The organism is Stenotrophomonas sp. STEN009 (genome assembly GCF_056760395.1).
Genome location: NZ_JBRRES010000034.1, coordinates 1 through 46,910, shown reverse-complemented (window position 1 = coordinate 46,910; position 46,910 = coordinate 1). Strand labels below are relative to the sequence as shown.

Here is a 46,910-nt window from a genome sequence, read left to right as displayed (position 1 = left end):
CCCCCCCCCCCCCCCCCCCCCCCCCCCCCCCCCCCCCCCCTTCCCCGCCCCCCCCCCCCCCCCCCCCCCCCCGCCCGCCCCCCCCCCCCCGCCGGCCCCGCCCCCCCCCCCCCCCCGCCCCGGCATCTACAGGAAGATCCAATGGCAGGACTGCGACTGATCGTCGGTCTGGGCAATCCCGGATCGGAGCACGCCCGGACCCGGCACAATGCCGGGTTTCATTTCGTTGAGGCCCTGGCGGAAAAGGCAGGGGCGCGATGGAACGTGGACAGCAAGCTGTTCGGCGAGACCGCCAAGGTCGAGATCGCCGGGCAGACGGTATGGCTGCTCAAGCCTGCCACTTTCATGAACCTCAGTGGCAAATCGGTCACCGCCGCGCAGCGGTTCTGGAAGATCGAGCCCGAGGAAACCCTGTTGGCGCATGATGAACTGGACCTCCCGCCCGGTGTGGCGCGGCTCAAGTTCGACGGCGGTCATGGCGGCCAGAATGGCCTGCGTGACACCATCCGCCTGCTGGGTCACGGCAAGTTCCATCGCCTGCGCGTGGGCATCGGCCATCCCGGCCACAAGGATCGCGTGGTGGGCTGGGTGCTGGGCCGCCCGTCCAAGGACGACGACCTGCTGATCGCGCGCGCCATCGACGATGCGATCGACGTGATGCCGCTGGCCGTACAGGGCGATTTCAATGAAGCGATGAAGCGCCTGAACACCCCGAAGTAGCTGCCAACCCCGGTTGGCACCCGCAATGATCGATTGAAACAGCTTGGGAAAGCGGCGCGCGCGCTGTTTTCCCAATCAATTTCACCCCAGAGGTTGTCAAAGATGGGTATCAAATGCGGCATCGTCGGCCTGCCCAACGTCGGCAAGTCGACCCTGTTCAACGCGCTGACCAAGGCGGGCATCGCCGCGGCGAACTTCCCGTTCTGCACCATCGAACCGAACGTCGGCATCGTGCCGGTGCCGGACCCGCGCCTGAACGAGCTGGCAGCGATCATCAACCCGCAGAAGGTCATTCCGACCGCCGTGGAATTCGTCGACATCGCCGGCCTGGTCGCCGGCGCTGCCAGCGGCGAAGGACTGGGCAACAAGTTCCTCGCGCACATCCGCGAAGTCGATGCGATCACCCACGTGGTGCGCTGCTTCGAGAACGCCGACGTCATCCATGTCAACAACAAGGTCGATCCCATTTCGGATATCGAAACCATCGATACCGAACTGGCCCTGGCTGATCTGGACAGCGTCGAGAAGGCGCTGAACCGCGCCGAGCGCGCGGCCAAGGGTGGCGACAAGGAGGCCGCCGCGCGCAAGCCGGTGCTGGCCAAGCTGCAGGCTGCGCTTTCTGACGGCAAGTCCGGCCGTTCGGTGGGTCTGGACGAGGAAGAGAAGGCGCTGGTGCGCGACCTGTTCCTGCTGACCCTGAAGCCGGTGATGTACATCGCCAACGTGCTGGAGGACGGGTTCGAGAACAACCCGCACCTGGAAGCCGTGCGCGCGCACGCTGCCGCCGAGGGCGCGCAGGTGGTACCGGTGTCCGCCGCGATCGAGGAAGAACTGTCGCAGCTTGACGACGAGGATCGCGACACGTTCCTGGCCGACCTGGGCCTGAGCGAGCCGGGCCTGAACCGCGTGATCAACGCGGCCTACAGCCTGCTGGGCCTGCAGACCTACTTCACTGCCGGCGTGAAGGAAGTCCGCGCCTGGACCGTGCGCAAGGGTGCCACCGCCCCGCAGGCCGCCGCGGTCATCCACACCGACTTCGAGAAGGGCTTCATCCGCGCCGAAACCATCGCGTATGACGACTTCATCAAGTACAAGGGCGAAGCCGGTGCCAAGGAAGCCGGTCGCCTGCGCCTGGAAGGCAAGGAATACCGCGTGCAGGAAGGCGACGTGCTGCACTTCCGCTTCAACGTCTGATCCAGCGGCATCGGATCGACCCCGGACGCCCCGCCCCGAGCGGGGCGTCCGCGTTTCCGGCATCCGTCTCTGCGCTGGACAAAAATTGACCATGCTCTGAAACGCCTGCAGCGCAACGTTCGCACACACTTGTCCACATCAAACCCCCACCGCTTTCCACGCGCGGTGTGGAAAACCCAGCGTGCCGCTGTAGAGCCGAGCCCATGCCCGGCTGATGCCAGCCGGAGCCGAGCATGGGCTCGGCTCTACAGAAGCTTGTCCGCACGCCGTGGACAAAATTTCACCGCGCTTGGAAACGCCTGCGCGACAACGCTCTCACCCACTTGTCCACATCAAGTTCCCATTGCCTTCCACGCTGCGTGTGGAAAACAATCGCAGTCGTGGACAAAAAATCACCATGCATGGAAACGCCTGAGGCGCAAGGCTCTCGCCTACTTGTCCACACCAAGCCCCCATCGCTTTCCACGCGTGGTGTGGAAAACCACGGCCAACAGCAGATTCCGATTTCGGACTTGTTGCATGGTGCGCGGCGCGGTGCTGCTTCAGGCTGGCCTCTGACCCTTCCACTGACACGGGCGGCATCATGCCTGTGCGCGACCCGGAGAGTTGCTATGACGACGCGAACGTATGGGTGGGTAGTGGCGATCGCGGCCCTCGGGTTGCTTCTGGCCTACGGCTGCCAATACATGGTCGTGCGGCCTGCAAGAGGGAGTGCATCAGCCCCGGAGTGCAGTGCCGTCAGCCTGTTGAGTGCCATGCGCGAGCGGCTGCGACCCGAAGCGGACTTCAGCGAAAGCGGTGGTATCTACCTGGACTCTGTTGACCCGGAGGATCCAGAGGCACTGATCGCCTATGCAGCACTGGGCCGTATCTGCCGGGAGCCAGCAGGACGACGCACCGATGAGGGGCAGGCCGTTGCCAGACGGCTTGCCCGGATCGCATCCAGCTTCATCGTCGGGGGAAGGCTTGAGCCCGGTCGCTACGTCCTGACCGCGGCCACGGATGGCTCCCGGGGCGATGAAGTGGTGGCAGTGTCACCGGAACACCTTGCACTGCTGCGGAGCATGAACACCCGCACGCTGGGGAGAGCAGTGATGCTGATGGACAGCAAGCGTCCCTACGGTGATATGCATTATTTCTACATCGACATGGCCCGCGCGCTGGGGGAGCCGGTTCCGCTGGACGCGAATGGTAATGCGACGTTCGCGCCGGGGGTGATTGCCCGGTACGACGAACTGCATGGACAGATGCTTGATGTGGTCCGTGTCTTCTGGCGCTTTGCGGAGCCGGCGCAGTCTACGTCCTGAGCGGAACTGCACGCGGAAGGGGACGGAGGCCTGCGCCCCCGTCTTCCCGCCTGAGTTCAATGCAGCGGCACGCCTTACAGCGCGCTGCCGCCGAACTTGTGCGTGTACTGCAGATTTATCGTGCGGCCCACGCTGTCGAACCAGGAGACGTCGTAGTACGGGTACGCCGTGTATGTGGCGTCCTTCGGCGGCATCTTGTTGAACACGTTGACCACAGACAGAGACAGGCGCGAGTGGTCGTCGAAGCGATACTGCACCGACGCGTTGTAGCGGTACGTGGCCCTGATGTACGGGCTGTCGCCGCTGTCCCAGTCGAACACCTGGTCGTAGCTGTCCGAGGTGGGCAGCTTGCCCAGTCGCGAACCGTACACGGTGGCCGACCACGCATCCTTTTCCCACGTCACACTGACGCTGCTCTTGGTGCGTGGGATGTCGAAGCCGCTGTTCACCGCGAACTGGTCCTCGATCGCATCGCCGGTGTAGCGCTGGAAATCGTGCTTCTTCACCCAGGTGTGGCTGCCGTTGAAGATGAAGTCACCGATACCGGTCTGCAGGCGGTAGCGCAGGCCCGCATCGATGCCCGAGGTCGACTCGCGTGCCACGTTGATCGGATTCACATGCACCCCGTACAGGCGGCCGTCGGCGGTCCGGGTCACCCGCGCCAGTGCGTCCACGCAGGTTGGTGACGTGATGTCGGCGTCGCCCAGGCGGCAGTTCGCTTCACTGGCCAGGATCGTGCGCACGTCCATGTCCTGCACCTGCCTGCGCATGTCGATGTCGAACCAATCCACCGAAAGATCCAGCCCTGCGGCCGGCGACCAGACGAAGCCTGCGCTCCACGAGGTGCTGGTCTCCGGGTCCAGCTCGCGGTTGCCGCTGCGGCTGCGGATGACGTTGCGCTCGTAGTCCGAGCAGTCGTCGGCCTGTTCGGCGCGGCAGCTGTACAGGTCCTCGGCGCTGGTCTCGTCGTTGCCGGGGCCGGCAAACACGTAGTGCAGGTCCGGGGCGCGGAAGGCCGTGCCGTACGAGCCGCGCACCAGCAGGCTCTCGACCGGGCGCCACTCAAGGCCGCCGCTCCAGGTCGCCTTGCCGATCGTGTGGCCGGAGTAGCGGTACTGGTCATAGCGACCGGCCACGCTCAGGTTGATCGTCTCGTGCAGCGGCATGCGCAGCTCGGCGGCCGTTGCCCAGCGGTTGCGCGAACCCTTGCCGTCGGAATCCTTCCAGCTGTAGTAGTAGTACTGGGTCGCCAGCGGATCGGGATTCAGCGCGTAGGCCTGCTGGCCCACTTCCACGGTCGCGGCAAAACCGGCATCGCCGCCGGGCAGGGCGAACAGCGAGCCGTTGGTCAGGGTGAGGGCGGCCGTCTCGGTGCGGGACTTCGGGGTATAGGTGGTGCGTGCGGCGATCGCGTCGTACTCGGCGCGGGTCAGCGGTCGGTACAGCCGCGACGGGTCAGCGTTGTAGATCGGGAAGCCGTCGTCGTCCTCGCCCAACTGCGGGCCCAGGAACAGGTCGTTGGCCCTGCCGGCGATGATCTGTGGCCAGCTGATCCGCGACTGGTACTGCGAATGGCTCAACGCCGCTTCGTAATCCCAGTTGCCGGCCAGGTTGCCCTTGAAGCCGGTGGTCACGCTGAAGGTCTTCTGCGTGCTGCGCACCATCGCGTTGCGCAGGCCACCCATTTCCTCGGGCGAGAACTGACGCTGCCAGAACTCGATTTCGCCAGTGGCTTCGTTGCTGAAGTAGCCCGACTCGTCGCCGTCGGCGGCCATGCGGCCCCACGACGCCACGTCGCGCATCAGCGCCAGCGTGTGGTAACCCATCTGCACGTCGGCGAACCACTGCTGGCCGTTGTCGAAGTCATAGCTCAGCGAGGCATAGCCGTTGGCGCCGCGGCGCTTGCTGAGGATGGTGCCGTAGCCGATCGACGCGTCGCTGCCGCAGTAGTAGCCATAGCGGGGGCGGAAGGCATGGTAGGTGCTGCCCTGATTCTGTCCGCTCAGGGCATCGCAGGTGGCCGCGCCCGGATCCAGGTAGTCATCGTTGTAGTCGGTGCGCAGGTAGGCACGGCGGGCGATGCGCGAGCCCTCGGTCGGCCCGTCCTGGGTCGAATCCTGGATGTCGCGCTCATAGGCCCACAGCGGCGTCTGCGACTGCAGCTCCACGCTGTACACCGCATTGAAGCGGCCCGTGCTGAACCCGCTGGACAGGCTCATGTCGAAGGAATCGCCACCGCCCTCACTGGTGGTGCCCATGCGCACGTCGACCGTGGTGCCGTCGGCCTTCTTCTTGAGGATGAAGTTGACCACGCCGGCGATCGCGTCCGAACCATAGATGGCCGAGGCGCTGCCGGTCAGCACTTCGATGCGGTCGATCATGCCCAGCGGAATGTTGGACACGTCGGTGAAGTTGCTGCGGCCCTGGAAAGGCATCGGGAAATCGGCGATGCGGCGGCCGTTGACCAGCACCAGGGTGTGGTTGGGTCCCAGCCCGCGCAGGTCGACCTGCTGTGCACCCGGCGAGAAGTCGGCGCCGCTGGAGGATTGCTGGCTCTGCGTCTCGCCACCGTTCTGGGTCATTGCCCGCAGCACGTCGGGCACGGTGGTGAAGCCGCTGGAACGGATCTGTTCGGCGTCGATCACCGTGATCGGGGCGGGGCCCTCGACCTGGGCGCGCGGAATGCGTGAGCCGGTGACCTGCACCGCATCGAGCTGCCGTACCGGAGAGGAGGCCGGAGCCTGGGCCGCCGCAGAAGCGGCAAGGCCCATCAACGCCAGCTGGATCGACCACGCCATCGCCTGTCTACGCATGAGAAGTTCCCGGAAGTAATGCCGGCCCGCAGAGGAGGGGCCCATCCCCCATTCAGATTTCCGCAATGGGCGCCGGCATTTAACGCCTTTTTCATGCTCTTGACTACTGATGCCCCATCTGGCAAAGAGTGAAAACGCTTGCAGGTCGTTTCTGTTCAGGGAGATCAAGATGCGACGGTTCCATCGAAGGCTGCGCCAAGTGCTTGCCGGCCTGGCAGTGCTGGTTCTCCTGGGCTCGCCGCTGGCCGCGTCCGCGCAGGACCTGCAGGGGCCGGGATTCGCCTATTACGAGACCGGCGATCTCGATGCCCCGCGACCGGGGCCGAGGGCGCCAGCGATGATGCTGATGGGCGGTGGAGAGTGGGTGCCGGAGGCGTTCCAGTGGTGGTTGAAGCAGGCCGGCAATGGCCGCGTGCTGATCCTGCGCGCCTCCGGCAGCGACGAGCTGCAGGAGCGTCTGCACCATGACATCGGCGGCACCACCGCCGTGCAGACCCTGGTGTTCGACAGCCGTCGTGGCGCCGACGACCCGGCCGTACTGCGGGTGGTGGCCGCGGCCGACGCCATCTTCATCGCCGGCGGCGACCAGTCGCGCTACATCCGCTTCTGGAAGGGGACCGCACTCAACCGCGCGCTCAATGCCCACGTCCGTGCCGGCAAACCGATCGCCGGCACCAGTGCCGGATTGGCGATCCTCGGTGGCTATGCCTACGGCGCGCTTGACGGTGGCAGCGTCACCTCCGCCGCCGCGCTGGCCGACCCGATGGGCAGCGCGGTGACGATGGACAGTGGCTTCCTGCAGATGCCCTATCTGCAGCGGGTGGTCACCGACACCCACTTCGACCGGCGTGATCGTCTCGGTCGCCTGATCGTTTTCGTTGCCCGTGCCGCGCAGGACAGTGGCGACCCGGACATGATCGGCATCGGCGTGGACGAAGACACCGCGCTGTGCGTGGAGCCTGACGGACGCGCGCAGGTGTACAGCGCCGATGGTCATGGCAGGGTCTGGGTGGTCCGCCCGGGACGTGGCGCGGACCGGCTCACGCAGGGCGAACCGCTGCGTTTCCACGCTGTGCCGGTTACCGTGGTGGCAAGCGGTGGCCGCATGCGGCTGGACGACTTCCAGGCCGACGCCGACTATCACGCAGCGGTCGATGTTGACGGTGGCCGGATTGAACTGATCCGTCGCTGACCGCTGCTGCCGGCCGCGCGCCGGCGCTTCCCTTCGGGCATCTCGTCGAGCCTGCTCGATGCCATCGCTTCCATTTCCGGAGATATCGATGAAGCTTCATCTGGCGCTGTCTGCGCTGCTGTCCCTGCCGTTGCTCGCCCATGCTGCGCCGGATGCGTCGCCCCTGCTGGTCATCCATGGCGGTGCCGGCGTCGAGCGCAAGGATCTGTCCGCCGCCGAGGAGAAGGCGGCACGTGCGGCACTCCGTGCGGCGCTGCTGAAGGGGCATGCCGAGCTGGCAGCCGGTCGCCCTGCACTGGCGGCGGTCACCGCAGCGATCACCGTTCTCGAGGACGATCCCACGTTCAATGCCGGCAAAGGCGCGGTGTTCACCCACGACGGGCGCAACGAGCTGGACGCGGCCGTGATGGATGGCGCCACCCAGGCGGCCGGCGCGGTGGCCGGCGTGCAGCGCGTACGCAACCCGATCGTGCTGGCAACGGCCGTGATGCAGGAATCGAAACACGTGATGATGGTCGGGCAGGGCGCTGAGGCGTTCGCCGTCGAGCAGGGCATGACCCTGGTCGATCCTTCGTACTTCCGCACCGACAAGCGCTGGCAGCAGCTGCAGCGCGCACTGAAGGAGGAGGCCGGCGGCCAGGCCCACGCCGACCTGGAAACGGCCCGGCACTTCGGCACGGTCGGTGCGGTTGCGCTGGATGCGCAGGGGCGCCTGGCAGCGGGGACCTCCACCGGAGGAATGACCAACAAGCGCTACGGGCGCGTCGGCGATTCGCCGATCATCGGCGCCGGCACCTGGGCCGATGCACGCTGTGCGGTGTCGGGAACCGGGTGGGGCGAGTACTACATCCGCACCGCTGCCGCGCACGAGATCTGCGCGCGTATCCGCTACCAGGGCCAGTCGCCGGCGGAGGCGGGCAGGGGCGTGATCAACGAGGCGATTCCGCAGATGGGTGGGGATGGCGGTGCGATCGTGCTCTCCGCCGATGGAAAAGCGGCCACGCCGTTCAACACGCAGGGCATGTACCGCGGCTGGATTGGTGCCGACGGCGTTCCGCATGTGGCGATCTTCGCCGACGAGGCCTTGGCACTGCCCGGGCAATAGGCTTGCGTATCAAAGGGTTTGCGACGCATGTGAAAAAAAGTGAAAAAAAGCGTTGACAGGCCCCCGCTTCATCTCCAGAATTGCGGGCTCACCACCACACACCGCAACGCTTCGGCGGCACGGGATGGGGTTGAAACGGAGGGATACCCAAGCGGCCAACGGGGGCAGACTGTAAATCTGCTGGCTTACGCCTTCGGTGGTTCGAATCCACCTCCCTCCACCAGCTTCACGTTGTGGCACTTCCCGGTGCGGGAGTAGTTCAATGGTAGAACCTCAGCCTTCCAAGCTGATGGTGCGGGTTCGATTCCCGTCTCCCGCTCCATTGAATGAACTTTGAATATTATCGAGTTCATGCCATAATGCAAAACTCGCTCACGTAGCTCAGTCGGTAGAGCACTTCCTTGGTAAGGAAGAGGTCGAAGGTTCGATTCCTTTCGTGAGCACCATCTTCAGCACCACACCAGACGAATTCGAGATAAGCAGCCATGGCCAAGGGTAAGTTCGAGCGCACCAAGCCGCACGTCAACGTCGGCACCATCGGTCACGTCGACCACGGCAAGACCACGCTGACCGCCGCGCTGACCAAGATCGGCGCCGAGCGCTTCGGTGGCGAGTTCAAGGCGTATGACGCCATCGACGCCGCACCGGAAGAAAAGGCTCGTGGCATCACGATCTCGACCGCGCACGTCGAATACGAATCCCCGACCCGTCACTACGCCCACGTTGACTGCCCGGGCCACGCTGACTACGTCAAGAACATGATCACCGGTGCCGCCCAGATGGACGGCGCGATCCTGGTGTGCTCGGCCGCTGACGGCCCGATGCCGCAGACCCGCGAGCACATCCTGCTGTCGCGTCAGGTCGGCGTGCCGTACATCGTGGTGTTCCTGAACAAGGCTGACATGGTCGACGACGCCGAGCTGCTCGAGCTGGTCGAAATGGAAGTGCGCGAACTGCTGAGCAAGTACGAGTTCCCGGGCGACGACACCCCGATCATCTCGGGTTCGGCCCGCCTGGCGCTGGAAGGCGACCAGAGCGAGATCGGCGTGCCGGCGATCCTGAAGCTGGTCGACGCGCTGGACACCTGGATTCCGGAGCCGGAGCGTGCGATCGACAAGCCGTTCCTGATGCCGGTGGAAGACGTGTTCTCGATCTCGGGCCGCGGCACCGTGGTGACCGGTCGTATCGAGCGCGGCGTGATCAAGGTCGGTGACGAAATCGAAATCGTCGGTATCCGTCCGACCCAGAAGACCACCGTGACCGGCGTGGAAATGTTCCGCAAGCTGCTGGACCAGGGCCAGGCAGGCGACAACGCCGGTCTGCTGCTGCGCGGCACCAAGCGTGACGACGTCGAGCGCGGCCAGGTTCTGGCCAAGCCGGGTTCGATCACCCCGCACACCGAGTTCGAAGGCGAAGTGTACGTGCTGTCGAAGGACGAGGGCGGCCGTCACACCCCGTTCTTCAACGGCTACCGCCCGCAGTTCTACTTCCGCACCACCGACATCACCGGCGCTGCCAAGCTGCCGGAAGGCGTGGAAATGGTGATGCCGGGTGACAACGTCAAGATGACCGTGACCCTGATCAACCCGGTCGCGATGGACGAAGGCCTGCGCTTCGCCATCCGCGAAGGTGGCCGCACCGTCGGCGCCGGCGTGGTCTCGAAGATCATCAAGTAAGCCTGCAGTACCGGCGGTTGCATAGCGCTGCCGGTCGCGCGAGTGGCGGGCCGGGAACCTCGGTCCGCCTTCGCCGTCTAAGGGAAGGCAAGTTTCAAAACGTACGCCAGTAGCTCAATTGGCAGAGCAGCGGTCTCCAAAACCGCAGGTTGGGGGTTCGAGTCCCTCCTGGCGTGCCATCTGCCCACCTTATCCAGCGGCTCTTGCCGCTAAAGCAGACACACCGGATGAATAGCAAGATCGAACATTCCAAGGACACCTCCGCCAGCGGTGGAGATATCGTCAAGTACGTTGCCGCATCCCTGCTGGTGCTGGCGGGTCTGTTCGTCTGGTTCTGGTTCTCCGCCGACTCCGGTCGCGCCGCCCAGCTGGGCGCGTGGGCGGGTCAGCTGCGTGCGTTGGCGGTCGTGGTCGGTCTGGTTGGCGGTATCGGCGTGTTCATGCTGACCGGCAAGGGGCGCGACACCCGCGAATTCCTCTCCGAGTCGCGCTTCGAACTGCGCAAGGTGGTCTGGCCGACGCGCCAGGAAGCCGTTCGCATGACCTGGGTCGTGATTGTCGTGGTGCTCATCCTCAGCCTGCTGCTGGGTGGCTTCGACTTCCTGATCCAGAAACTGACTCAGTGGTTCCTGAGCCGCTAAGGAGAATTGCATGAAGCGTTGGTACGTCGTTCACGCCTATTCGGGCTTCGAGAAGTCGGTGGCGCAGGCTCTGCGTGATCGCATCGTCCGTGATGGCATGGAAGAGCGCTTCGGCGACGTCCTGGTTCCGACCGAGGAAGTGATCGAGATGCGCGCCGGCCAGAAGCGCCGGTCCGAGCGCAAGTTCTTCCCGGGTTACGTGCTGGTCCAGATCGAGACTCACGAAGAAGCCGGTATTCCGCGCATCGACAACGAAAGCTGGCACTTGGTCAAGGAAACCCCGCGCGTGATGGGCTTCATCGGCGGTACCGCCGATCGTCCGCTGCCGATTGCCGATTCCGAAGCCGAGTCCATCCTGAACCGCGTTCAGGAAGGTGTCGAGAAGCCGCGTCCGAAGGTGCTGTTCGAGCCGGGCCAGATGGTCCGCGTCACCGATGGTCCGTTCAACGATTTCAATGGTGTGGTCGAAGAAGTCAACTACGAGAAGAGCCGTCTGCGCGTCTCGGTGCTGATCTTCGGTCGTGCCACCCCGGTCGAGCTCGAGTTCGGCCAGGTCGAGAAGCAGACCGGCTGATGCCCGGTGATGCTGCCGGCCACGGGCTGGCAGCCTTCAGGTCGCCCTCCCTGTTCAGACAGGGCGCCCAAAATCTGATATAGTGCGCGGCTCCCCGCTGGGAAGCCAGCAGGACGAGGCCACCGCAAGGTGGCCTTCGGCATGATTTCAAAACGCGATGCCGGGACGCGTGATTCCCGGTCCGATGGGGAGCCTGTTGTCGAAAGGCGCTAGCACCCGGAGAGTACTCACATGGCAAAGAAAGTTGTCGGTTACATCAAGCTGCAGGTGAAGGCCGGTCAGGCCAACCCCTCGCCGCCGGTCGGTCCTGCGCTGGGTCAGCGCGGCCTGAACATCATGGAATTCTGCAAGGCGTTCAACGCTGCCACGCAGAAGCTCGAGCCGGGTCTGCCGGTTCCGGTGATCATCACGGCCTACTCGGACCGTACGTTCACCTTCATCACCAAGAGCACCCCGGCCACCACCCTGCTGAAGAAGGCCGCTGGCATCTCGTCGGGCTCCAAGCGCCCGAACACCGAGAAGGTCGGCAAGGTCACCCGTAAGCAGCTGGAAGAGATCGCCAAGGCGAAGGAACCGGATCTGACTGCCGCCGACCTGGACGCCGCCGTGCGTACCATCGCTGGCTCTGCCCGTTCCATGGGCCTCGTGGTGGAGGGTTAAGAAGATGGCACAGACCAAGCGTGAGAAGGCCATCAAGGCCGCCGTCGTTCCGGGCAAGGCTTACGCCTTCGAGGACGCGATCAACATCCTGAAGAGCGCCACCAAGGCCAAGTTCGTCGAGTCGATCGACGTTGCTGTGCGCCTGGGCGTCGACGCGAAGAAGTCCGACCAGCAGGTCCGTGGCTCCACCGTCCTGCCGGCCGGTACCGGCAAGTCGGTCCGCGTTGCCGTGTTCGCTCCGGCCGGTGCCAAGGCTGATGAAGCCCTGGCCGCTGGCGCCGAAGCCGTCGGCATGGATGACCTGGCCGAGAAGATGCAGGCCGGCGATCTGAACTACGACGTCGTCATCGCGACCCCGGACGCCATGCGCGTTGTCGGTAAGCTGGGCACCGTGCTGGGCCCGCGCGGCCTGATGCCGAACCCGAAGGTCGGCACCGTTTCCCCGAACCCGGGTGAAGCCGTGAAGAACGCCAAGTCGGGCCAGGTCCGTTACCGCACCGACAAGGCTGGCATCATCCACTGCACCATCGGCAAGGCCGACTTCGCCGAAGACGCGCTGAAGTCGAACCTGACCGCGCTGCTGCTGGACCTGATCAAGGCCAAGCCGGCCACCTCGAAGGGCACCTACCTGCAGAAGGTTTCGGTCAGCTCGACGATGGGCCCGGGCGTCACCGTCGACCAGTCGTCGCTGACCCTGAAGTAATTGTTTCAAGCGGTCACGGTACTTTCGGGTGCCGTGACCGTGACATTTGAAGGCATCGCAGGCAGCCCACCGCCTGCGGTAGCCGTCAAAGACCGCAGGCGCGGTCGTGGCAGGGCCGGCGACGGGCACGGAAGCTCGATATGGCAGGGAGTCGCCGCCGGAACAGTCATGAACGCTTAATCGATTCCCCGGAATCACCCTGCGTAGATGGTGCCCTTCTGGAGTTTTTCTGGTTCACGCACGTCTGGGTTTCCCAGGTTGGCCCACTCCAGGTCTAGAACGGCCCACCCCCCGGAACATCATCCTGGTGTTCCCGGCGTCCAGGACGGATGCCGCACAGGACCGCACACGGCAGGAGCCGTAAGCGGAGTTCAATTGGAGGAGTGCAATGGCTCTCAATCTGTCCCAGAAGCAAGAAGTAGTCGCCGAGCTGGCAGACGTCGCCGCCAAGGCCCACTCCTTGATCGCAGCCGAATACGCTGGCACCACGGTCGCCCAGATGACCGCGATGCGCAAGCAGGCTCGTGAAACCGGTGTTTTCTTGAAGGTTGTCAAGAACACCCTGGCTTCGCGCGCCGTTGAAGGCACCGAGTTCGCCGTGGCCCAGGACCAGATGGTTGGTCCGCTGCTGTACGCGTTCTCGCTCGAGGAGCCCGGCGCTGCCGGTCGCCTGATCAAGGAAGCCGCCAAGGGCAACGACAAGCTGAAGGCTAAGGTCGTCGCCATCGGTGGCGAAGTGTTCCCGGCAAGCCACGTCGACGTGCTGGCCTCGCTGCCGACCCGCGATCAGGCCCTGGCCATGCTGGCCCGCGTCCTGACCGAGCCGGTCACGATGTTCGCCCGCGCCATCAAGGCTGTTGGCGAGAAGCAGGGTGGTGGCGAAACCGCCGCTGCCGAGCCGGCCGCCGAGACCGCCTGAGTTTCGACTTACCGTGGTTCCTGACGGAACCTCAACCCAGAAAATCATCCAAAGGTATTAATCATGTCCCTTACCAACGAACAGATCGTCGACGCCATCGCCGAGAAGTCCCTGATGGAAGTGATGGAGCTGGTCAAGGCCATCGAAGAGAAGTTCGGCGTCTCCGCCGCTGCTCCGGTTGCCGTGGCTGCTGCCGCTGGCCCGGCCGCTGCTGTTGAAGAGCAGACCGAGTTCACCGTCACCCTGAAGTCGGCCGGCGAGAAGAAGGTCGAAGTCATCAAGGCCGTCCGCGCCATCACCGGCCTGGGCCTGAAGGAAGCGAAGGACCTGGCCGAAGCCGGTGGCGTCCTGAAGGAAGGCGCTTCGAAGGACGACGCCGAGAAGATGAAGAAGGACCTGGAAGCTGCTGGCGCGACTGTCGAAGTCAAGTAAGCACTTCCTTTGCATCGTCATCGATTCTCGGCGATGCAGCCAAGGCTGGGGGCGTAAGCCCCCGGCCTTTGGTCGTTGTTGCAGGCCCGCGTACTGCGCGGGTGGAATCAGGCGGTAGAAAGCCCAACACGGGCTGCGGTCAAATCCCGGCACGCCCGCGCATCGCGCGGCAGCAGGGAAGTAGATGCAGACGAGTTGGCAGTTGGAAGTAGCGGGAGAAGGCGTGCTGGTGCCGGCAATACCAGCGACTTCCAACTGACAATTTCAAAGTTCCCTTCAGGGTCGTGGACGCACGGCCCGCACAACAAGGTGGAAGACCTCATGACGTCCTATTCGTTCACCGAAAAGAAGCGTATCCGCAAGGATTTCGGCAAGCAGCGCTCGATTCTCGAAGTGCCGTTCCTGCTCGCGATCCAGGTGGATTCCTACCGTGATTTCCTGCAGGAGAACATCGATCCGGCCAAGCGTGCCGATCATGGCCTGCACGCCGCGCTGAAGTCAGTCTTCCCGATCGCCAGCTACAGCGGCAATGCCGCCCTGGAGTACGTCGGCTACAAGCTGGGCGAGCCGGTCTTCGACGAACGTGAATGCCGCCAGCGCGGCATGAGCTACGGCGCCCCGCTGCGCGTGACCGTGCGCCTGGTGATCTACGACCGCGAGTCGTCGACCAAGGCCATCAAGTACGTGAAGGAGCAGGAGGTCTATCTGGGCGAAATCCCGCTGATGACCGAGAACGGCACCTTCATCGTCAACGGCACCGAGCGCGTCATCGTCTCGCAGCTGCACCGCTCGCCGGGCGTGTTCTTCGACCACGACCGCGGCAAGACCCACAGCTCGGGCAAGCTGTTGTACAGCGCCCGCATCATTCCCTACCGCGGCTCCTGGCTGGACTTCGAGTTCGACCCGAAGGACGCGCTGTTCACCCGTATCGACCGCCGCCGCAAGCTGCCGGTGTCGATCCTGCTGCGCGCGCTTGGCTACAGCAACGAAGAGATGCTGGCCGAGTTCTTCGAGATCAACACCTTCCACATCAACCCGGATGAAGGCGTCCAGCTGGAGCTGGTGCCGGAGCGCCTGCGTGGCGAAACCCTGGGCTTCGACCTCGCCGACGGCGACAAGGTCATCGTGGAAGCCGGCAAGCGCATCACCGCGCGCCACATCAAGCAGCTGGAAGCCTCGGGCATTGCGGCCCTGGCCGTGCCGGACGACTACCTGGTCGGCCGCATCCTGTCGCACGACGTGGTTGATGCCTCGACCGGCGAACTGCTGGCCCAGGCCAATGACGAGATCAGCGAAGAGCAGCTGCAGAACTTCCGCAAGGCAGGCGTCGATGCGGTTGGTACCCTGTGGGTGAACGACCTGGATCGTGGTCCGTACCTGTCCAACACCCTGCGCATCGATCCGACCAAGACCCAGCTGGAAGCACTGGTCGAGATCTACCGCATGATGCGTCCGGGCGAGCCGCCGACCAAGGACGCCGCGCAGAACCTGTTCCACAACCTGTTCTTCACCTTCGAGCGCTACGACCTGTCCGCGGTCGGCCGCATGAAGTTCAACCGTCGCGTGGGCCGCAAGGAAACCACCGGCGAAGCCGTGCTGTACGACAGCAAGTACTTCGGTGAGCGCAACGACGAAGAGTCCAAGCGCCTGGTCGCTGCCCATGGCGACAGCTCCGACATCCTGGACGTGATCAAGGTCCTGACCGAGATCCGCAATGGTCGCGGCGTGGTCGACGACATCGATCACTTGGGCAACCGTCGCGTGCGTTCGGTCGGTGAAATGGCCGAGAACGTGTTCCGCGTCGGCCTGGTCCGCGTCGAGCGCGCGGTCAAGGAACGCCTGTCGATGGCCGAGTCCGAAGGCCTGACGCCGCAGGAACTGATCAACGCCAAGCCGGTCGCTGCCGCCATCAAGGAGTTCTTCGGCTCCTCGCAGCTGTCGCAGTTCATGGATCAGAACAACCCGCTGTCGGAAGTGACCCACAAGCGTCGCGTCTCGGCCCTGGGCCCGGGCGGCCTGACCCGTGAGCGCGCCGGCTTCGAAGTGCGCGACGTGCACCCGACCCACTACGGCCGCGTCTGCACCATCGAAACGCCGGAAGGCCCGAACATCGGCCTGATCAACTCGCTGGCCGTGTACGCCCGCACCAACCAGTACGGTTTCCTCGAGACCCCGTACCGCAAGGTCGTGGACGGCAAGGTCTCCGACGAGATCGAGTTCCTGTCGGCGATCGAGGAAAACGAGTACGTCATCGCCCAGGCCAACGCCCTGACCGATGCCAAGAGCATGCTGACCGAGCAGTTCGTGCCGTGCCGCTACCAGGGCGAGTCGCTGCTGAAGCCGCCGGCGGAGGTCCACTTCATGGACGTCTCGCCGATGCAGACCGTGTCGATCGCGGCCGCGCTGGTGCCGTTCCTGGAGCACGATGACGCCAACCGCGCACTGATGGGCGCGAACATGCAGCGTCAGGCCGTGCCGACCCTGCGTTCGCAGAAGCCGCTGGTCGGCACCGGCATTGAGCGCGCCGTGGCGCGTGACTCCGGTGTGACCGTGAACGCCCGTCGTGGCGGTGAGATCGTGCAGATCGACGCCGCCCGCATCGTGGTCAAGGTGGTCGAGGAAGAGATCGTCGGTGCCACCGACGCCGGCGTCGACATCTACAACCTGGTCAAGTACACCCGTTCCAACCAGAACACCTGCATCAACCAGCGTCCGCTGGTCCAGGTGGGTGACGTCATCGCCCGCGGCGACGTGCTCGCCGACGGTCCGTCCACCGACATCGGCGAACTGGCCCTGGGCCAGAACATGCTGATCGCGTTCATGCCGTGGAACGGCTACAACTTCGAAGACTCCATCCTGCTCTCCGAGCGCGTGGTGGAAGAGGATCGCTACACCACGATCCACATCGAAGAGCTGACCTGCGTCGCGCGCGACACCAAGCTGGGGCCGGAGGAAATCTCCGCCGACATCCCGAACGTTTCCGAGCAGGCGCTGAACCGCCTGGACGAGAGCGGCGTGGTGTACATCGGTGCGGAAGTCCGCGCCGGCGACATCCTGGTCGGCAAGGTCACGCCGAAGGGCGAGAGCCAGCTGACCCCGGAAGAGAAGCTGCTGCGCGCGATCTTCGGCGAGAAGGCTTCGGACGTTAAGGACAGCTCGCTGCGCGTTCCGCCGGGCATGGACGGCACCGTCATCGACGTGCAGGTCTTCACCCGCGACGGCATCGAGAAGGACAAGCGTGCGCGCCAGATCGAAGAGTCGGAAATCAAGCGCGTCAAGAAGGACTTCGACGACCAGTTCCGCATCCTGGAAGCCGCCATCTACATGCGTCTGCGTTCGCAGATCGTCGGCAAGGTGGTCAACGGCGGTGCCGGCCTGAAGAAGGGTGACGTCATCACCGACGCGTACCTGGACGGCCTGAAGAAGGCTGACTGGTTCGTGCTGCGCATGAAGGACGAGGACGCTTCGGAAGCCATCGAGCGCGCCCAGAAGCAGATCCAGGCGCACGAGAAGGAATTTGAGCGTCGCTTCGCCGACAAGCGCGGCAAGATCACCGCAGGCGACGACCTGGCTCCGGGCGTGCTGAAGATGGTCAAGGTGTTCCTGGCCGTGAAGCGCCGCATCCAGCCGGGCGACAAGATGGCGGGTCGCCACGGCAACAAGGGTGTGGTGTCCAACGTGGTGCCGGTCGAGGACATGCCGTACATGGCCTCGGGCGAAACCGTGGACATCGTGCTGAACCCGCTGGGCGTGCCGTCGCGTATGAACATCGGCCAGATCCTGGAAGTGCACCTGGGCTGGGCCGCCAAGGGCCTGGGCCGCAAGATCCAGGCAATGCTGGAAGCCCAGGCGGCCGTTGCCGACCTGCGCCGGTTCCTGGACGACATCTACAACCACGATGACACCAACGTGGCCAACCGTGTCGACCTGTCGCAGTTCAGCGACGAGGAGCTGCTGCGCCTGGCCCGTAACCTCACCGACGGCGTGCCGATGGCCACCCCGGTGTTCGACGGTGCCACCGAAGCGGAAATCAAGCGCATGCTGGAACTGGCCGATCTGCCGAGCAGTGGCCAGACCCAGCTGTACGACGGCCGCACCGGTGAAGCGTTCGATCGCCACACCACCGTGGGTTACATGCACTACCTGAAGCTGAACCACCTGGTCGACGACAAGATGCACGCGCGTTCGACCGGTCCGTACTCGCTCGTTACCCAGCAGCCGCTGGGCGGCAAGGCGCAGTTCGGTGGTCAGCGCTTCGGTGAAATGGAAGTCTGGGCGCTGGAAGCCTACGGCGCGGCCTACACCCTGCAGGAAATGCTGACGGTGAAGTCCGATGACGTGCAGGGCCGCAACCAGATGTACAAGAACATCGTCGACGGTGAGCACGAGATGGTCGCGGGCATGCCGGAATCCTTCAACGTGCTCGTGAAGGAAATCCGCTCGCTGGCCATCAACATGGAACTGGAAGACAACTGATCCATGCCGGCGCGGCGGCTCTCTCCGCCGCGCCGCTGGCAGTGACCTGAAAGCCCATCGACACAGCATTCCTCCTTCTGGAGAACACCATGAAAGACCTGCTCAATCTCTTCAACCAGCAGCGCCAGACGCTGGACTTCGACGCGATCAAGATCGCGCTGGCTTCGCCGGACCTGATCCGCTCGTGGTCCTTCGGCGAAGTGAAGAAGCCGGAAACCATCAATTACCGTACCTTCAAGCCGGAACGCGACGGCCTGTTCTGCGCCGCCATCTTCGGCCCGGTCAAGGACTACGAGTGCCTGTGCGGCAAGTACAAGCGCATGAAGCACCGCGGCGTGGTCTGCGAGAAGTGCGGCACTGAAGTGACCTTGGCCAAGGTGCGCCGCGAGCGCATGGGCCACATCGACCTGGCCTCGCCGGTCGCGCACATCTGGTTCCTCAAGTCGCTGCCGTCGCGCATCGGCCTGATGCTGGACATGACCCTGCGCGACATCGAGCGCGTGCTGTACTTCGAAGCCTACGTGGTGACCGAGCCGGGCCTGACCGCCCTGGAGCGCCGCCAGCTGCTGACCGAAGAACAGTACCTGCAGGCCCGCCAGGAGCACGGTGACGACTTCGACGCCGCCATGGGCGCCGAGGCCGTGTACGAACTGCTGCGCACGATCGACCTGCAGTCGGAGATGACCCGCCTGCGCGAGGAGATCGCCGCGACCGGTTCGGAAACCAAGCTGAAGCGACTGACCAAGCGCATCAAGCTGATCGAGGCCTTCCTGGAGTCGGGCAACCGTCCGGAATGGATGGTGATGACCGTGCTGCCGGTGCTGCCGCCGGACCTGCGTCCGCTGGTGCCGCTGGACGGTGGCCGCTTCGCGACCTCGGACCTGAACGACCTGTACCGTCGCGTCATCAACCGCAACAACCGCCTGCGCCGCCTGCTCGAACTGAGCGCGCCGGACATCATCGTGCGCAATGAAAAGCGCATGCTGCAGGAATCGGTCGATGCGCTGCTGGACAACGGTCGCCGTGGCCGTGCCATCACCGGCACCAACAAGCGCCCGCTGAAGTCGCTGGCCGACATGATCAAGGGCAAGCAGGGTCGCTTCCGTCAGAACCTGCTGGGCAAGCGCGTGGACTACTCGGGCCGTTCGGTCATCGTGGTCGGTCCGTACCTGCGCCTGCACCAGTGCGGCCTGCCGAAGAAGATGGCGCTGGAGCTGTTCAAGCCGTTCGTGTTCGCCAAGCTGCAGCGTCGTGGCCTGGCCACCACCATCAAGGCCGCCAAGAAGCTGGTCGAGCGCGAAGAAGCCGAAGTCTGGGACATCCTGGAAGAGGTCATCCGCGAGCATCCGGTGATGCTGAACCGCGCGCCGACCCTGCACCGTCTGGGCATCCAGGCGTTCGAGCCGGTGCTGATCGAAGGCAAGGCCATCCAGCTGCATCCGCTGGTCTGCACCGCGTTCAACGCCGACTTCGACGGTGACCAGATGGCCGTCCACGTGCCGCTCTCGCTGGAAGCCCAGCTGGAAGCGCGTGCGCTGATGATGTCGACCAACAACATCCTGTCGCCGGCCAACGGCGAGCCGATCATCGTGCCGTCGCAGGACGTCGTGCTGGGTCTGTACTACATGACCCGCTCGCTGGAAAACAAGAAGGGCGAGGGCATGGCCTTCGCCAACATCGCCGAAGTCAAGCGCGCCTACGACAACCGCGTGGTGGAACTGCACGCCAAGGTCAAGGTCCGCATCACCGAAGTGGTGACCGACGAGGAAGGCAACAAGCAGAACAAGACCTCGATCGTGGATACCACGATCGGTCGCGCCCTGCTGGCTGAAATCCTGCCGGAAGGCCTGCCGTTCGCGCTGGCCAACACCGAGCTGACCAAGAAGAACATCTCGCGCCTGATCAACTCCAGCTACCGTCAGCTGGGTCTGAAGGACACGGTCGTGTTCGCCGACAAGCTGATGTACACCGGCTTCGCCTACGCAACCCGCGCCGGCGTGTCGATCGGTATCGACGACATGCTGATCCCGGACGAAAAGCGCGGCATCCTCACCGAGGCCGAAGCCGAAGTGCTGGAAATCCAGGAGCAGTACCAGTCGGGTCTGGTCACCGCTGGCGAGCGCTACAACAAGGTGGTCGACATCTGGTCGCGCACCAACGAGCGCATCGCCAAGGCGATGATGGACACCATCGGTACCGAGAAGGTCGTCAATGCCAAGGGTGAGACCATCGATCAGAAGTCGATGAACTCGCTGTACATCATGGCCGACTCCGGTGCACGAGGCAGCCAGGCGCAGATCCGTCAGCTGGCCGGCATGCGCGGCCTGATGGCCCGCCCGGACGGCTCGATCATCGAGACGCCCATCAAGGCGAACTTCCGCGAAGGCCTGAACGTGCAGGAGTACTTCAACTCCACCCACGGTGCCCGTAAGGGTCTGGCCGATACCGCGCTGAAGACCGCGAACTCGGGTTACCTGACCCGTCGACTGGTCGACGTGGCGCAGGACGTGGTGATCACCGAGGTGGATTGCGGTACCACCGAAGGCCTGATCATGACCCCGATCGTGGAAGGCGGTGACGTGGTCGAGCCGCTGAAGGACCGCGTGCTGGGTCGCGTGGTTGCCGAGGACGTGTTCCTGCCGGGCAACGACGAAGATCCGATCGTCACCCGCAACACCCTGCTGGACGAGCAGTGGGTCGCCAAGCTGGAAGATGCCGGCGTGCAGAGCATCAAGGTGCGTTCGACGATTTCGTGCGAATCGGCCTTCGGTGTCTGCGCTCGCTGCTACGGCCGCGATCTGGCCCGTGGCCATCTGGTCAACATCGGTGAAGCGGTCGGCGTCATCGCCGCCCAGTCCATCGGTGAGCCGGGTACCCAGCTGACCATGCGTACCTTCCACATCGGTGGTGCGGCGTCGCGAGCTGCTGCGGTCGACAACATCACCGTCAAGACCACCGGCTCGGTCAAGTTCAGCAACCTCAAGTCGGTCGAGCATGCCAACGGCTCGCTGGTGGCAGTGTCGCGCTCGGGCGAAATCTCGGTGCTCGATGCCCACGGCCGTGAGCGTGAGCGTTACAAGCTGCCGTACGGTGCGACCATCACGTCCAAGGACGGCGATGCGATCAAGGCTGGCCAGACCGTGGCCAACTGGGATCCGCATAACCACCCGATCGTGTCGGAAGTGGCCGGCTTCATCCGCTTCATCGATTTCGTCGACGGCATCACCGTCATCGAGAAGACCGACGAGCTGACCGGCCTGGCCTCGCGCGAAATCACCGATCCGAAGCGTCGTGGTACCCAGGCCAAGGACCTGCGCCCGATCGTGCGCATCGTCGACGCCAAGGGCAACGACCTGTCGATCCCGGGCACCGATCTGCCGGCGCAGTACCTGCTGCCGCCGCGCTCGATCGTCAACCTGCAGGATGGCGCCCCGGTGGGCGTGGGCGACGTCGTCGCCAAGATCCCGCAGGAAGCCTCGAAGACCCGCGACATCACCGGTGGTCTGCCGCGCGTGGCCGACCTCTTCGAAGCGCGCAAGCCGAAGGATCCGGCGGTGCTGGCCGAGCGTTCGGGCATCATCAGCTTCGGCAAGGACACCAAGGGCAAGCAGCGCCTGATCATCAAGGACACCGATGGTTCGGAGCACGAAGAGCTGATTCCGAAGTACCGCCAGGTCATCGTGTTCGAAGGCGAGCATGTCACCAAGGGTGAAACCATCGTGGACGGCGAGCCGAGCCCGCAGGACATCCTGCGCCTGCTGGGTGTCGAACCGCTGGCGGCCTACCTGGTCAAGGAAATCCAGGACGTGTACCGCCTGCAGGGCGTGAAGATCAACGACAAGCACATCGAGGTGATCACCCGCCAGATGCTGCGCAAGGTCGAGATCACCGATCAGGGCAGCAGCAAGTTCCTGAACGGCGAGCAGGTCGAACGCCAGCGCGTTATCGAGGAGAATGCCCGCCTGTCGACCCGCAACGAGCTGCCGGCGCGGTTCGATCCGGTCCTGCTGGGCATCACCAAGGCCTCGCTGGCCACCGAGTCGTTCATCTCGGCGGCGTCGTTCCAGGAGACCACCCGCGTGCTGACCGAAGCGGCCGTGCGCGGCACCTCGGACAACCTGCGTGGCCTGAAGGAAAACGTCATCGTCGGCCGTCTGATTCCGGCCGGTACCGGTCTGGCGTACCACAGCCAGCGCCGTCGTGGCGCGTCCGGCCTCACCGAGTCGGAGATGCAGACCCTGGCCGGCACCCCGGCGGCGGTCGAGGCTCCGGCAGTGGAAGCCGAGACCGAACAGGCTGCGGGCGAGGAATGAGGTGACCGGTCCGGCCGCAAGGCCGGACCCACCTTTGCGGTAACGCCCGGGGACATGCCCGGGCGGGCTTGAAGGGCAGGGCGGCGCAGGCCGTCCGACCTGGCTGTAGCGGCAGGCGGCTCCATCCGTGGAGGGCCGGTCGAACCTGAACGGGGTACATGGAGGCCCCCCAGTAACGTTCCGGGATCAGGGACGGGCTTGACAGGACGCGTTTGACGTCGTTCCTGGCAGGTTGCTACAATCGTCTGTCTCAGCAGGCCAGAATTTTGGCCTGCTTTAACATTTCCGCATCTCTGGCCGGATTTTCCGGCCACCAATCAGAAGAACCTACTGATGGCGACGATCAACCAGCTGGTCCGCAAGCCGCGGCAAGCGACCACCTACAAGAGTGCCTCGCCGGCGCTCGACAAGTGCCCGCAGCGCCGTGGCGTCTGCACCCGTGTCTACACCACCACTCCGAAGAAGCCGAACTCGGCCCTTCGCAAGGTTGCCAAGGTCCGCCTGACCAACCAGGAAGAAGTGATTTCCTACATCGGTGGTGAAGGCCACAACCTGCAGGAGCACTCCGTGGTCCTGATCCGCGGCGGTCGCGTCAAGGACCTGCCGGGTGTGCGTTACCACACCGTTCGTGGCTCGCTCGACGCCGCCGGCGTTGCCAAGCGTCGCCAGGCCCGTTCCAAGTACGGCGCCAAGCGTCCGAAGGCCTAAGGAGAGAGCACTATGTCGCGTAAGGGTAATACTCCGCAGCGTTCCGTCCTGCCCGATCCGAAGCACGGAAGCGAAACCATCGCCCGCTTCATCAACATGGTCATGCAGAGCGGCAAGAAGTCCGTCGCCGAAAAGATCGTGTACGGCGCCATGGACGTGATCACCGAGAAGAACAGCAGCGCCAACGCCATCGAGCTGGTGCAGAAGGCGCTGGACAACGTCGCTCCGGCGGTCGAAGTCAAGTCGCGTCGCGTCGGCGGTGCCACCTACCAGGTGCCGGTCGAAGTGCGTGCCTCGCGCAAGATGGCTCTGGCCATGCGCTGGCTGATCGACTCCGCGCGCAAGCGTGGTGAGAACACCATGCCGAAGAAGCTGGCTGCTGAACTGATCGACGCCTCGGAAAACCGTGGTGGCGCCATCAAGAAGCGCGAAGAAACCCACCGCATGGCCGAAGCCAACAAGGCATTCGCCCACTACCGCTGGTGAGTTTGACGGCCTTGCAAAACAGGCAGGGCAGCACCACCTAGGTGCTGCCTCGCGGTCCCAGAAGGACTGCGCCAACCCGAAGGCCGCCGAAAGGCGGCGTTCGGCCATCCGAAATCCAAGAAATCTGAGAGGCTCCCCGTGGCCCGTTCCACTCCCATCGAGCGTTACCGTAACTTCGGCATCATGGCTCACATCGATGCCGGCAAGACCACCACGTCCGAGCGCATCCTGTTCTACACCGGCAAGAGCCACAAGATCGGTGAAGTGCATGACGGCGCCGCCACCATGGACTGGATGGAGCAGGAGCAGGAGCGTGGCATCACGATCCAGTCCGCTGCCACCACCGCGTTCTGGAAGGGCATGGACAAGTCCCTGCCGGAGCATCGCTTCAACATCATCGACACCCCCGGGCACGTCGACTTCACCATCGAAGTGGAGCGCTCGCTGCGCGTGCTCGACGGTGCGGTGTTCGTGCTGTGTGCCGTCGGTGGCGTGCAGCCGCAGTCGGAAACCGTGTGGCGCCAGGCCAACAAGTACCACGTGCCGCGCATCGCGTTCGTCAACAAGATGGACCGTACCGGTGCCAACTTCCAGAAGGTCGTCGGCCAGCTGAAGGCCAAGCTGGGCGCGGTTGCCGTGCCGATGCAGCTGCCGATCGGCGCTGAAGACAACTTCAAGGGCGTCGTCGACCTGCTGAAGATGAAAGCCATCCACTGGGATGAAGCCTCGCAGGGCATGAAGTTCGAGTACAGCGACATCCCGGCTGAACTGCAGGCGGCTGCTGAAGAAGCACGCCAGTTCATGGTCGAGACCGCTGCCGAAGCCAGCGAAGAGCTGATGGAGAAGTACCTGGGCGGCGAAGAGCTGGCCGAGGCTGAAATCATCAACGCGCTGCGTACCCGCACCCTGGCCACCGAGATCGTGCCGATGTACTGCGGCTCGGCGTTCAAGAACAAGGGCGTGCAGGCCATGCTGGACGGCGTGATCCAGCTGCTGCCGTCGCCGGTCGATGTGCCGGACGTGAAGGGCGTGGACGTCGACGACGATACCGTCGAGATGACCCGCAAGTCGGACGACAAGGCGCCGTTCTCGTCGCTGGCCTTCAAGATCATCACCGACCCGTTCGTCGGCGCGCTGACCTTCTTCCGCGTCTACTCGGGCACGCTGAACGGTGGTGACACCGTGCTGAACTCGGTGAAGGGCAAGAAGGAGCGCATCGGCCGCATCCTGCAGATGCACTCGAACAACCGCGAGGAAATCAAGGAAGTTCTGGCGGGTGACATCGCTGCGGCCGTGGGCCTGAAGGACACCACCACCGGTGACACCCTGTGCGCCGTGGACGCCCCGATCATCCTGGAGCGCATGACGTTCCCGGAGCCGGTGATCTCGATGGCCGTCGAGCCGAAGACCAAGTCGGACCAGGAAAAGATGGGTCTGGCCCTGGGTCGTCTGGCGCAGGAAGATCCGTCGTTCCGCGTCAAGACCGACGAAGAATCCGGCCAGACCATCATCTCCGGCATGGGCGAGCTGCACCTGGACATCATCGTCGACCGCCTGAAGCGCGAGTTCAACGTTGAAGCCAACGTCGGTGCGCCGCAGGTGGCCTACCGCGAAACGATCACCCTGGCCGACGTCAAGTCGGACTACAAGCACGCCAAGCAGTCCGGTGGTAAGGGTCAGTACGGTCACGTCGTGATCGAGCTGTCGCCGATCACCGCTGAAGACCGTGCCGATCCGAAGCTGGCTCCGGCCATCAAGGACGACTTCCTGTTCATCAACGACATCACCGGCGGCGTGATCCCGAAGGAATTCATTCCGTCGGTCGAGAAGGGCCTGCGCGAAACCATCACCAGCGGCCCGCTGGCTGGCTTCCCGGTCGTGGATGTCAAGGTGAAGCTGGTGTTCGGTTCGTACCACGACGTCGACTCCTCGGAAATGGCGTTCAAGCTGGCTTCGTCGATGGCCTTCAAGCAGGGCTTCGCCAAGGCCAAGCCGGTGCTGCTGGAGCCGATCATGAAGGTCGAGATCGTGACCCCGGAGGATTACCAGGGTGACGTGATGGGCGACGTCAGCCGTCGTCGCGGCGTGCTGCAGGGTTCCGACACCACCGGTGACGGTTCGGCCAGCATCATCAACGCGATGATCCCGCTGGGTGAAATGTTCGGCTACGCCACTGCGCTGCGTTCGCAGACCCAGGGCCGCGCCACCTTCACCATGGAATTCGATCACTACGAGCCGGCTCCGACCAACATCGCCGAAGCCGTCATGAAGAAGGGCTGAGCCTCGCTCAGCCTCTCTTGAAACCACTTACGAACAATCAAGGTATATAACAATGGCAAAGGGTAAGTTCGAGCGCACCAAGCCGCACGTCAACGTCGGCACCATCGGTCACGTCGACCACGGCAAGACCACGCTGACCGCCGCGCTGACCAAGATCGGCGCCGAGCGCTTCGGTGGCGAGTTCAAGGCGTATGACGCCATCGACGCCGCACCGGAAGAAAAGGCTCGTGGCATCACGATCTCGACCGCGCACGTCGAATACGAATCCCCGACCCGTCACTACGCCCACGTTGACTGCCCGGGCCACGCTGACTACGTCAAGAACATGATCACCGGTGCCGCCCAGATGGACGGCGCGATCCTGGTGTGCTCGGCCGCTGACGGCCCGATGCCGCAGACCCGCGAGCACATCCTGCTGTCGCGTCAGGTCGGCGTGCCGTACATCGTGGTGTTCCTGAACAAGGCTGACATGGTCGACGACGCCGAGCTGCTCGAGCTGGTCGAAATGGAAGTGCGCGAACTGCTGAGCAAGTACGAGTTCCCGGGCGACGACACCCCGATCATCTCGGGTTCGGCCCGCCTGGCGCTGGAAGGCGACCAGAGCGAGATCGGCGTGCCGGCGATCCTGAAGCTGGTCGACGCGCTGGACACCTGGATTCCGGAGCCGGAGCGTGCGATCGACAAGCCGTTCCTGATGCCGGTGGAAGACGTGTTCTCGATCTCGGGCCGCGGCACCGTGGTGACCGGTCGTATCGAGCGCGGCGTGATCAAGGTCGGTGACGAAATCGAAATCGTCGGTATCCGTCCGACCCAGAAGACCACCGTGACCGGCGTGGAAATGTTCCGCAAGCTGCTGGACCAGGGCCAGGCAGGCGACAACGCCGGTCTGCTGCTGCGCGGCACCAAGCGTGACGACGTCGAGCGCGGCCAGGTTCTGGCCAAGCCGGGTTCGATCACCCCGCACACCGAGTTCGAAGGCGAAGTGTACGTGCTGTCGAAGGACGAGGGCGGCCGTCACACCCCGTTCTTCAACGGCTACCGCCCGCAGTTCTACTTCCGCACCACCGACATCACCGGCGCTGCCAAGCTGCCGGAAGGCGTGGAAATGGTGATGCCGGGTGACAACGTCAAGATGACCGTGACCCTGATCAACCCGGTCGCGATGGACGAAGGCCTGCGCTTCGCCATCCGCGAAGGTGGCCGCACCGTCGGCGCCGGCGTGGTCTCGAAGATCATCAAGTAATCTGTTAGACTCTGCGCCCCGATGTTGCCTGGGTAGGGCATCGGGGCGTATCAAAATGGGAAAGCAGGCACAGGATGTGCCTTGTGTTCCCCGGACCAGGAAGGGTCAAGGCCATTCAGGCGGCGTCAACAGGAGACTGTTGACAGCTGCCTGGCGTGCCATTATGCTTCTACGTCTGGGCAGGCCGGGAAACTGGTCTGCCTACGTTTTTGAGGTCTACGGATTGACCTTGTCGGCCTGCAGGAGTGCGGGCCGTCCGTATGCAGGAATTTCATGGGGCAAAGCAACCCAGAGGCTTTGTCTGTCGCTCTTTTAACGAAGGAACCTACCGCCATGGCGGACCAAAAGATCCGGATCCGGCTGAAAGCGTTCGATCATCGTCTGATCGACCGTTCGGCCAGCGAGATCGTTGAAACGGCAAAGCGGACCGGCGCGCAAGTGCGTGGCCCGATCCCGCTGCCGACCAAGATCGAGCGTTACACCGTTCTCGTTTCCCCGCACGTCGACAAGGACGCGCGTGACCAGTACGAGACCCGCACGCACAAGCGCGTGCTCGATATCGTTGACCCGAATGACAAGACCGTGGACGCGCTGATGAAGCTCGAACTGGCTGCCGGCGTCGACGTTCAGATCAAGCTGACCTGAGGACTACGACCATGACGAAGAAGTATTCGTTGGGCTTCGTGGGCCGCAAGGCCGGCATGAGCCGCGTGTTCACCGAAGATGGTCGTTCCATCCCGGTGACCCTGATCGAAGCCACCCCGAACCGCATCGCGCAGATCAAGACCGTCGAAACCGACGGCTACAGCGCCGTGCAGGTGACCGTCGGCGCGCGTCGCGCTGCCCTGGTCAACAAGCCTGAAGCCGGCCACTTCGCCAAGGCGAAGGTGGAAGCGGGTCGTGGCCTGTGGGAATTCCGCGTTGAAGACGCGCAGCTCGGCGATTTCGCCGTCGGCGGCGAAGTCAAGGCGGACATCTTCGAAGTCGGCCAGATCGTCGACGTCCAGGGTGTCACCAAGGGTAAGGGTTTCCAGGGCACCATCAAGCGCCACAACTTCCGTATGGGCGATGCAACCCACGGTAACTCGCTGTCGCATCGCGCGCCGGGTTCGCTGGGTCAGCGCCAGACCCCGGGTCGCGTTTTCCCGGGCAAGAAGATGTCGGGCCACATGGGCGCGGTGCAGCAGAGCACCCAGAACCTGGAAGTGGTCAAGGTCGACGTCGAGCGCGGTCTGATTGCGGTTCGCGGCGCCGTTCCTGGCGCGGCGGGTGGCGATGTGATCGTCCGTCCGGCGAGCAAGGCATAAGGAGAGATGACGATGGAACTCGTTATCACGGGTAGCAACAACAAGGTCTCGGTCTCCGACGCCGTGTTCGGTCGCGATTTCAGCGAAGATCTGGTCCACCAGGTCGTCGTTGCTTACCGCAACGCCGGTCGCGCCGGCACCAAGGCACAGAAGACTCGCTCCGAAGTGGCTGGTACCACCAAGAAGTCGAAGAAGCAGAAGGGCGGCGGCGCGCGTCATGGCGCACTGACGGCTCCGATCTTCGTCGGCGGCGGTGTCACCTTCGCGGCCAAGCCGCGCAGCTTCGAGCAGAAGGTCAATCGTAAGCAGTACCGTGCCGCCATGTGCGCGATCCTGTCCGAGCTGAACCGTCAGGGCCGTCTGACCATCGTGGAGGCCTTCGATGTCGAAGCGACCAGCACGAAGGGTCTGATCGCCAAGCTGGCCGGCCTGGAAGTGGGCAAGCGCCCGCTGATCGTCACCGAGGAAGCCTCCGAGCACCTGTACCTGTCCGCCCGCAATCTGCCGTACGTGCAGGTGCGTGACGTGCAGGGCCTGGACCCGGTATCGCTGGTCGGTGCCGACACGGTCGTCATCACCGCTGACGCGGTCAAGAAGGTCGAGGAGTGGCTGGCATGAACAGCAACGAAAAAATCTTCAGCGTGCTGCGTGCCCCGCGTGTCTCCGAAAAGACCGCGCGCCTGCAGGAACTCTCCAACCAGTATGTCTTCGAAGTTTCGAACGAAGCCACCAAGGCCGATGTAAAGGCCGCGGTTGAGCAGCTGTTCGACGTCAAGGTCGAAGCCGTCAACGTGGTCAACGTCAAGGGCAAGAACAAGTCCTTCCGTAACCGTGCTGGCCGCCGCGGCGATTGGCGCAAGGCGTACGTTCGCCTGGCCGATGGCCAGTCGATCGATGTAACGGCCAAGGCCTGAGGTACATCCCATGCCATTGATGAAATTCAAGCCCACTTCCCCCGGCCGCCGTTCGGCCGTGCGCGTGGTTACGCCCGACCTGCACAAGGGTGCTCCGCACGCTGCGCTGGTCGAGTCGCAGAGCCGCTCGGGTGGTCGTAACCACCACGGCCGCATCACCACCCGTCACGTCGGTGGTGGCCACAAGCAGCACTACCGCATCATCGACTTCAAGCGCAACAAGCTGGGCATCCCGGCGCGCGTGGAACGCATCGAATACGATCCGAACCGCACCGCCCATATCGCCCTGCTGTGCTACGTCGACGGCGAGCGTCGCTACATCATCGCCCCGAAGGGTCTGAAGGCCGGTGATCAGGTGATCGCTGGTTCGGATGCCCCGATCAAGGCGGGCAACACCCTGCCGCTGCGCAACATCCCGGTCGGTACCACCATCCACTGCATCGAGCTGAAGCCGGGCAAGGGCGCTCAGATCGCCCGCGCTGCAGGTGCTGCCGTGCAGCTGGTCGCCCGTGAAGGCGTCTACGCCACCCTGCGTCTGCGCTCGGGTGAAATGCGTAAGGTTCCGGTCGAGTGCTGCGCCACCATCGGCGAAGTCGGCAACGACGAGCACAGCCTGGAAAAGCTGGGCAAGGCCGGTGCCAAGCGCTGGCGCGGCGTCCGCCCGACCGTTCGTGGTGCTGCCATGAACCCGGTTGACCACCCGCACGGTGGTGGTGAGGCCAAGGCCGGCCAGGGTAACCCGCATCCGGTCACCCCGTGGGGTGTCCCGACCAAGGGTTACAAGACGCGCCATAACAAGCGCACTCAGCAGTTCATCGTCCGCGATCGTAGGGGCTAATCGACCATGGCACGTTCACTCAAGAAGGGCCCGTTCGTCGATCACCACCTCGTCAAGAAGGTGGAGGCCGCTGCGGGCAGCAAGAAGCCGATCAAGACCTGGTCGCGCCGTTCGATGATCCTGCCTGACATGGTAGGCATCACCATTGCCGTGCATAACGGCAAGAACCACATCCCGGTTCTCGTCAACGAGAACATGGTCGGCCACAAGCTCGGCGAATTTGCCATCACCCGGACCTTCAAGGGTCACGGTGGTGACAAGAAGTCGGGCAAGTAAGGAGAGATGACAATGGAAGCGAAAGCCATCCTGCGCACTGCGCGCATCTCCCCGCAGAAGGCTCGCCTGGTCGCTGACCAGGTGCGCGGTCTGCCGGCCGAACGTGCGGTCAATCTGCTGAAGTTCTCGGACAAGAAGGCTGCCCACCTGATCAAGAAGGTGGTGGAGTCGGCTATTGCCAACGCTGAGAACAACCAGGGCGCCGACGTCGACGAGCTGAAGGTTCAGACCATCATGGTTGATGAAGGTCCGACCCTGAAGCGTTTCATGGCGCGGGCGAAAGGCCGCGGTACCCGCATCCTCAAGCGCACCAGCCACATCACTGTGGTTGTGGGCGCCGGCAAGTAAGCGGATAAGGAAAAGACCATGGGTCATAAAGTTCATCCGATTGGTATCCGTCTCGGTATTTCCAAGGACTGGAACTCCAAGTGGTACGCCAACAAGGCCGAGTTCGCTGGTTACCTGGCAGCCGACCTGAAAGTTCGCGAAATGCTGCGCAAGAAGCTGGCTCAGGCCGGCATCAGCAAGATCCTGATCGAGCGTCCGGCCAAGACCGCGCGCGTGACGATCCACACCGCCCGTCCGGGCGTGGTGATCGGCAAGCGTGGTGAGGACATCGAGAAGCTGCGCAAGGAAGTGAGCGAGATGATGGGCGTTCCGGCGCACATCAACGTCACCGAAGTGCGCAAGCCGGAACTGGACGCGCAGCTCGTTGCCGAGTCGATCGCCCAGCAGCTGGAGCGTCGCATCATGTTCCGCCGCGCAATGAAGCGCTCGGTGGGCAACGCGATGCGCCTGGGTGCCCTGGGCATCAAGGTCAACGTGGGTGGCCGCCTCAACGGTGCTGAAATCGCCCGTTCGGAGTGGTACCGCGAAGGCCGCGTGCCGCTGCACACCCTGCGTGCCGACATCGACTATGGCTTCGCTGAAGCCAAGACGACCTACGGCATCATCGGCATCAAGGTCTGGATCTACAAGGGCGAGGTCTTCGATTTCTCCCAGGTTGGCCAGGAAAAGCAGGACGACACCCCGTCGCGCAACGATCGTCACGATCGCGGCGACCGTGGTGACCGTCAGCGCCCGGCCCGTGAAGCGAGGTAACGACAATGTTGCAACCCAAGCGAACCAAGTACCGCAAGGTACACAAGGGCCGTAACGAAGGCCTGAGCTGGAGCGCCAACGCTGTCAGCTTCGGCGAATACGGCCTGAAGGCAACCGCACACGGTCAGCTGACCGCGCGTCAGATCGAAGCGGCTCGCCGCTCGATCAGCCGCTACGTCAAGCGCGGCGGCAAGATGTGGATCCGCGTGTTCCCCGACAAGCCCATCACCAAGAAGCCCATCGAAGTTCGAATGGGTTCGGGTAAGGGTAACGTGGAATACTGGGTGGCCCAGATCCAGCCCGGCCGCATGATCTATGAAATCGAGGGTGTTTCCGAGGAAGTGGCTCGCGAGGCGTTCCGCCTGGCCGCCGCCAAGCTCTCGGTCACCACCACTTTCGTGACCCGTACGGTGCGCTGATGGATATCAAAACTCTCCGTGAAAAGTCGGCTGACGAACTCAAGGCCCACCTGATCGACCTGCGTAAGGAACAGTTCTCTGTCCGTATGCAGCAGGTCACCGGCCAGCTGCCGAAGACCCACGACATCCGCCGGGTCCGTCGCGAGATTGCTCGCGTCAAGACCCTGCTCGGCAGCACGAAGTAAGGATGGCCGCTATGAGCGACAATACTGAAAACAAGACGCTGCGCACGGTCGAAGGCCGTGTCGTCAGCAACAAGATGGACAAGACGGTTACCGTCCTGGTTGAGCGTCAGGTCAAGCACGCACTGTACGGCAAGTACATCAAGCGCTCGACGAAGCTGCACGCCCACGATGCCGACAACGCCTGCAAGGAAGGCGATGTCGTCCGCGTGACCGAGATTGCTCCGATGTCCAAGACCAAGAACTGGCGCGTGGTGGAAGTCATCACGCGTGCGGCTGAATAAGGAGTCTGAATCATGATCCAGATGCAGAGCTACCTTGACGTCGCGGACAATTCGGGTGCCAAGCAGGTGATGTGCTTCAAGGTGCTGGGTGGTTCCAAGCGCCGTTACGCCGGCATCGGCGACATCATCAAGGTCACCGTGAAGGATGCGATTCCGCGCGGCAAGGTCAAGAAGGGTGAAGTGTATGACGCCGTCGTGGTGCGTACCCGCAAGGGTGTGCGTCGCGCCGACGGCTCGCTGATCCGCTTCGACGGCAACGCTGCCGTCCTGCTGAACAACAAGCAGGAGCCGATCGGTACCCGTATCTTCGGGCCGGTGACCCGTGAACTTCGTTCGGAGAAGTTCATGAAGATCGTCTCGCTCGCTCCCGAAGTGCTGTGAGCGACAGGAGATAATCATGGCTAACCGTATCAAGAAGGGCGACCAGGTCGTCGTCAACACCGGCAAGGACAAGGGCAAGCAGGGCGAAGTCGTCCGCGTCGACGGCGACCGTGTGGTCGTCGCCAACGTGAACATCGTCAAGCGCCACACCAAGCCGAACCCGCAGGCAGGCGTTGCCGGCGGCGTGGTCGAGCGTGAAGCTTCGATCCATATCTCCAACGTGAATGTGCTGAACCCGGCTTCGGGCAAGGGCGAACGCGTTGGCTTCAAGGTGCTGGAGGATGGACGCAAACTGCGTGTGTTCCGCTCCAGCGGTGAGGCGCTCGACGCCTGAGGAATGAGAAGATGACTTCCCGTCTCGAAAAGTTCTACAAGGACGAAGTGGTGCCGGCGCTGATGAAGCAGTTCGGCTACACCAATCCGATGGAAGTGCCGAAGCTCGTCAAGGTCACCCTGAACATGGGTGTCGGCGAAGCGGCCACCAACAAGAAGATCCTGGAAAACGCCGTCGGCGACATGACCAAGATTTCCGGCCAGAAGCCGGTTGTCACCAAGTCGCGTATTTCGGTTGCGTCGTTCAAGATCCGTGATGGTTGGCCGATCGGCTGCAAGACCACGCTGCGTCGCCACAAGATGTACGAGTTCCTGGATCGCCTGATCAACATCTCGCTGCCGCGCGTGCGCGACTTCCGTGGTGTCTCTGGTCGTTCCTTCGACGGTCGCGGCAACTTCAACATGGGTGTGAAGGAACAGATCATCTTCCCGGAAATCGACTTCGACGCTGTCGACGCGATCCGCGGTATGGATATCGCCATCACCACCACTGCGAAGACCGACGCGGAAGCGAAGGCGCTGCTGGCAGCGTTCAAGTTCCCGTTCCGTAACTGATCCGTCGAGGAAACCGAAATGGCAAAGACCTCCATGGTCAACCGCGACATCAAGCGGGAAAAGCTGGCCAAGAAGTACGCTGAGAAGCGTGCTGCTCTGAAGAAGATCGTGTCCTCGGTGGACGCGAGCTACGACGAGAAGATCGAAGCTGCTGCCAAGCTGGCCAAGCTGCCGCGCGATTCGTCGCCGAGCCGCCAGCGCAACCGCTGCGAACTGTCCGGCCGTCCGCGTGGCGTCTACAGCAAGTTCGGCCTGGGCCGCAACAAGCTGCGTGAAGCCACCATGCGTGGCGACGTCCCGGGTCTGCGCAAGGCCAGCTGGTAATCCCAGCCGGTCCTGCGATCAGGCGCCCCTCCGGGGGGGCCTGAACCGGGGAGGGGAGGCATTCAGCCTCCCTTTCGCAAAAAACCCGAAGAGCCCGACGCAAGTCGGGCTCTTTTGGCGTATACTCCCGCGTCTTGCCCTGTGCAGACGGGGTTGTAGGGCGGGCCACAGGTCCGCTGCATCAAGGGACCTGGCCCGTTTCCAGGAGACAACAGATTTTCGCGAAAGCGGATATCGGTGCACTCAAAGGTACTCATATGAGCATGACTGATCCCATCGCCGACCTGCTGGTCCGCATCAAGAATGCGGCCGCGGTTGGCAAGCAGACGGTGAAAGCCCCGTCGTCCAAGATCAAGGTTGCGATCGCCCAGGTCCTGAAGGACGAGGGTTACATCACCGACCTGCGCGTTACCCAGCTGGAGAACAACAAGGCCGAGCTGGAAATCGTGCTGAAGTATTTCGAAGGCAAGCCGGTCATCGCGACCCTGAAGCGCTTCTCGCGTTCGGGCCTGCGCCAGTACCGCGGCAAGAGCGAGCTGCCGAAGGTCATGAACGGCCTGGGCATCTCCATCATTTCCACCTCCAAGGGCATCATGACTGATGCGCAGGCGCGCCAGCTGGGCGTCGGCGGCGAAGTCCTGTGCTTCGTGGCCTAAGGCGAAAGGAGTAGAACTATGTCCCGCGTAGCCAAGAAGCCGATCGACCTGGGTAAGGTTGAACTGAACGTCCAGTCGGAAAGCGTCACCGCCAAGGGCCCGAAGGGCACCCTGTCGCTGGCCAAGCCGGCCGGTATTGCCATCAACGTCGATAACGGCGTTGCCACCCTGAGCACCGAGAACGTCGAACTGGTCGCACTGACCGGTACCGTGCGTGCGATCCTGGCCAACATGGTCAAGGGCGTGTCCGAAGGCTTCGAGCGCAAGCTGGAGCTGGTCGGCGTGGGTTACCGCGCTGCCATGCAGGGCAAGGACCTGAGCCTGTCGCTGGGCTTCTCGCACCCGGTCGTGTTCGTGGCGCCGGAAGGCATCACGCTGTCCACCCCGACCCAGACCGAGATCCTGGTCCAGGGCGCGGACAAGCAGGCCGTCGGTGAAGTTGCCGCCAAGATCCGTGCGTTCCGCAAGCCGGAGCCGTACAAGGGCAAGGGCGTGAAGTACTCCGACGAAGTCATCATCCGTAAGGAAGCCAAGAAGGCCTAATAGGCGCTTCCGCTTTCATAGGAAAAACATCATGAACAAGAACATCGCCCGCCTGCGTCGCGCCAAGTCGACCCGCGCCCACATCCGTGAGCTCGGCGTCGCCCGCCTGTCGGTGCTGCGCACCGGCCAGCACCTGTATGCCCAGGTCTTCACCGCCGACGGTTCCAAGGTGCTGGCTGCCGCCAACACCACCCAGACCGACGTCAAGGAAGGCCTGAAGAGCGGCAAGAATGTCGATGCCGCCGCCAAGGTTGGCCGCATCGTCGCTGAGCGTGCCAAGGCCGCCGGCGTCGAGAAGGTTGCCTTCGATCGTTCGGGTTACCGTTACCACGGCCGTATCAAGGCCCTGGCAGAGGCTGCCCGCGAAGCCGGCCTGCAGTTCTAAGGGATCTGGGCAGGGGGCCGATGGCCCCCGGTCCGCCTGCTCGCCAGCCTGAGCGAGGCTGGACGGCGCCATTCTTCTGTAGTGGCCCACCGGAACGACGCGTCATTCCACAACCATAAGCGGCCCTGAGCCGTACATACCCAACAACCAAGGAATCAACATGGCAGAAGAGCGTCAGCAGCGGGGTCGCGATCGCGACCGTAACCGCGAAGAGAAGATCGACGACGGCATGATCGAAAAGCTGGTCGCGGTCAACCGCGTCAGCAAGACCGTCAAGGGTGGTCGCCAGTTCACCTTCACCGCCCTGACCGTGGTCGGCGACGGCGAAGGCAAGGTCGGTTTCGGTTATGGCAAGGCCCGCGAAGTGCCGGTCGCCATCCAGAAGTCGATGGAACAGGCCCGCAAGAACCTGGTCAGCGTTGACCTGAACAACGGCACCCTGTGGCACACCATCAAGGATGGTCATGGCGCAGCCCGCGTGTTCATGCAGCCGGCTTCGGAAGGTACCGGCGTCATCGCCGGCGGTGCCATGCGCGCCGTCCTGGAAGCGGTTGGCGTGAAGAACGTGCTGGCCAAGGCCACCGGTTCGCGCAACCCGATCAACCTGGTGCGTGCCACCGTGAAGGGCCTGTCTGCAGCGCAGTCGCCGGCCCGCATCGCGGCCAAGCGCGGCAAGAAGGTGGAGGAACTCAACCATGGCTAATGAGTCCAACAAGACTGTGAAGGTGCGCCTGGTGCGCGGCCTGCGTGGTGCTCAGTCGCGTCACCGCCTGTCGGTGCGTGCCCTGGGTCTGAACAAGCTCAACGATGTGCGTGAACTGAAGGACAGCCCGCAGGTTCGCGGCCTGATCAATACCGTTCACTACCTCGTCAAGGTTGAGGAGTAATCGATCATGACTCTGCGTCTCAATGAACTGAGCCCGGCACCGGGCGCCCGTACCGAGCGCACCCGCGTCGGTCGCGGTATCGGCTCGGGCCTGGGCAAGACTGCCGGCCGCGGCCACAAGGGTTCGTTCGCCCGCAAGGGTGGCGGCAAGATCAAGGCCGGCTTCGAAGGCGGCCAGACCCCCATGCAGCGTCGTCTGCCGAAGATCGGCTTCCGTTCGCCGATCGCCAAGGACACCGCTGAAGTGCTGCTGTACCAGCTGGACAAGCTGCCGGCCGGCGAGATCGACTTCGCCGCCCTGCGTGCCGCCAAGCTGGTCCCGAGCACTGCCAAGAAGGCCAAGGTCGTCGTCAAGGGCGAAGTGACCAAGGCGTTCACCCTGAAGGGTGTTGCTGCCACGGCCGGTGCCAAGGCTGCGATCGAAGCTGCCGGCGGCAGCGTAACGGAGTAAGAAAATCATGGCGCAAGCTGGCATCGGTAACCTCGCGGGCGGAATGGGCAAGTTCACTGAACTTCGCCAACGTTTGCTGTTCGTCGTCGGGGCTTTGATCGTCTATCGCATCGGCTGCTACGTGCCGGTGCCGGGCGTCAATCCCGATGCCATGCTTGCCATGATGCAACAGCAGGGCGGCGGCATCGTGGACATGTTCAACATGTTCTCGGGCGGCGCCCTGCACCGTTTCAGCATCTTCGCGCTGAACGTGATGCCGTACATCTCGGCATCGATCGTGATGCAGCTGGCCGTGCACATCTTCCCCGCCCTGAAGGCGATGCAGAAGGAAGGTGAGTCCGGTCGCCGCAAGATCACCCAGTATTCGCGCATCGGCGCCGTGCTGCTGGCAGTCGTGCAGGGCGGTTCGATCGCTCTGGCCCTGCAGGGCCAGGTCTCGCCGTCGGGCGCTCCGGTCGTGTACGCGCCGGGCATGGGCTTTGTGCTCACTGCCGTGGTCGCACTGACCGCCGGCACCATGTTCCTGATGTGGGTCGGTGAGCAGGTCACCGAGCGCGGCATCGGCAACGGCGTGTCGCTGATCATCTTCGCCGGTATCGTGGCGGGCCTGCCGGGCGCGGTCATCCATACCTTCGATGCCTACCGCGACGGCAACATCCAGTTTATCCAGCTGCTGCTGATCGCCATCGTCGTACTCGCCTTCACCTTCTTCGTGGTGTTCGTCGAGCGCGGCCAGCGCCGGATCACGGTCAATTACGCGCGCCGCCAGGGCGGTCGCAATGCGTACATGAACCAGACCTCGTTCCTGCCGCTGAAGCTCAACATGGCCGGCGTCATCCCGGCGATCTTCGCCTCGAGCCTGCTGGCGTTCCCGGCCACCCTGGCCATGTGGTCCGGCCAGGCGGCCAACCAGAGCAGCTTCGGCCAGGTCCTGCAGAAGGTCGCCAACGCGCTGGGTCCGGGCGAGCCGCTGCACATGATCGTGTTCGCTGCGCTGATCACCGGTTTCGCGTTCTTCTATACCGCGCTGGTGTTCAACTCGCAGGAAACCGCCGACAACCTGAAGAAGTCGGGCGCGCTGATTCCGGGCATCCGTCCGGGCAAGGCCACCGCCGACTACATCGACGGCGTGCTGACCCGCCTGACCGCAGCCGGCTCGGCCTACCTGGTGATCGTCTGCCTGCTGCCGGAACTGATGCGCACGCAGCTGAACGCCTCGTTCTACTTTGGCGGTACCTCGCTGCTGATCGTGGTGGTGGTGGTGATGGACTTCATCGCCCAGGTGCAGGCGCACCTGATGTCCCACCAGTACGAGAGCCTGCTGAAGAAGGCCAACCTGAAGGGTGGCAACCGCGGCGGTTTTGCCCGCGGCTGATTCGCCTGTTATACTTTCGTCTTCCTGACGTGATGGTCCCTCCGCTTCGCGGACTCCGGCCACACAAACGAAGGGCGGCCCCCGCAGCGGTTCCGGGTGGGGGTGTGATGAGGTGGTCCCGCGCAGGAGTAGCGCGGGCGGCCCCGGGAGACCTCCCGGGATCAACCCCATCCGGCGCCGGAGCCTGGGCACACTCCCCAGGCCGGGTTCATGAAACCTCTGGTTTCACGGGCTTCCATGTAAACCGGAACCTTGTTAGTATCGCTAGTTCACTTTTTTGATCCATCCTGCCGGATTGGCGTGCCCGAGGCGCGCTGTCGGCCATCACTCAGCTGGAGAACCGCGTCATGGCGCGTATTGCAGGCGTCAACCTGCCAGCCCAGAAGCATGTCTGGGTCGGGTTGCAAAGCATTTACGGCATCGGCCGTACCCGTTCGAAGAAGGTCTGCGAAGTCGCAGGCGTCGCTTCGACCACCAAGATCCGCGATCTGTCGGAGCCGGAAATCGAGCGCCTGCGCGCCGAAGTCGGCAAGTACATCGTGGAAGGCGATCTGCGCCGTGAGATCGGCATCGCGATCAAGCGCCTGATGGACCTGGGCTGCTACCGCGGCCTGCGTCACCGTCGTGGCCTCCCGCTGCGTGGCCAGCGCACCCGTACCAACGCCCGCACCCGCAAGGGTCCGCGCAAGGCGATCAAGAAGTAAGGGACTGAGAAATGGCTAAGCCCGCTGCTAAGACCAAGAAGAAGATCAAGCGCGTCGTCACTGACGGCGTTGCCCACGTCCACGCTTCGTTCAACAACACCATCGTCACCATCACCGACCGCCAGGGCAATGCTCTGTCGTGGGCGACCTCCGGTGGCGCTGGCTTCCGCGGTTCGCGCAAGTCGACCCCGTTCGCTGCCCAGGTGGCTGCCGAGAAGGCCGGTCGTGCTGCGCTGGACTACGGCGTGAAGTCGCTGGAAGTCCGCATCAAGGGCCCGGGTCCGGGCCGTGAGTCGGCCGTGCGTTCGTTGAACAACGTCGGCTACAAGATCACCAACATCATCGACGTGACGCCCATCCCGCACAACGGGTGCCGTCCGCCGAAGAAGCGTCGCGTCTAAAGGGAGCGATAAGAAATGGCTCGTTATATCGGTCCTACCTGTAAGCTCGCCCGCCGCGAAGGCGCCGACCTGTCCCTGAAGAGCCCGGCGCGTGCGCTGGACTCCAAGTGCAAGCTGGAGCAGAAGCCCGGCCAGCACGGCGCCACTGCCCGCAAGGGCAAGCTGTCCGACTACGCCACCCAGCTGCGTGAAAAGCAGAAGGTCAAGCGTATCTACGGCCTGCTGGAGCGTCAGTTCCGCAACTACTACAAGAAGGCCTCGACCAAGAAGGGCAACACCGGCGAGAACCTGCTGCAGCTGCTGGAAACCCGCCTGGACAACGTCGTCTACCGCATGGGCTTCGCCGTGACCCGTCCGGCTGCCCGCCAGCTGGTGTCGCACCGCGGCGTCACCGTGAATGGCAAGTCGGTCAACCTGGCTTCGTACCAGGTCAAGGCTGGCGATGCCATCGCGCTGTCCGAGAAGGCTGCCAAGCAGCTGCGCGTCCAGGAAGCCCTGACCGTCGCCGCACAGCATGACCTGAGCCCGTCGTGGGTTGAAGTGGATTCCGGCAAGTTCACCGGCATCTTCAAGGCGGTTCCGGATCGTTCGGATCTGCCTGCGGACATCAACGAAGCGCTGATCGTCGAGCTGTATTCGAAGTAATTCACATTGGAGAGCCCCCGGCGACGGCCGGGGGTTCACTAGGAGAACCCGCAACATGACGGTTACCGCCAACCAGGTTCTGCGTCCTCGCGGTCCGCAGATCGAACGCCTTACCGACACCCGTGCAAAGGTCGTTATCGAACCTTTGGAGCGGGGTTACGGGCATACGCTGGGCAACGCCCTGCGTCGCGTGCTGCTGTCGTCCATCCCGGGCTTCGCCATCACGGAAGTCGAAATCGACGGCGTGTTGCATGAGTACACCACGGTCGAAGGTCTGCAGGAGGACGTGCTCGAAGTCCTGCTGAACCTGAAGGACGTGGCCATCCGTATGCACTCCGGCGACAGCGCCACCCTGTCCCTGTCCAAGCAGGGCCCGGGCGTTGTCACCGCTGCCGATATCAAGGTCGACCACAATGTGGAGATCCTGAACGGCGACCATGTGATCTGCCACCTGACCAAGGATACGGCAGTGAACATGCGTCTGAAGATCGAGCGTGGTTTCGGCTACCAGCCGGCTGCTGCGCGTCGTCGTCCGGACGAAGAAACCCGTGCCATCGGCCGCCTGGTCCTGGATGCCTCGTTCTCGCCGGTCCGCCGCGTCGCCTATGCCGTGGAAGCGGCCCGCGTCGAACAGCGTACCGACCTGGACAAGCTGGTCATCGATATCGAGACCAACGGCACCATCGATGCCGAGGAAGCCGTGCGCACCGCCGCCGACATCCTCAGCGACCAGCTGTCGGTGTTCGGTGACTTCACCCACCGCGACCGCGGTGCGGCCAAGCCGGCCAACAACGGCGTGGATCCGGTGCTGCTGCGCCCGATCGACGATCTGGAGCTGACCGTGCGTTCGGCCAACTGCCTGAAGGCTGAAAGCATCTACTACATCGGCGATCTGATCCAGAAGACCGAAGTGGAGCTGCTGAAGACCCCGAACCTGGGCAAGAAGTCGCTCACCGAGATCAAGGAAGTGCTGGCCCAGCGTGGCCTGTCGCTTGGCATGAAGCTGGAGAACTGGCCGCCGGCCGGCGTCGCCAGCCACGGCATGCTGGGCTGATAAAGCCTCCTGCTGTACCCGGAGGCTCCACCGTCAGCGGTGGAGCCTTCACCGCAAGATGCCATGACGAACCGCAGGTTCGCGGGCAGGTCGTCCAGGACGGGCGGCCAGGACCATCCGCAGTCCGTGCAGCAACGCCAGGATGGCGACAACGATCCACACAGCCACATCATTAATCAAGGAACATCACCATGCGTCACCAGAAGTCTGGCCGTAAGTTCAGCCGTACCAGCGCCCATCGCGAAGCGATGTTCAAGAACATGGCCGCCTCGCTGTTCAAGCACGAGCTGATCAAGACCACCCTGCCGAAGGCCAAGGAACTGCGCCGCGTCGCCGAGCCGCTGATCACCCTGGCCAAGGTCGATTCCGTTGCCAACCGCCGTCTGGCCTTTGCCCGCCTGCGTGACAACGAAGCCGTGGGCAACCTGTTCACCATCCTGGGCCCGCGCTACGCGAACCGTCCGGGCGGCTACCTGCGTCTGCTGAAGTGCGGCTTCCGCGCCGGCGACAATGCTCCGATGGCCTACGTCGAGCTGGTCGACCGTCCGGCCGTGGCCGAGGAAGTGGCCGAGTAATCGGACCGCTCCAACGCGACACAGTGAAAGCCCGGCATCTGCCGGGCTTTTGCGTTCTGGTAGCGCCGGGCGATGCCCGGCGTTTACGTTTCCGCTGCACTCGCCGGGCATGGCCCGGCGCTACCTGCGAAGGGAAGTGGCCCGCACCGTTCCGACGAGCGTCACCGGCAGCGGTTCGAATGGCAGGCGCGGTCGGTTACGCTTGGCGCCTGATCCATTCGAGCATTCACGATGAATCCTCTGCGCTGGCCCTTCCGCGCCCAGTTCCTGCTGGGCTTCCTGATCTGCGTGGGCCTGCTGGGCTATGCGATTTTCCTGCAGCTGAAGATGGGGCTGGAGCCGTGCCCGCTGTGTATCTTCCAGCGGCTGGCCTTTGCCGCGCTCGGCCTGCTGTTCCTGCTGGGCGCACTGCACGGCCCGTCGAACCGGCCGGGACGGGTGACGTACGGCATCCTTGCCTTCATTGCGGCAGCCGTCGGCGTCGGCATCGCCGCGCGCCATGTCTACGTGCAGATGCTGCCGCCGGAAATGGGTGCCACCTGTGGTCCGCCGCTGAGCTTCCTGCGCGAGACCATGGGCCCGTTCGAGGTGTTCCGCACGGTGCTGACCGGTACCGGCAACTGCGGCAACATCGACTGGACCTTCCTCGGACTGACCATGCCGATGTGGTCGGGCGTGTGGTTCGTGCTGCTGGGGCTGTGGGCACTGCTGGTGCCGCTGCGCAGGGTCAGGCGCTGAGTAACTGACGCGCCCCAGCAGAGCCGGGCATGGGCTCGGCTCTGCCGGGGGCAGCGACATCGATCAGAAATCCTGTTGCAGGCTGAGATAGGCGCCGCGTCGCGGCCCCCACTGGGGGGCGAACACGCCTACGCCGCCGCCATCGCGCAGCTGATAGCTGCGATCCAGCGCGTTGACCAACGCCAGCTGTGCATGCAGCGGATGGCCGCTGTCGGGGTTGAAATCGTGGCCAGCACTGAGGTTCACCTGCAGGTAGGACGGCAGCTCGCCCCCATTGGGTACGCTTTCGGTGTCCGAGCGCAGGCCACTGCCGAACACGTAGTTGGCACCGATCCGGTTGTGTCCGGCGAAGGCATAGCTGACACCGCCCGACGAGGTCAGCTTCTGGTCGTGGTCCAGGTGGATCCAATGGTCGGCCACGTAGGCCAGGGCGTCCGGGTCGAGGTTGTACTGGCCGGTGATCACCTGGGTGCCGATCGCCTTGTTGTATGCAGCGTTGAAGTAAGCGCTGAACGGTCCGTCGCTATAGTCGGCGCTGAACTCCAGGCCGCGGATGTGGCCGCGACGATAGTTGAACGTTGAATAGAGGTAGGCGGCGCCGAACTGGCCTTCATCCTGCAGGCGGGCGACACGCCGGTCATACGCATCCACGCCGAGTGTCAGGTGCTCGCCGATCTGCTGCGAGATGCCGAGGTCGTAGTAGTCACTGCGCTCGGCCAGTGGCGTGGCGTTGCCATCACTGGGCTGCTGGTTGCTGGTGCCGTCGTACAGCGCGATGTCGTCGGAGGCGATCAGCTCGCTGGCCGGTGGTGTGAAGTAGCGCGCATAGCCTGCGTGCAGGGTGGTGCTGTCGCCGGCATTCCAGACCACGCCCAGGCGCGGGCTGAGCTGGCCTTCGGTCCGCCCGAAGGCCGTGTAGCGGTCGCCGCGCAGACCATAGTTGACCGTCCAGTTGTCTCCGATCTTCCACTCGTCCTGCACGTAGAGCGCCAGCGTGCTGGCGTGGAAAGCACTGCGGTCGGGAATCAGCAGGGGCGTGGTGCTGGCCTGCTGGCCGGCGTCGTCAACCGGGAACACCCAACTGCTGCTGTGGGCCCGCGCGGTCTCATGATTGCCGTACAGGCCATAGCGCAGCGTGTGATCGCTGCCCAGCGGGGTGGAAATGTCGGCCTGCACGGTGTTGGCGCGGTTGCTGCGCTGGACCTGTGAAGCAACACCGCTGAACACCAGATCGCCCGCGACATCGGGATTGAACCCGACATCGCTGTAGCGTTGGCCGGCCGACAGCTGGTACGCGCTGGCGCCCAGCGTCCCCTGCAGCACCAGCATGCCGAAGCGCGTGGTCTCGCGCTGGGTCTCATCCAGCTGGCTGGAGTCGAACGTGGAGGTATCGAGGTAGCCGAACTGCGGTGTCTGGCCCGGGTTCACCGGAATCTGGAAGCGGTTGTTGGCAACGCCGGCGAACACGCTCACGCGCGTGTTCTCGTCCAGCAGATAGGTGAGGTCGGCGAACGCCTTGCCCTGGTGGGTGTCGTCGTGCAGCGGCCGGCGCGAGTTGGTCGGGTTCTCCAGGCCGACCTCGTTCTGGTCGTAGTTGCCGGTCAGGAACCAGCTCCAGCGTCCCTGGTTGCCCCACCAGGAGGCGTTGGGATTGACCTTGCCGAACGACCCGGCAGTCAGTCCGGCGCTGCCGCCGTTGCCCAGTTCGGCGCCACTGCGGGTGGTGATGTCCACCACTGCGGCGGTGCGTTCGCCGAACTGCGCCGGCAGTGCGCCATCCATCAGCCGGATGCTCCTGATGGTGCGCGCATCCAGGGTCTGGCCGAAGCCGGAGATCGATTCGGGCAGCAGCACGCCGTTGATGCGGTACTGCAGGTTGGCGTGATCACCACGCACATGGACACCGCCGTAGGAATCCTGGACCACGCCCGGGGCCTGCAGCAGCACCTGGCTGAGTGCGGCGGAGGCGCCGAGCGGCTGCTTCTGGATGTCCTCTGCGGTGATCTGGTACTGGCTGCTGCCGATGTCCGGCGACAGCGCGTTGCGGGCCTGGTCGAGGTGGGCGCTGACGGTGACCGCATCCAGGTTTTTCACTGCGGGCCCGGCGTCATCCGCGGCCGCGGCAAGGGGGGGCGTGCTGGCCAGGGCCAGGGCGAAGGTGATGCTGGTAGCGAGGCGTGAGGGCTTCATGGGAGAGAGCAGGGCCTGGGGCGTGGAGGGGGCCGGTCCATGACGGTGAGTGTTACTCCGTAACAGATCATGCGCCTCTGGCGGCGCCGCCGACCATGCGGTCTGTGGCTGCTCGGCGCGTGCTTTCCCTGGCGTTCAGGCATCGGGCCGGAAGGGCTGGCCCTTTGCGGCGGCGGCCGGCTCTGCGACCATGACCGTCCCCCACCCCGGAAGTCTGCAATGAGCCTGTCCGCCGTTTCACCGGTTCCCGTTCCTGCCGCAACCGCTGCGGGTGCTGCCTGGTCGCCGGAGAGCTGGCGCGGCAAGACCGCACTGCAGATGCCGACCTATCCCGACCCGGTGGCGCTGGATGCTGCCCTGCATGAGCTGAAGCGGCTACCCCCTCTGGTGACCTCGTGGGAGATCCTGGCGCTGAAGCAGCAGCTGGCGGAGGCGCAGGAGGGCAAGCGCTTCCTGCTGCAGGGCGGCGATTGCGCCGAGAACTTCAGCGACTGTGAGTCCGGCACCATCTCCAATCGGCTGAAGGTGCTGCTGCAGATGAGCCTGGTACTGGTGCATGGCCTGCGCCAGCCGGTGATCCGCGTCGGCCGCTTCGCCGGCCAGTACGCCAAGCCACGCTCGGCTGATACCGAGACCCGTGATGGGGTGACGCTGCCCAGCTACCGGGGCGATGTGATCAATGCGCCGGCCTTCACCGAAGCCGCGCGCCTGCCCGACCCGAAGCGGATGCTGCAGGCCCACGCGCATTCGGCGATGACGATGAACTTCGTGCGGGCGCTGATCGATGGCGGCTTCGCCGACCTGCACCACCCCGAGTACTGGAACCTGGACTGGGTGCGGCATTCGCCGCTCGCCGCCGAGTACCAGAAGATGGTGGCATCGATCGGCGATGCCGTGCACTTCATGGAAACCCTGGCCGGTGCCCGGGTGCACAACCTCAACCGCATCGACTTCTACACATCGCACGAAGCCCTGCTGCTGCCCTACGAGCAGGCGCTGACCCGGCAGGTGCCGCGCCAGCAGGGCTGGTTGAACCTGAGCACGCACTATCCCTGGATCGGCATGCGCACGGCTGCGCTCGACGGCGCGCACGTGGAGTACCTGCGGGGCGTGCGCAATCCGATCGCGATCAAGGTTGGGCCGTCGGTTTCGCCGGACCAGCTGCTGCGCCTGATCGATGTACTCAATCCGGACGACGAGCCCGGGCGCCTGACCTTCATTCACCGCATGGGCGCGACGCAGATAGCCGAAAAGCTGCCGTCGCTGCTGGAAGCGGTCAAGCGCGACGGCCGCCGCGTGCTGTGGGTGTGCGATGCCATGCACGGCAACACCGAGAGCACCGCCAATGGGTTCAAGACGCGCCGCTTTGACAACGTGCGCCGCGAGGTGGAGTTGTCGTTCGATCTGCACGCCGCGGCAGGTACGCGCCTGGGCGGCGTGCACCTGGAGCTGACCGGCGAGGACGTGACCGAATGCACCGGTGGCGCGCGCGAGCTCACCGAGCGTGATCTTGAGCGCGCGTATCGTTCCACGGTCGATCCGCGGCTGAACTACGAGCAGTCGCTGGAGATCGCGATGGCGATCGTGCGCAAGCAGGAACAGGTGCGCTAAGGGTTTTTCGGCAGGGCTTGCAGCCCTGCACCTGCGGAGTCAACGTCGACGTCAAATGCGGGCATTCCGTGGGATGGCGGATTCCCGGTGTCTGTCAGATCCACGCCATGCGTGGATGAATCTCTGTCCGATATCGAAATCAATCTGGGGTCAGATCCGTTTTCCGCAGGAAAACGGATCTGACCCCAAGAGCCATTCCGACAGATCCCGAAAATATGTCGAAGGCGGGGTGGGGCCGGTTGCGGGGGCGTAAGCCGCAAGGATGCGGCGACCGAGCCTCCATGGACGGATTCACGGCGTCCCCCGCAACCGGACCCACCCCGCCATCCCACGGAATGCC

General features: G+C 64.0%; 49 protein-coding genes and 4 tRNA genes. 51 read left to right on the top strand and 2 right to left on the bottom strand.

What is annotated here, in order from left to right; all coding sequences use genetic code 11:
- Positions 1-141: 141 nt before the first annotated feature.
- The 3 genes from pth (at position 142) to ACVOMM_RS15185 (ending at position 3,221) form a co-directional block, all read left to right on the top strand.
- Positions 142-720 (top strand): aminoacyl-tRNA hydrolase, encoded by a 579-nt coding sequence (pth, locus tag ACVOMM_RS15195; protein WP_053520316.1) that lies wholly within the window; start codon positions 142-144, stop codon positions 718-720.
- Positions 721-822: 102 nt separating this feature from the next.
- The gene (gene ychF / locus ACVOMM_RS15190) at positions 823-1,914 is read left to right on the top strand and encodes a redox-regulated ATPase YchF (protein ID WP_053520317.1); all 1,092 of its coding nucleotides are present in this window, start codon (positions 823-825) and stop codon (positions 1,912-1,914) included.
- Between the two features lie 611 nt (positions 1,915-2,525).
- Positions 2,526-3,221, top strand: coding sequence for a hypothetical protein (locus ACVOMM_RS15185; protein ID WP_459062606.1), 696 nt, complete (start codon positions 2,526-2,528; stop codon positions 3,219-3,221).
- A gap of 74 nt (positions 3,222-3,295) precedes the next feature.
- Here the strand turns inward: ACVOMM_RS15185 and ACVOMM_RS15180 are convergent, their stop codons facing one another.
- Entirely contained in the window at positions 3,296-6,034 is a 2,739-nt protein-coding gene (locus ACVOMM_RS15180; protein ID WP_180875742.1) for a TonB-dependent receptor plug domain-containing protein, read from the bottom strand.
- A 169-nt stretch (positions 6,035-6,203) separates the two neighbouring features.
- Here ACVOMM_RS15180 and ACVOMM_RS15175 point away from each other — a divergent pair, with 169 nt between their 5' ends.
- From ACVOMM_RS15175 to ACVOMM_RS14945, 47 genes are all read left to right on the top strand, one after another.
- A complete protein-coding gene (locus ACVOMM_RS15175) occupies positions 6,204-7,226 on the top strand; it encodes a cyanophycinase (RefSeq protein WP_340044552.1) in 1,023 nt (340 codons plus the stop codon).
- Positions 7,227-7,314: 88 nt separating this feature from the next.
- Positions 7,315-8,331, top strand: coding sequence for an isoaspartyl peptidase/L-asparaginase family protein (locus ACVOMM_RS15170; RefSeq protein WP_481526458.1), 1,017 nt, complete (start codon positions 7,315-7,317; stop codon positions 8,329-8,331).
- A gap of 137 nt (positions 8,332-8,468) precedes the next feature.
- Positions 8,469-8,554, top strand: a tRNA-Tyr gene (locus ACVOMM_RS15165).
- A gap of 25 nt (positions 8,555-8,579) precedes the next feature.
- Positions 8,580-8,653, top strand: a tRNA-Gly gene (locus ACVOMM_RS15160).
- 48 nt (positions 8,654-8,701) lie between these two features.
- Positions 8,702-8,777, top strand: a tRNA-Thr gene (locus ACVOMM_RS15155).
- A 39-nt stretch (positions 8,778-8,816) separates the two neighbouring features.
- Positions 8,817-10,007: an elongation factor Tu gene (gene tuf, locus ACVOMM_RS15150; RefSeq protein ID WP_065176003.1), complete on the top strand. Its 1,191-nt coding sequence runs from the start codon at positions 8,817-8,819 to the stop codon at positions 10,005-10,007.
- A gap of 103 nt (positions 10,008-10,110) precedes the next feature.
- A tRNA-Trp gene (locus ACVOMM_RS15145) sits at positions 10,111-10,186 on the top strand.
- Positions 10,187-10,234: 48 nt separating this feature from the next.
- The gene (gene secE, locus ACVOMM_RS15140) at positions 10,235-10,648 is read left to right on the top strand and encodes a preprotein translocase subunit SecE (protein ID WP_053519951.1); all 414 of its coding nucleotides are present in this window, start codon (positions 10,235-10,237) and stop codon (positions 10,646-10,648) included.
- Positions 10,649-10,658: 10 nt separating this feature from the next.
- A complete protein-coding gene (nusG, locus tag ACVOMM_RS15135) occupies positions 10,659-11,222 on the top strand; it encodes a transcription termination/antitermination protein NusG (RefSeq protein WP_053519952.1) in 564 nt (187 codons plus the stop codon).
- 231 nt (positions 11,223-11,453) lie between these two features.
- Positions 11,454-11,882 carry a 50S ribosomal protein L11 gene (rplK, locus tag ACVOMM_RS15130; protein ID WP_004145248.1) on the top strand — a complete coding sequence of 143 codons (429 nt, stop codon included), beginning with the start codon at positions 11,454-11,456 and terminating at the stop codon, positions 11,880-11,882.
- A gap of 4 nt (positions 11,883-11,886) precedes the next feature.
- Complete coding sequence (rplA, locus tag ACVOMM_RS15125; RefSeq protein ID WP_004154350.1) at positions 11,887-12,585, top strand: 50S ribosomal protein L1; 699 nt, start codon at positions 11,887-11,889, stop codon at positions 12,583-12,585.
- Positions 12,586-12,973: 388 nt separating this feature from the next.
- Positions 12,974-13,504 carry a 50S ribosomal protein L10 gene (rplJ, locus tag ACVOMM_RS15120; protein ID WP_053519953.1) on the top strand — a complete coding sequence of 177 codons (531 nt, stop codon included), beginning with the start codon at positions 12,974-12,976 and terminating at the stop codon, positions 13,502-13,504.
- Positions 13,505-13,567: 63 nt separating this feature from the next.
- A complete protein-coding gene (rplL, locus tag ACVOMM_RS15115) occupies positions 13,568-13,936 on the top strand; it encodes a 50S ribosomal protein L7/L12 (RefSeq protein ID WP_053519954.1) in 369 nt (122 codons plus the stop codon).
- Between the two features lie 321 nt (positions 13,937-14,257).
- The gene (gene rpoB / locus ACVOMM_RS15110; protein WP_053519955.1) at positions 14,258-18,412 is read left to right on the top strand and encodes a DNA-directed RNA polymerase subunit beta; all 4,155 of its coding nucleotides are present in this window, start codon (positions 14,258-14,260) and stop codon (positions 18,410-18,412) included.
- An 89-nt stretch (positions 18,413-18,501) separates the two neighbouring features.
- Positions 18,502-22,725: a DNA-directed RNA polymerase subunit beta' gene (gene rpoC / locus ACVOMM_RS15105; protein ID WP_053519956.1), complete on the top strand. Its 4,224-nt coding sequence runs from the start codon at positions 18,502-18,504 to the stop codon at positions 22,723-22,725.
- 333 nt (positions 22,726-23,058) lie between these two features.
- Positions 23,059-23,433, top strand: a complete 375-nt coding sequence (rpsL, locus tag ACVOMM_RS15100) for a 30S ribosomal protein S12 (RefSeq protein ID WP_004145320.1) — start codon at positions 23,059-23,061, stop codon at positions 23,431-23,433.
- Positions 23,434-23,445: 12 nt separating this feature from the next.
- On the top strand, positions 23,446-23,919 hold the full coding sequence (gene rpsG / locus ACVOMM_RS15095; protein ID WP_053519957.1) for a 30S ribosomal protein S7: 474 nt from the start codon (positions 23,446-23,448) through the stop codon (positions 23,917-23,919).
- Positions 23,920-24,057: 138 nt separating this feature from the next.
- Positions 24,058-26,199, top strand: coding sequence for an elongation factor G (gene fusA, locus ACVOMM_RS15090; protein ID WP_049470847.1), 2,142 nt, complete (start codon positions 24,058-24,060; stop codon positions 26,197-26,199).
- 52 nt (positions 26,200-26,251) lie between these two features.
- A complete protein-coding gene (tuf, locus tag ACVOMM_RS15085) occupies positions 26,252-27,442 on the top strand; it encodes an elongation factor Tu (protein WP_065176003.1) in 1,191 nt (396 codons plus the stop codon).
- 333 nt (positions 27,443-27,775) lie between these two features.
- Complete coding sequence (rpsJ, locus tag ACVOMM_RS15080) at positions 27,776-28,087, top strand: 30S ribosomal protein S10 (protein WP_005408208.1); 312 nt, start codon at positions 27,776-27,778, stop codon at positions 28,085-28,087.
- A gap of 11 nt (positions 28,088-28,098) precedes the next feature.
- Positions 28,099-28,749: a 50S ribosomal protein L3 gene (rplC, locus tag ACVOMM_RS15075; RefSeq protein WP_004145336.1), complete on the top strand. Its 651-nt coding sequence runs from the start codon at positions 28,099-28,101 to the stop codon at positions 28,747-28,749.
- A gap of 12 nt (positions 28,750-28,761) precedes the next feature.
- Positions 28,762-29,367 carry a 50S ribosomal protein L4 gene (gene rplD / locus ACVOMM_RS15070; RefSeq protein WP_053519740.1) on the top strand — a complete coding sequence of 202 codons (606 nt, stop codon included), beginning with the start codon at positions 28,762-28,764 and terminating at the stop codon, positions 29,365-29,367.
- A complete protein-coding gene (gene rplW / locus ACVOMM_RS15065; RefSeq protein ID WP_004145338.1) occupies positions 29,364-29,663 on the top strand; it encodes a 50S ribosomal protein L23 in 300 nt (99 codons plus the stop codon). The genes rplD and rplW overlap by 4 nt, the downstream gene beginning before the upstream one ends.
- A 10-nt stretch (positions 29,664-29,673) precedes the next feature.
- Positions 29,674-30,501: a 50S ribosomal protein L2 gene (gene rplB, locus ACVOMM_RS15060; protein WP_065182869.1), complete on the top strand. Its 828-nt coding sequence runs from the start codon at positions 29,674-29,676 to the stop codon at positions 30,499-30,501.
- A 6-nt stretch (positions 30,502-30,507) separates the two neighbouring features.
- A complete protein-coding gene (gene rpsS / locus ACVOMM_RS15055; RefSeq protein ID WP_005415413.1) occupies positions 30,508-30,777 on the top strand; it encodes a 30S ribosomal protein S19 in 270 nt (89 codons plus the stop codon).
- 12 nt (positions 30,778-30,789) lie between these two features.
- The gene (gene rplV / locus ACVOMM_RS15050; protein WP_080375339.1) at positions 30,790-31,125 is read left to right on the top strand and encodes a 50S ribosomal protein L22; all 336 of its coding nucleotides are present in this window, start codon (positions 30,790-30,792) and stop codon (positions 31,123-31,125) included.
- Positions 31,126-31,143: 18 nt separating this feature from the next.
- Positions 31,144-31,878: a 30S ribosomal protein S3 gene (gene rpsC, locus ACVOMM_RS15045; RefSeq protein ID WP_004145350.1), complete on the top strand. Its 735-nt coding sequence runs from the start codon at positions 31,144-31,146 to the stop codon at positions 31,876-31,878.
- Between the two features lie 5 nt (positions 31,879-31,883).
- A complete protein-coding gene (gene rplP / locus ACVOMM_RS15040; protein ID WP_053519743.1) occupies positions 31,884-32,297 on the top strand; it encodes a 50S ribosomal protein L16 in 414 nt (137 codons plus the stop codon).
- Positions 32,297-32,482 carry a 50S ribosomal protein L29 gene (gene rpmC / locus ACVOMM_RS15035; RefSeq protein WP_004154487.1) on the top strand — a complete coding sequence of 62 codons (186 nt, stop codon included), beginning with the start codon at positions 32,297-32,299 and terminating at the stop codon, positions 32,480-32,482. Before rplP ends, rpmC begins: the two co-directional genes overlap by 1 nt.
- A gap of 11 nt (positions 32,483-32,493) precedes the next feature.
- A complete protein-coding gene (rpsQ, locus tag ACVOMM_RS15030) occupies positions 32,494-32,763 on the top strand; it encodes a 30S ribosomal protein S17 (RefSeq protein WP_053519744.1) in 270 nt (89 codons plus the stop codon).
- A gap of 12 nt (positions 32,764-32,775) precedes the next feature.
- Positions 32,776-33,144, top strand: coding sequence for a 50S ribosomal protein L14 (gene rplN, locus ACVOMM_RS15025; RefSeq protein WP_010483978.1), 369 nt, complete (start codon positions 32,776-32,778; stop codon positions 33,142-33,144).
- 16 nt (positions 33,145-33,160) lie between these two features.
- On the top strand, positions 33,161-33,478 hold the full coding sequence (rplX, locus tag ACVOMM_RS15020; RefSeq protein WP_053519745.1) for a 50S ribosomal protein L24: 318 nt from the start codon (positions 33,161-33,163) through the stop codon (positions 33,476-33,478).
- Between the two features lie 11 nt (positions 33,479-33,489).
- Entirely contained in the window at positions 33,490-34,032 is a 543-nt protein-coding gene (gene rplE, locus ACVOMM_RS15015; protein ID WP_053519746.1) for a 50S ribosomal protein L5, read from the top strand.
- Between the two features lie 18 nt (positions 34,033-34,050).
- Positions 34,051-34,356, top strand: a complete 306-nt coding sequence (rpsN, locus tag ACVOMM_RS15010) for a 30S ribosomal protein S14 (RefSeq protein ID WP_053519747.1) — start codon at positions 34,051-34,053, stop codon at positions 34,354-34,356.
- A 257-nt stretch (positions 34,357-34,613) separates the two neighbouring features.
- The gene (rpsH, locus tag ACVOMM_RS15005; RefSeq protein WP_005415417.1) at positions 34,614-35,012 is read left to right on the top strand and encodes a 30S ribosomal protein S8; all 399 of its coding nucleotides are present in this window, start codon (positions 34,614-34,616) and stop codon (positions 35,010-35,012) included.
- A gap of 18 nt (positions 35,013-35,030) precedes the next feature.
- Complete coding sequence (gene rplF / locus ACVOMM_RS15000) at positions 35,031-35,555, top strand: 50S ribosomal protein L6 (protein ID WP_053519748.1); 525 nt, start codon at positions 35,031-35,033, stop codon at positions 35,553-35,555.
- A 31-nt stretch (positions 35,556-35,586) separates the two neighbouring features.
- Entirely contained in the window at positions 35,587-35,940 is a 354-nt protein-coding gene (rplR, locus tag ACVOMM_RS14995) for a 50S ribosomal protein L18 (protein ID WP_053519749.1), read from the top strand.
- 160 nt (positions 35,941-36,100) lie between these two features.
- Positions 36,101-36,643 carry a 30S ribosomal protein S5 gene (gene rpsE / locus ACVOMM_RS14990; protein WP_005408213.1) on the top strand — a complete coding sequence of 181 codons (543 nt, stop codon included), beginning with the start codon at positions 36,101-36,103 and terminating at the stop codon, positions 36,641-36,643.
- Positions 36,636-36,827, top strand: coding sequence for a 50S ribosomal protein L30 (gene rpmD / locus ACVOMM_RS14985; RefSeq protein ID WP_004145412.1), 192 nt, complete (start codon positions 36,636-36,638; stop codon positions 36,825-36,827). The genes rpsE and rpmD overlap by 8 nt, the downstream gene beginning before the upstream one ends.
- Positions 36,828-36,833: 6 nt before the next feature.
- Positions 36,834-37,277: a 50S ribosomal protein L15 gene (gene rplO, locus ACVOMM_RS14980; RefSeq protein WP_053519751.1), complete on the top strand. Its 444-nt coding sequence runs from the start codon at positions 36,834-36,836 to the stop codon at positions 37,275-37,277.
- A 7-nt stretch (positions 37,278-37,284) separates the two neighbouring features.
- Positions 37,285-38,652 (top strand): preprotein translocase subunit SecY, encoded by a 1,368-nt coding sequence (secY, locus tag ACVOMM_RS14975; protein ID WP_005415420.1) that lies wholly within the window; start codon positions 37,285-37,287, stop codon positions 38,650-38,652.
- A 347-nt stretch (positions 38,653-38,999) separates the two neighbouring features.
- Positions 39,000-39,356: a 30S ribosomal protein S13 gene (gene rpsM / locus ACVOMM_RS14970; RefSeq protein WP_004154500.1), complete on the top strand. Its 357-nt coding sequence runs from the start codon at positions 39,000-39,002 to the stop codon at positions 39,354-39,356.
- A gap of 11 nt (positions 39,357-39,367) precedes the next feature.
- Positions 39,368-39,757 (top strand): 30S ribosomal protein S11, encoded by a 390-nt coding sequence (rpsK, locus tag ACVOMM_RS14965; protein WP_004145443.1) that lies wholly within the window; start codon positions 39,368-39,370, stop codon positions 39,755-39,757.
- Between the two features lie 15 nt (positions 39,758-39,772).
- The gene (gene rpsD, locus ACVOMM_RS14960) at positions 39,773-40,402 is read left to right on the top strand and encodes a 30S ribosomal protein S4 (RefSeq protein ID WP_004145446.1); all 630 of its coding nucleotides are present in this window, start codon (positions 39,773-39,775) and stop codon (positions 40,400-40,402) included.
- A 55-nt stretch (positions 40,403-40,457) separates the two neighbouring features.
- The gene (locus tag ACVOMM_RS14955; RefSeq protein WP_004145453.1) at positions 40,458-41,456 is read left to right on the top strand and encodes a DNA-directed RNA polymerase subunit alpha; all 999 of its coding nucleotides are present in this window, start codon (positions 40,458-40,460) and stop codon (positions 41,454-41,456) included.
- 191 nt (positions 41,457-41,647) lie between these two features.
- Positions 41,648-42,031, top strand: coding sequence for a 50S ribosomal protein L17 (gene rplQ / locus ACVOMM_RS14950; RefSeq protein WP_053519752.1), 384 nt, complete (start codon positions 41,648-41,650; stop codon positions 42,029-42,031).
- Between the two features lie 231 nt (positions 42,032-42,262).
- Entirely contained in the window at positions 42,263-42,769 is a 507-nt protein-coding gene (locus ACVOMM_RS14945; protein ID WP_053519753.1) for a disulfide bond formation protein B, read from the top strand.
- Between the two features lie 63 nt (positions 42,770-42,832).
- On the opposite strand, the gene ACVOMM_RS14940 is transcribed toward ACVOMM_RS14945, so the two are convergent.
- Positions 42,833-44,959, bottom strand: coding sequence for a TonB-dependent receptor (locus ACVOMM_RS14940; RefSeq protein WP_481526457.1), 2,127 nt, complete (start codon positions 44,957-44,959; stop codon positions 42,833-42,835).
- A 219-nt stretch (positions 44,960-45,178) separates the two neighbouring features.
- Between ACVOMM_RS14940 and ACVOMM_RS14935 the strand changes: the two genes are divergently transcribed.
- Positions 45,179-46,570, top strand: a complete 1,392-nt coding sequence (locus ACVOMM_RS14935; protein ID WP_180875744.1) for a class II 3-deoxy-7-phosphoheptulonate synthase — start codon at positions 45,179-45,181, stop codon at positions 46,568-46,570.
- Positions 46,571-46,910: the final 340 nt, after the last annotated feature.

Coding starts and splice junctions, on each gene's coding strand:
- ACVOMM_RS15175 (WP_340044552.1), top strand. CDS start 6,204: ATGCGACGGTTCCATCGAAGGCTGCGCCAAGTGCTTGCCGGCCTGGCA.
- ACVOMM_RS15170 (WP_481526458.1), top strand. CDS start 7,315: ATGAAGCTTCATCTGGCGCTGTCTGCGCTGCTGTCCCTGCCGTTGCTC.
- rpsD (WP_004145446.1), top strand. CDS start 39,773: ATGGCTCGTTATATCGGTCCTACCTGTAAGCTCGCCCGCCGCGAAGGC.
- ACVOMM_RS15185 (WP_459062606.1), top strand. CDS start 2,526: ATGACGACGCGAACGTATGGGTGGGTAGTGGCGATCGCGGCCCTCGGG.
- rplV (WP_080375339.1), top strand. CDS start 30,790: ATGGAAGCGAAAGCCATCCTGCGCACTGCGCGCATCTCCCCGCAGAAG.
- tuf (WP_065176003.1), top strand. CDS start 26,252: ATGGCAAAGGGTAAGTTCGAGCGCACCAAGCCGCACGTCAACGTCGGC.
- rpsQ (WP_053519744.1), top strand. CDS start 32,494: ATGAGCGACAATACTGAAAACAAGACGCTGCGCACGGTCGAAGGCCGT.
- rplA (WP_004154350.1), top strand. CDS start 11,887: ATGGCACAGACCAAGCGTGAGAAGGCCATCAAGGCCGCCGTCGTTCCG.
- ACVOMM_RS14945 (WP_053519753.1), top strand. CDS start 42,263: ATGAATCCTCTGCGCTGGCCCTTCCGCGCCCAGTTCCTGCTGGGCTTC.
- rplL (WP_053519954.1), top strand. CDS start 13,568: ATGTCCCTTACCAACGAACAGATCGTCGACGCCATCGCCGAGAAGTCC.
- rpsC (WP_004145350.1), top strand. CDS start 31,144: ATGGGTCATAAAGTTCATCCGATTGGTATCCGTCTCGGTATTTCCAAG.
- rplN (WP_010483978.1), top strand. CDS start 32,776: ATGATCCAGATGCAGAGCTACCTTGACGTCGCGGACAATTCGGGTGCC.
- rplJ (WP_053519953.1), top strand. CDS start 12,974: ATGGCTCTCAATCTGTCCCAGAAGCAAGAAGTAGTCGCCGAGCTGGCA.
- ACVOMM_RS14955 (WP_004145453.1), top strand. CDS start 40,458: ATGACGGTTACCGCCAACCAGGTTCTGCGTCCTCGCGGTCCGCAGATC.
- secY (WP_005415420.1), top strand. CDS start 37,285: ATGGCGCAAGCTGGCATCGGTAACCTCGCGGGCGGAATGGGCAAGTTC.
- rpmD (WP_004145412.1), top strand. CDS start 36,636: ATGGCTAATGAGTCCAACAAGACTGTGAAGGTGCGCCTGGTGCGCGGC.
- rpsG (WP_053519957.1), top strand. CDS start 23,446: ATGTCGCGTAAGGGTAATACTCCGCAGCGTTCCGTCCTGCCCGATCCG.
- rpoC (WP_053519956.1), top strand. CDS start 18,502: ATGAAAGACCTGCTCAATCTCTTCAACCAGCAGCGCCAGACGCTGGAC.
- rplE (WP_053519746.1), top strand. CDS start 33,490: ATGACTTCCCGTCTCGAAAAGTTCTACAAGGACGAAGTGGTGCCGGCG.
- rplQ (WP_053519752.1), top strand. CDS start 41,648: ATGCGTCACCAGAAGTCTGGCCGTAAGTTCAGCCGTACCAGCGCCCAT.
- rplO (WP_053519751.1), top strand. CDS start 36,834: ATGACTCTGCGTCTCAATGAACTGAGCCCGGCACCGGGCGCCCGTACC.
- rplR (WP_053519749.1), top strand. CDS start 35,587: ATGAACAAGAACATCGCCCGCCTGCGTCGCGCCAAGTCGACCCGCGCC.
- rpsJ (WP_005408208.1), top strand. CDS start 27,776: ATGGCGGACCAAAAGATCCGGATCCGGCTGAAAGCGTTCGATCATCGT.
- rplC (WP_004145336.1), top strand. CDS start 28,099: ATGACGAAGAAGTATTCGTTGGGCTTCGTGGGCCGCAAGGCCGGCATG.
- rpsK (WP_004145443.1), top strand. CDS start 39,368: ATGGCTAAGCCCGCTGCTAAGACCAAGAAGAAGATCAAGCGCGTCGTC.
- ACVOMM_RS14935 (WP_180875744.1), top strand. CDS start 45,179: ATGAGCCTGTCCGCCGTTTCACCGGTTCCCGTTCCTGCCGCAACCGCT.
- nusG (WP_053519952.1), top strand. CDS start 10,659: ATGAAGCGTTGGTACGTCGTTCACGCCTATTCGGGCTTCGAGAAGTCG.
- rpoB (WP_053519955.1), top strand. CDS start 14,258: ATGACGTCCTATTCGTTCACCGAAAAGAAGCGTATCCGCAAGGATTTC.
- rpmC (WP_004154487.1), top strand. CDS start 32,297: ATGGATATCAAAACTCTCCGTGAAAAGTCGGCTGACGAACTCAAGGCC.
- rpsM (WP_004154500.1), top strand. CDS start 39,000: ATGGCGCGTATTGCAGGCGTCAACCTGCCAGCCCAGAAGCATGTCTGG.
- secE (WP_053519951.1), top strand. CDS start 10,235: ATGAATAGCAAGATCGAACATTCCAAGGACACCTCCGCCAGCGGTGGA.
- ACVOMM_RS14940 (WP_481526457.1), bottom strand. CDS start 44,959: ATGAAGCCCTCACGCCTCGCTACCAGCATCACCTTCGCCCTGGCCCTG.
- rplK (WP_004145248.1), top strand. CDS start 11,454: ATGGCAAAGAAAGTTGTCGGTTACATCAAGCTGCAGGTGAAGGCCGGT.
- tuf (WP_065176003.1), top strand. CDS start 8,817: ATGGCCAAGGGTAAGTTCGAGCGCACCAAGCCGCACGTCAACGTCGGC.
- rpsH (WP_005415417.1), top strand. CDS start 34,614: ATGAGCATGACTGATCCCATCGCCGACCTGCTGGTCCGCATCAAGAAT.
- ychF (WP_053520317.1), top strand. CDS start 823: ATGGGTATCAAATGCGGCATCGTCGGCCTGCCCAACGTCGGCAAGTCG.
- ACVOMM_RS15180 (WP_180875742.1), bottom strand. CDS start 6,034: ATGCGTAGACAGGCGATGGCGTGGTCGATCCAGCTGGCGTTGATGGGC.
- rplW (WP_004145338.1), top strand. CDS start 29,364: ATGAACAGCAACGAAAAAATCTTCAGCGTGCTGCGTGCCCCGCGTGTC.
- rpsN (WP_053519747.1), top strand. CDS start 34,051: ATGGCAAAGACCTCCATGGTCAACCGCGACATCAAGCGGGAAAAGCTG.
- rplX (WP_053519745.1), top strand. CDS start 33,161: ATGGCTAACCGTATCAAGAAGGGCGACCAGGTCGTCGTCAACACCGGC.
- rplB (WP_065182869.1), top strand. CDS start 29,674: ATGCCATTGATGAAATTCAAGCCCACTTCCCCCGGCCGCCGTTCGGCC.
- rplP (WP_053519743.1), top strand. CDS start 31,884: ATGTTGCAACCCAAGCGAACCAAGTACCGCAAGGTACACAAGGGCCGT.
- rpsL (WP_004145320.1), top strand. CDS start 23,059: ATGGCGACGATCAACCAGCTGGTCCGCAAGCCGCGGCAAGCGACCACC.
- rplF (WP_053519748.1), top strand. CDS start 35,031: ATGTCCCGCGTAGCCAAGAAGCCGATCGACCTGGGTAAGGTTGAACTG.
- rpsS (WP_005415413.1), top strand. CDS start 30,508: ATGGCACGTTCACTCAAGAAGGGCCCGTTCGTCGATCACCACCTCGTC.
- pth (WP_053520316.1), top strand. CDS start 142: ATGGCAGGACTGCGACTGATCGTCGGTCTGGGCAATCCCGGATCGGAG.
- rpsE (WP_005408213.1), top strand. CDS start 36,101: ATGGCAGAAGAGCGTCAGCAGCGGGGTCGCGATCGCGACCGTAACCGC.
- rplD (WP_053519740.1), top strand. CDS start 28,762: ATGGAACTCGTTATCACGGGTAGCAACAACAAGGTCTCGGTCTCCGAC.